General features: G+C 70.9%; 46 protein-coding genes and 1 riboswitch (1 of these 47 running past the window's edge). Of the genes, 22 read left to right on the top strand and 24 right to left on the bottom strand.

Annotated features, from left to right (window positions below):
- Nucleotides 1–180 precede the first annotated feature (180 nt).
- Complete coding sequence (locus LZ198_RS16435) at nt 181–1293, top strand: helix-turn-helix transcriptional regulator (protein WP_253972917.1); 1113 nt, start codon at nt 181–183, stop codon at nt 1291–1293.
- A gap of 93 nt (nt 1294–1386) precedes the next feature.
- Here LZ198_RS16435 and LZ198_RS16430 read toward each other — a convergent pair whose 3' ends face one another.
- The gene (locus tag LZ198_RS16430) at nt 1387–2541 is read right to left on the bottom strand and encodes a DUF3103 family protein (RefSeq protein WP_253972916.1); all 1155 of its coding nucleotides are present in this window, start codon (nt 2539–2541) and stop codon (nt 1387–1389) included.
- 213 nt (nt 2542–2754) lie between these two features.
- Here LZ198_RS16430 and LZ198_RS16425 point away from each other — a divergent pair, with 213 nt between their 5' ends.
- Entirely contained in the window at nt 2755–3684 is a 930-nt protein-coding gene (locus LZ198_RS16425; RefSeq protein ID WP_253972915.1) for a zinc metalloprotease, read from the top strand.
- A 46-nt stretch (nt 3685–3730) separates the two neighbouring features.
- Here the strand turns inward: LZ198_RS16425 and LZ198_RS16420 are convergent, their stop codons facing one another.
- Nucleotides 3731–4348, bottom strand: a complete 618-nt coding sequence (locus tag LZ198_RS16420) for a GNAT family N-acetyltransferase (RefSeq protein WP_253972914.1) — start codon at nt 4346–4348, stop codon at nt 3731–3733.
- Nucleotides 4349–4746: 398 nt separating this feature from the next.
- On the opposite strand from LZ198_RS16420, the gene LZ198_RS16415 reads away from it, so the two are divergent.
- The 3 genes from LZ198_RS16415 (at nt 4747) to LZ198_RS16405 (ending at nt 9160) form a co-directional block, all read left to right on the top strand.
- The gene (locus LZ198_RS16415; protein ID WP_253972913.1) at nt 4747–7167 is read left to right on the top strand and encodes an Ig-like domain-containing protein; all 2421 of its coding nucleotides are present in this window, start codon (nt 4747–4749) and stop codon (nt 7165–7167) included.
- Nucleotides 7168–7432: 265 nt separating this feature from the next.
- Nucleotides 7433–7579 carry a hypothetical protein gene (locus LZ198_RS16410; protein WP_253972912.1) on the top strand — a complete coding sequence of 49 codons (147 nt, stop codon included), beginning with the start codon at nt 7433–7435 and terminating at the stop codon, nt 7577–7579.
- An 18-nt stretch (nt 7580–7597) separates the two neighbouring features.
- Entirely contained in the window at nt 7598–9160 is a 1563-nt protein-coding gene (locus LZ198_RS16405; protein WP_253972911.1) for an asparagine synthetase B family protein, read from the top strand.
- Between the two features lie 19 nt (nt 9161–9179).
- On the opposite strand, the gene LZ198_RS16400 is transcribed toward LZ198_RS16405, so the two are convergent.
- Both LZ198_RS16400 and LZ198_RS43650 read right to left on the bottom strand, forming a co-directional pair.
- A complete protein-coding gene (locus LZ198_RS16400) occupies nt 9180–10250 on the bottom strand; it encodes a hypothetical protein (protein ID WP_253972910.1) in 1071 nt (356 codons plus the stop codon).
- A 265-nt stretch (nt 10251–10515) separates the two neighbouring features.
- Nucleotides 10516–11442: a tetratricopeptide repeat protein gene (locus LZ198_RS43650; protein ID WP_407667433.1), complete on the bottom strand. Its 927-nt coding sequence runs from the start codon at nt 11440–11442 to the stop codon at nt 10516–10518.
- Nucleotides 11443–11711: 269 nt separating this feature from the next.
- Between LZ198_RS43650 and LZ198_RS16395 the strand changes: the two genes are divergently transcribed.
- Entirely contained in the window at nt 11712–13190 is a 1479-nt protein-coding gene (locus tag LZ198_RS16395) for an FAD-dependent monooxygenase (RefSeq protein ID WP_253972909.1), read from the top strand.
- Nucleotides 13191–13257: 67 nt separating this feature from the next.
- On the opposite strand, the gene LZ198_RS16390 is transcribed toward LZ198_RS16395, so the two are convergent.
- Nucleotides 13258–14274 (bottom strand): alcohol dehydrogenase, encoded by a 1017-nt coding sequence (locus LZ198_RS16390; RefSeq protein ID WP_253972908.1) that lies wholly within the window; start codon nt 14272–14274, stop codon nt 13258–13260.
- A 204-nt stretch (nt 14275–14478) separates the two neighbouring features.
- Complete coding sequence (locus LZ198_RS16385; protein ID WP_253972907.1) at nt 14479–17511, bottom strand: error-prone DNA polymerase; 3033 nt, start codon at nt 17509–17511, stop codon at nt 14479–14481.
- A 466-nt stretch (nt 17512–17977) separates the two neighbouring features.
- Here LZ198_RS16385 and LZ198_RS16380 point away from each other — a divergent pair, with 466 nt between their 5' ends.
- The 4 genes from LZ198_RS16380 (at nt 17978) to LZ198_RS16365 (ending at nt 22135) form a co-directional block, all read left to right on the top strand.
- On the top strand, nt 17978–18622 hold the full coding sequence (locus LZ198_RS16380) for a hypothetical protein (protein ID WP_253972906.1): 645 nt from the start codon (nt 17978–17980) through the stop codon (nt 18620–18622).
- An 81-nt stretch (nt 18623–18703) separates the two neighbouring features.
- Nucleotides 18704–19198 carry an NfeD family protein gene (locus LZ198_RS16375; protein ID WP_256559638.1) on the top strand — a complete coding sequence of 165 codons (495 nt, stop codon included), beginning with the start codon at nt 18704–18706 and terminating at the stop codon, nt 19196–19198.
- Nucleotides 19195–20325: an SPFH domain-containing protein gene (locus LZ198_RS16370; protein ID WP_253972904.1), complete on the top strand. Its 1131-nt coding sequence runs from the start codon at nt 19195–19197 to the stop codon at nt 20323–20325. The genes LZ198_RS16375 and LZ198_RS16370 overlap by 4 nt, the downstream gene beginning before the upstream one ends.
- A 304-nt stretch (nt 20326–20629) precedes the next feature.
- The gene (locus LZ198_RS16365; RefSeq protein ID WP_253972903.1) at nt 20630–22135 is read left to right on the top strand and encodes an ATP-binding cassette domain-containing protein; all 1506 of its coding nucleotides are present in this window, start codon (nt 20630–20632) and stop codon (nt 22133–22135) included.
- A gap of 23 nt (nt 22136–22158) precedes the next feature.
- Here the strand turns inward: LZ198_RS16365 and LZ198_RS43225 are convergent, their stop codons facing one another.
- Both LZ198_RS43225 and LZ198_RS16355 read right to left on the bottom strand, forming a co-directional pair.
- Complete coding sequence (locus LZ198_RS43225; protein ID WP_267145472.1) at nt 22159–22782, bottom strand: hypothetical protein; 624 nt, start codon at nt 22780–22782, stop codon at nt 22159–22161.
- 417 nt (nt 22783–23199) lie between these two features.
- Nucleotides 23200–24189: an NAD-dependent epimerase/dehydratase family protein gene (locus LZ198_RS16355; RefSeq protein ID WP_253972902.1), complete on the bottom strand. Its 990-nt coding sequence runs from the start codon at nt 24187–24189 to the stop codon at nt 23200–23202.
- Nucleotides 24190–24315: 126 nt separating this feature from the next.
- Between LZ198_RS16355 and LZ198_RS16350 the strand changes: the two genes are divergently transcribed.
- Nucleotides 24316–24849: an FHA domain-containing protein gene (locus LZ198_RS16350; RefSeq protein ID WP_253972901.1), complete on the top strand. Its 534-nt coding sequence runs from the start codon at nt 24316–24318 to the stop codon at nt 24847–24849.
- 16 nt (nt 24850–24865) lie between these two features.
- Here the strand turns inward: LZ198_RS16350 and LZ198_RS16345 are convergent, their stop codons facing one another.
- The 4 genes from LZ198_RS16345 to LZ198_RS16330 all read right to left on the bottom strand — a co-directional run bounded on the left by LZ198_RS16345 (nt 24866) and on the right by LZ198_RS16330 (nt 29228).
- On the bottom strand, nt 24866–25390 hold the full coding sequence (locus LZ198_RS16345) for a hypothetical protein (protein ID WP_253972900.1): 525 nt from the start codon (nt 25388–25390) through the stop codon (nt 24866–24868).
- A 69-nt stretch (nt 25391–25459) separates the two neighbouring features.
- A complete protein-coding gene (locus LZ198_RS16340) occupies nt 25460–26971 on the bottom strand; it encodes a Y-family DNA polymerase (protein ID WP_253972899.1) in 1512 nt (503 codons plus the stop codon).
- Between the two features lie 7 nt (nt 26972–26978).
- Nucleotides 26979–27842: an ImuA family protein gene (locus LZ198_RS16335; protein WP_253972898.1), complete on the bottom strand. Its 864-nt coding sequence runs from the start codon at nt 27840–27842 to the stop codon at nt 26979–26981.
- A gap of 171 nt (nt 27843–28013) precedes the next feature.
- On the bottom strand, nt 28014–29228 hold the full coding sequence (locus LZ198_RS16330) for a vWA domain-containing protein (RefSeq protein ID WP_253972897.1): 1215 nt from the start codon (nt 29226–29228) through the stop codon (nt 28014–28016).
- A gap of 259 nt (nt 29229–29487) precedes the next feature.
- Here LZ198_RS16330 and lon point away from each other — a divergent pair, with 259 nt between their 5' ends.
- Nucleotides 29488–31974, top strand: coding sequence for an endopeptidase La (lon, locus tag LZ198_RS16325; RefSeq protein ID WP_253972896.1), 2487 nt, complete (start codon nt 29488–29490; stop codon nt 31972–31974).
- Between the two features lie 100 nt (nt 31975–32074).
- Here the strand turns inward: lon and LZ198_RS16320 are convergent, their stop codons facing one another.
- Nucleotides 32075–35641 carry a DEAD/DEAH box helicase gene (locus LZ198_RS16320; protein ID WP_253972895.1) on the bottom strand — a complete coding sequence of 1189 codons (3567 nt, stop codon included), beginning with the start codon at nt 35639–35641 and terminating at the stop codon, nt 32075–32077.
- Nucleotides 35642–35799: 158 nt separating this feature from the next.
- On the opposite strand from LZ198_RS16320, the gene LZ198_RS16315 reads away from it, so the two are divergent.
- Together LZ198_RS16315 and LZ198_RS16310 are read left to right on the top strand one after the other, a co-directional pair.
- Nucleotides 35800–36750, top strand: coding sequence for an N-acetylmuramoyl-L-alanine amidase family protein (locus tag LZ198_RS16315; RefSeq protein WP_253972894.1), 951 nt, complete (start codon nt 35800–35802; stop codon nt 36748–36750).
- Between the two features lie 63 nt (nt 36751–36813).
- Complete coding sequence (locus LZ198_RS16310) at nt 36814–37794, top strand: aldo/keto reductase (protein WP_253972893.1); 981 nt, start codon at nt 36814–36816, stop codon at nt 37792–37794.
- 46 nt (nt 37795–37840) lie between these two features.
- Here LZ198_RS16310 and LZ198_RS16305 read toward each other — a convergent pair whose 3' ends face one another.
- The 5 genes from LZ198_RS16305 to LZ198_RS16285 form a co-directional block, all read right to left on the bottom strand.
- Nucleotides 37841–38632, bottom strand: a complete 792-nt coding sequence (locus tag LZ198_RS16305; RefSeq protein WP_253972892.1) for a hypothetical protein — start codon at nt 38630–38632, stop codon at nt 37841–37843.
- A 160-nt stretch (nt 38633–38792) separates the two neighbouring features.
- The gene (locus LZ198_RS16300; protein ID WP_253972891.1) at nt 38793–39497 is read right to left on the bottom strand and encodes a hypothetical protein; all 705 of its coding nucleotides are present in this window, start codon (nt 39495–39497) and stop codon (nt 38793–38795) included.
- A gap of 301 nt (nt 39498–39798) precedes the next feature.
- Nucleotides 39799–40965, bottom strand: coding sequence for a DUF4130 domain-containing protein (locus LZ198_RS16295; protein ID WP_323382679.1), 1167 nt, complete (start codon nt 40963–40965; stop codon nt 39799–39801).
- Nucleotides 40966–41080: 115 nt separating this feature from the next.
- On the bottom strand, nt 41081–42049 hold the full coding sequence (locus tag LZ198_RS16290) for an FHA domain-containing protein (RefSeq protein WP_253972890.1): 969 nt from the start codon (nt 42047–42049) through the stop codon (nt 41081–41083).
- Nucleotides 42037–43365, bottom strand: coding sequence for a S1C family serine protease (locus tag LZ198_RS16285; protein ID WP_253972889.1), 1329 nt, complete (start codon nt 43363–43365; stop codon nt 42037–42039). The genes LZ198_RS16290 and LZ198_RS16285 overlap by 13 nt, the downstream gene beginning before the upstream one ends.
- A gap of 117 nt (nt 43366–43482) precedes the next feature.
- A riboswitch (cobalamin riboswitch) is annotated at nt 43483–43680 on the top strand.
- A 163-nt stretch (nt 43681–43843) separates the two neighbouring features.
- On the opposite strand from LZ198_RS16285, the gene LZ198_RS16280 reads away from it, so the two are divergent.
- Entirely contained in the window at nt 43844–44275 is a 432-nt protein-coding gene (locus LZ198_RS16280; RefSeq protein WP_253972888.1) for an acyl-CoA thioesterase, read from the top strand.
- Between the two features lie 110 nt (nt 44276–44385).
- Here the strand turns inward: LZ198_RS16280 and LZ198_RS16275 are convergent, their stop codons facing one another.
- Nucleotides 44386–45063 (bottom strand): hypothetical protein, encoded by a 678-nt coding sequence (locus tag LZ198_RS16275; RefSeq protein ID WP_253972887.1) that lies wholly within the window; start codon nt 45061–45063, stop codon nt 44386–44388.
- 139 nt (nt 45064–45202) lie between these two features.
- Here LZ198_RS16275 and LZ198_RS16270 point away from each other — a divergent pair, with 139 nt between their 5' ends.
- The 7 genes from LZ198_RS16270 (at nt 45203) to LZ198_RS16240 (ending at nt 54099) form a co-directional block, all read left to right on the top strand.
- Nucleotides 45203–45685: a hypothetical protein gene (locus LZ198_RS16270; RefSeq protein WP_253972886.1), complete on the top strand. Its 483-nt coding sequence runs from the start codon at nt 45203–45205 to the stop codon at nt 45683–45685.
- 140 nt (nt 45686–45825) lie between these two features.
- Nucleotides 45826–46923 (top strand): 6-phosphofructokinase, encoded by a 1098-nt coding sequence (locus LZ198_RS16265; protein WP_253972885.1) that lies wholly within the window; start codon nt 45826–45828, stop codon nt 46921–46923.
- A gap of 27 nt (nt 46924–46950) precedes the next feature.
- Nucleotides 46951–48909 carry a serine/threonine-protein kinase gene (locus LZ198_RS16260; RefSeq protein WP_253972884.1) on the top strand — a complete coding sequence of 653 codons (1959 nt, stop codon included), beginning with the start codon at nt 46951–46953 and terminating at the stop codon, nt 48907–48909.
- Entirely contained in the window at nt 48906–49934 is a 1029-nt protein-coding gene (locus LZ198_RS16255; RefSeq protein WP_253972883.1) for a tetratricopeptide repeat protein, read from the top strand. The genes LZ198_RS16260 and LZ198_RS16255 overlap by 4 nt, the downstream gene beginning before the upstream one ends.
- Before the next feature lie 26 nt (nt 49935–49960).
- Complete coding sequence (locus LZ198_RS16250) at nt 49961–51856, top strand: sigma 54-interacting transcriptional regulator (RefSeq protein WP_253972882.1); 1896 nt, start codon at nt 49961–49963, stop codon at nt 51854–51856.
- Between the two features lie 24 nt (nt 51857–51880).
- Nucleotides 51881–52468, top strand: a complete 588-nt coding sequence (locus LZ198_RS16245) for a hypothetical protein (RefSeq protein ID WP_253972881.1) — start codon at nt 51881–51883, stop codon at nt 52466–52468.
- Entirely contained in the window at nt 52465–54099 is a 1635-nt protein-coding gene (locus LZ198_RS16240) for a carboxypeptidase regulatory-like domain-containing protein (protein ID WP_253972880.1), read from the top strand. Before LZ198_RS16245 ends, LZ198_RS16240 begins: the two co-directional genes overlap by 4 nt.
- Nucleotide 54100: 1 nt before the next feature.
- Here the strand turns inward: LZ198_RS16240 and LZ198_RS16235 are convergent, their stop codons facing one another.
- The 5 genes from LZ198_RS16235 to mutL all read right to left on the bottom strand — a co-directional run.
- Nucleotides 54101–54616, bottom strand: a complete 516-nt coding sequence (locus LZ198_RS16235; RefSeq protein WP_253972879.1) for a hypothetical protein — start codon at nt 54614–54616, stop codon at nt 54101–54103.
- A 118-nt stretch (nt 54617–54734) separates the two neighbouring features.
- Nucleotides 54735–55751 carry a tetratricopeptide repeat protein gene (locus tag LZ198_RS16230; RefSeq protein WP_253972878.1) on the bottom strand — a complete coding sequence of 339 codons (1017 nt, stop codon included), beginning with the start codon at nt 55749–55751 and terminating at the stop codon, nt 54735–54737.
- A gap of 110 nt (nt 55752–55861) precedes the next feature.
- Nucleotides 55862–56590, bottom strand: coding sequence for an outer membrane beta-barrel protein (locus LZ198_RS16225; RefSeq protein WP_253972877.1), 729 nt, complete (start codon nt 56588–56590; stop codon nt 55862–55864).
- Between the two features lie 27 nt (nt 56591–56617).
- Nucleotides 56618–56773 (bottom strand): hypothetical protein, encoded by a 156-nt coding sequence (locus LZ198_RS16220; protein WP_253972876.1) that lies wholly within the window; start codon nt 56771–56773, stop codon nt 56618–56620.
- 159 nt (nt 56774–56932) lie between these two features.
- Nucleotides 56933–57063 carry the 3' end of a DNA mismatch repair endonuclease MutL gene (mutL, locus tag LZ198_RS16215; RefSeq protein ID WP_253972875.1) on the bottom strand. The gene runs 1729 nt beyond the window's last position, so only the last 131 of its 1860 coding nucleotides appear in the window; its start codon lies off the right edge, out of view; it ends in the stop codon at nt 56933–56935.

Below are 57063 nucleotides of genomic sequence, written 5' to 3'. Positions count from 1 at the left end.
CCGTGGCGCCCCGGAGCCCGAGAGGTGGCTCGCAAAACGTACGGGAACCCGTCGGGCTCCGGCATCACCCATAGGGGTGACACCGTCCGGGCAGGCCGGGCGGAAGACTGTCGTTGCCGCGTCTGATATGACCATCCCAGACGTCGTGCCGACGCTTGAATCCAGACGTGGAGGAGAGGCATGCGCGTGAAGAGGCAGGCGGATTCCGTCCCGGGAGAGCAGGTGCTGTTGGAGATGATGGCGGCGCTGACCTGCTCGCTCGACCTGAAGGAGGTCTTCTCGGAGTCCCACCGGGTCCTGTCACGCGTGCTGGCCGCGGACTTCGGTGGGCTTTGCGTCTCCAGGCCAGGGGAGCCGGGTCAATACGACTGGCCCATGATCCACGACATGCCCCAGATCTTCTTCGACCGCTACCCGGAGATCTCGGACGACTGCTTCGTGAGCTCCGCGGTGATACAACAGCCCAACACCGTGCTGAGGGACACCGAGATGCTGTCGCGCCAGCAGATGCGGAACAGCGCGATGTATGCACACTGCCGGGAGATGAACATGCCGGTGGAGCGCGTGCTCTCCGTGTTGCTGGACATGGGACTGGGTTGGCACAGCGGTTTCACCCTGTACCGGGAGAGCCGGAAGGCCTTCTCGTCCCAGCAGCGGGCCTTCCTCCAACGCCTGACGCCCATCCTGGCAAGGACGGTCCGCAACTGCCTCATGCTGGGAGACCTGGCCCGACAGGGAGACCTCCTGGAGCAGCTCTTCCGTCACACGGGCCTCGAGAGCATGGTGCTGAGCCCTCCCAACACCGAGCTGATGCGCACGCCCCGCTCCACGGCGCTGCTCCACCGCTGGTTCCCGGATGCCCCCTGTGGCCGCTTCGGGCTGCCCCAGGTGCTCCTGGAGGCGCTGGAGGGGCTCAGTCGCTCAGGCGAGCGGATGCGCTCCGGCCAGGACGTCCTGACGTTCCGGCGGCCAGGACGAAGCCTGAAGGTGACCTTCCTCCGGTTGCCGGGCCAGCTCGGGAGAACGCCCTGGGCGCTCTTGTTCCAGGAGGTGTCTCACGAGGCCCAGGTGCCCACCGAGTGGCGCAAGCGGCTCACGCCGCGCGAGCTGGACGTGGCGGAGCGTGTCTTGAATGGCTGGGACAATCAAACCATCGCGGACGACATGGGCAACTCCCTGAACACGATGAAGACGCACCTGAAGCGGGTCTTCGTGAAGCTGGCCGTGCCCAGTCGGGCCAAGCTCATCCTCCTCGCGCAAGAGCGGAACGCCGAACCGGAGGGGGCCTCGTGAGCACGGCGACACGGCTGAATGGGACGGGCGCGGACTGCGGGCTCACGCCCGTTCCTCTCGCCGAGCCGGGCCCGGCGAGAGGTGGGCATCCGATTACTGCTCCGCGATGACGTACGGCCTGAGGGACACGATGGCGTTACCGCCCGCCCCCGAGTAGTTGGTGTAGGTGTGGTTCTTCTCCAGCGTGTAGAACGAATCGACATAGTCGTCGTCGTTCGTGAACCAATTGCTGGGCATCTGCTGCACCAGGCCACTGCCCAGGGCCACCAGGGAGGAGATTCCCGGCTGGCCCACGGCCGTCAGGATCTGGCTCGCGACCGTGAACAGATACGCCACCAGGTCCTGATAGTTGGTGTTGTCGTCGTGCTCCATGAGGATCACGTTCGCCGCGGCCCAGCGGTAGCGGTCCCAGAAGATGAGGACCTGGTTCGGCGAGTAGGTCGTACCGCTGTAGTCCAGATAGGGCATGTCGACGATGTCCAGCGCCGGCGCGTCGCGGCTGGGGTCGACGCCGTTGACGACGGCGTAGATCTCCGCGGCACCGGAGATCCAGGGCTCCTGGTCGTCGTTCAGGTAGATGCGATCGAGGATCGTCACCGGCGTGCTGGTGGCGGCAGCGCTCGCGCCCTGCGTCGCGGCGGCGGCGGCGCGCGCGTCCAGCGTCGGAACGGGGCGCTGGCCGAGGGCCACGAGGCGCTCGCGCATCAGCTTGATGCCGGCGGCCAGGTCCTTCCTCGCGTCGATGTCCACCACGAGCACCGGCTGCTCGGGCATGCGGTGCACGTCCAGGTGGTGCACGCCGCCGAGGCGATCGAACGCCTCGATGAACTGCCAGGTGGCGTCATCCCCATCCGGCTCGTAGGCATAGAGCGGCTCGACGCCCTGCCGCAGCGCCTCCAGCATGGACGCACTGGCCAGCCGGACCTGGAGGAGGCTGTCGACCTCGCCCGCGAGGCCCTTGCTCCGGCGGATGTTCAGGTCCGCGCGCTCCGCCGCGGCCGTGACGGAGGCCTGGATCGGAACAGTGCTCAGCCACTGCTTCAGATCCACCGCGAGCCGCTCACCGCTCAAGCGCGAGGCGAGCTCCCTTTGCAGCGTTGCGTCCTGCTGCCTCGCCAGGGTCAGCGCCATCTCGCGCTTGTCGGCAGCCAGCGAAACGCTGATGCGATTGCGCAGCGCCGCCGAACTCACGTCAGCGGCTCGCGCCTGCGTCCCTACATTCAGACAAACGAACAGCGCGAGGACCATCCCTATCTGTTTCATTCGATTTCCGTTGGAGGCGTCGGGGGGATGGGCCAGCCGCCGAGCGGAATGGCGGTCGGTCCCAGACGCCATTGAACATGGTCCGCCCTTCCGGAGATAGGAAAAACTGGAATACGAGATTTTTCGAAGCAAGCCATCTCGAGTCGATATCATCAGGCGGTACACCCGCAGGTGCCCTTTAGGGTATCCTGGAGTCAAATGACACCTGGATACGTGATTGTCGGTCAGGCCCTGGCCCTCCTGTCCGGAGCGTCCCCCTCGTTCAATTCCAACCACTGTTCCGCTCCGGAGCCCGCGCCTTCCTGGGTGGCGAAGTTCGCCCCCTCCACCTCCGACTGCTCCATGGACTCGACCGTCCCCGGCCCCCAATGGCTGCCCACGACGGTGCTGCGCATCCCGGTGGTGGTCCATGTCGTCGCGGACAATGCCTGCACGACCGGCAACGTCTCGGACGCGCTGGTCCACAGCCAGATTGCCGTCCTCAATGAGGACTTCCGCGCGCTGTCCGGCACTCCGGGAGGAGGCGGGGTGGACAGCAAGATCGAGTTCTTCCTCGCCACCGAGGACCCCGCCGGAAACCCGACCACGGGCATCCAGCGCTACTGCAATACGACGTGGTACCAGGACACGGGCAGCTACTGGCTCAGCATCAACTGGGATCCGACGCGCTATGTGAATATCTACACCCACAGCGCTGGCGGCTCGCGAGGGTACGTGCCCTTCCTACCGGCGGCCCCCTCGGGCGCCGTGGGTCAGCCGCAGGACCGGGTGGTCATCAACTGGCTGGCCTTCGGGCGGGTGGGCCCCTTCCCGCCGTACCACAACGGGCGGACCGTCACGCACGAGGTGGGCCACTACCTGGGCCTGTTCCACACGTACTACGAAGGCTGCGGAACGGCCGCCGCGCCAGACTGCTACACCACCGGAGACCGCATCTGTGACACCCCGCCCAACGCCACCTCCCACAAGGGGTGTACCGCGGGAATCACGAGCTGCGGCGGCGTGCCGGTCCCCATCCAGAACTACATGGAGCTGACGGACGACGCCTGCATGACGGGCTTCAGCGCGGAGCAGGTGCAGCGCATGCGCTGCACCCTGGCCACCTACCGCCCGGACCTGGCGCAGTAGTCGCGAGCCGCAGGAGGCGCCATCGCCACGTGGCGCCCCCCTCGCTTCATCTGTCCGGGTCGCGGTGGAGATGTTCGGCGCGGATGGCGGCGTAGAGCAGGGCGTCGCCCAGGCGCCCATCCTTCACGACGTGTGAGCGAAGCGTCCCTTCGAATCGATACCCCGCCTTCGAGAGGACCCTCGTCGACGCCGGGTTCCACTCGAAGACCGCGGCCTGGATGCGCGCGAACTCGAGCGTCTCGAAGCCGTAGGTCGTCATCGCGACGACCGCTTCGGTCGCATATCCGCGTCCCCAGCAAGCAGCGCCGATCCAGTATCCCAGCTCGCCCGTGCGGCGATGGACGTCTTCGAACGCGTCGATGCCGATGCTCCCAATCGCCTCGTCCTCGACGCAGATCGCGAGGTGGCGATGGGGCGGAGGGAGTGAGGACGCGAACTCGACCCAGGACTCGGCATCCGTGCGGCCGTACGGGTGCGGGAAGCGATCACGGAGGTTCTGGGAGATCCGCCGGTCGTTGGCATGAACGACGAGCGCGGAGACATCGCTCGCACGCCAGGGCCTGAGCGTCAGCGAGCGCGTCGTCAAAACCGTCATGGCGTCCTCGCCGGAGAGGAGGAGGAAGGGGTATCCAGCTCGCCCCCGGAGAGGCCTGTCGCCAGCCATGGGTCGATCCGCAACGAGCCGCCTCGGGGGAATCGCGAGGCGGGTGCCGTGGTCTTGTCGTCGAGTTCCGCGAGTGCGCCAGACATCGGCACATCGTGGCGCCACTCCCCGCACCCGGTAAAGCACCAGCGAGTTCGGTATCGATGCCACTGGGGCGATTCCGCACACCGTCCAGTTCGTTCGTCGGGTCCGATAGGGGAACTCGAGAGACCGTGGGCGGAGGCATGGCATGGACGCCATGTCCATGGCACTCGAGGGAGCATCGGTTGGTGACCGGGGGACGTTGGGCATTCGGATGTTGCGCGCCAGGCCGCCGGAAGCCAGGAGAGGGGCCGTTGATTCCGCGAGGGGGGCGGTCCATTCCGGGCCTCATCCTGCTCCTCGGGGGGAGACAATCGATGCGAAGCCGTCCTGGTGCGCTGTGGACGTGGGGACTGGGCGTGACGTTGGCCTTGTCGCTGGGAGCGTGTGGTGTGGAGCCCCTGGAGGAGCAGGTCCGTCCTCCGCGAGATGAGGTGACGCGAGGGGACAACGGGGCGCTGACGCGTGAACGCCAGGAAGCCTCCTTGGCGTGGGACCCGTATGCGGACGCGGTGGCGTCGGGCACCACGGCGACGGTGCTCAACGCGAGCGCGGCGCTGGGTGCGCCGGACGGACAGGCGGCGACCCTGCTGGGTTTGCTCAACACGGCGCTGGTGCTGGACCTGGGTCAGGGCGAGGAAGGCACCGGCGACCTGCGCGTCTACTACCAGGGGTTGTCGTTGGCGCTGGTCACCACCGTGGACTTCCTGAAGGCGGACGGGACCCTCATCGGCTCCAGCCCGTTGCATCTGGTGGAGTTGGGCCTGGGGACGCATGTGGCGGTGGTGACGTACCCGGGGAACCAGCCGTACCGCTACGTGCGCCTGCGGGGCACGTTGCTCGCACTCTACCTGGTGGACGCGGTGGAGACGTCGCTGCGGCAGATCTGTGGTGATGGAGTGCTGGGCGGGTCGGAACTCTGTGACGACGGCAATCAGCTCTCGGGAGACGGCTGCAACAGCGTCTGCGAGGTGGAGCCGGGCTACACCTGCACGGGCCAGCCGAGCGTCTGCGACAACAACGCGGCCCCCACGGTCGAGGACGTCCAGGCGACCACCGCCGAGGACACCCCGGTGGGCATCACCATCCACGCAGCGGACCCGGATGGCGACGTGCTGACCTTCTCCTTCACCCTGCCCGGCCATGGCGTGCTCTCGGGCACGGGCGCGTCGGTCACGTATACCCCGAACGCGAACTACGTCGGGAATGACACCTTCCAGGTCACGGTCTCCGACGGCAAGAAGCAGGCAACGGCCACCGTCTCAATCACGGTGAGCCCGGTCAACGACGCGCCCGTGGCGACGTCCGCCACGGTGACGGTGAACTACAACACGTCGACGCCCATCACGCTGGTGGCCACGGACGTGGATGGGGATGCGCTCACGTTCACCGCGACGGCGCCCTCTCACGGAACCCTCTCCGGGACGGGCGCCCAGTTGCTCTACACGCCCGCCACGGACTTCCAGGGCGCGGACCAGTTCACCTTCACGGCCACCGACGGCACGCTGACCTCCAATACCGCCACGATCAGCATCACCGTCAGGGGGCCTCCGGTCTGCGGCGATGGCTACCTCGACCCGGGTGAGGTGTGTGACGACGGCAATCGCGTCGCGGGGGACGGCTGCCGCGCGGACTGCCTAGGCGTGGAGGTGTGCGGCGACGGCCTGCTCGACAGCGCGGCGGGAGAGCAGTGCGACGATGGCGGGACGACCCCCGGGGATGGCTGCGACGAAATGTGCCAACTGGATGCCTTCTCGAACGTCCCCCCCACGCTCGTCAGCGGGACGCTGAACTGCACCACGGCCAACACGAACACGGGGCGCAAGGCGGCGGTGGATGCGCTGGGGCGCTTCTACGTCGTCATGCGGTGCGGTGGCGCGGTCCATGTCAGCGTGAGCGTGGACCGGGGACACACCTGGGTGGGCCCCACGCCCCTGGGAATCCCCAACGCCGCGGAGGTCGCGATCGAAGGAGGCCCCACCGGGGTTGCGTACGTCGCGGCCACGAGCGCGGGCACGCTCATCTTCACCCGGACCGTCGACGCGGGAGCAACCTGGGAGACACCGCGCACCCTCGGCCCGGCGGCCAATCCCACCGTCAGTCTGGACTCCAGGGGTGACGCCCTCTACATCGCCGTCTCGCGCGGCTCCGCGGGGATGCGCGTCCTCCGGAACTTCGCGCGAGGCGCGAACGACTTCAGCGCGACGGACGTGGACCAGACCAATGTCTACTTCGATGTCCTCGTGGACAAGATCAGCGGAGATGTCTTCTCGGTGAGCGACGACCCCTCCTTCCGCATCCGCCGCAGCAGCGACCAGGGGACCATCTTCGGCCCGCAGAGCTCCCCACCGGGGCAGGCCTTCTACTCGGACTGGACGGGCTCCAACGGCTTCATCTACGTCACGGGCACCTTCGGGGATGACAACGTGGACGTCATCCCCATGTCCGCGCCGGGGACGAGCATCCAGGTGCCGGGCCTCCCCACGGACGTCGGTCCCGCGCCCCTGCGGACGATTGACGCGGACGCGCTCGGCAACGGCTACATCGCGACCCAGCGGGGAACGGGCGACATCCAGTTGGACCGGATGCTCGTGGGGGCCACCCTGATCCTGGCCGCGGACGCCAGGACGGTGGGGCCGGGCTCCACACCGGCGGTCGCCGCGCTCCCGTCGAACGGCGGCGCCCTGGTGGCCTACACGAACGGCACCAGCGTCTACGCCTCGGTGGTCGTGTACTGAATCCACGGGGTCCATGAAGGAAGCGCGCCTCCCGGGTCATGCGGGAGGCGCGCTTCCTGACCACCCCGTGAGAGGGAATGCGGAGCCTGTCTCGATCACCGACAGGCCGGCGAGGCAGTCCATCAGGGTCTCGGACCGCGACGACGACGGCCTGCCTCCGCCTGGGTTCGTTGTGTCTGCCCGTCCGCAATGGCAGGATAGACATCCTGGCGGCGTCCGAGTCGCCCGGCGTTGGGCGCCTCCCACCAGGCAGGAGGAGATGGTCATGACCAAGTCGTCCAAGTCGAAGCAATTCCAGGCGCAGCTCAAGGCACTCGACACCGTACTGCCTGCCTCCGCGGCGGCCGAGCCTGGAGCGCCGATGGCTCCGAAGATCAACGAGGGCAACGACCGGTACGGTGGCTATCCCTGAGCCCCTCGGTCGAGCGCGATGTTGCACGCCGACCTTGCATTCGACGACCTCCCAGCCCCCCTTGGCCTCATCGAGGGGGGCTTTTCCATCGGCCGTTCGCGGGTCCAGCTCGTGCAGCACCGGATGTTGCGGGCCGTGCTCCTGGAGGGCGCCGACCGAATCGTCGCGATCGTCCTGGAGCGCTTCGCCGACGATCCGGAAGGAATCGAGCATGTCGTCGACGCTCCGGACGGGCTGATCCAAGAACACCTCGACGAACTCGAGGAGTACCCGCTCGATTTCGCCGCGTTGACCATCGACCGTCGGCGGCGCGCCATCCGCTACACGGCGTCGCCGACGATATCGATCCCGGTCTATTGCCTCGCGACGGAGAGCCGCGCTCGCTTCGATTGGGACTATGCCCGCCTGCTCGGCCCCGGCCACCACGAGGTTGTGTGGGATTACGCGCTCGCCCACATTGCCGGCATCTCCACGTATGGCCCGGCGACGATGCTGTCGGGGCTCCATCGCGCCACCGCGGGGGCGACGCTGGTGGTCACCACGGCGGGGGTGAAGGCCATTCTCCCGGAGCCAGTGCGCCACGACGGTCCACGCGAGCTGCCACCGGGTGTCGATATCGAGACGTTGTTCCGCGAAACGGTGATCTCGATCCTCGACGCGCGCCCCCTGGACCCGAGGAGGACCGCCGTGGAACTGAGCGGCGGCATGGATTCGGCGCTGACCGCGCTCGCCACGGCCCACCTCACCGGCGACGGCGCGATGAGCATCGGCGCGCAGTTCGACGGTGCGATGGGGGAAGCCCAACGCGCGCGCCGCCTGCTGCTGTGCCGCGCTGGCGGCTTCGCCGACCTTTCTCTACCGGCCGACCGCTACGCCCCCTTCGCCCCACAGAGCTTGCGGCGACACCGTCATCAGGTGTGGCCCGAGGATGAGAACTACCCCGAGATCTTCGAAGCCGCATTCCACATGCTGCGCGCCGCGGGGATCGACACGCTCGTCTCGGGATTCGGCGGGGACGAACTCTATTTCTCCTATCGGGGCGAGGCCGAAGAAGAGGGGGGCACAGCCGAGCCGCCGCCATGCCCGTTCCTCACGGCCCGTGGCATGGCGACCGCGCTCGGAGCGCGCAGCACCTATCCGTCAGCCTGGCTGCAGCAGACCTGTTGGCAGAGTGCCGCGAGCCAATCACAGCGCGTGTTGCGGTATGGACTGTGGCCGGTCTACCCCTATCTGAACGTCGCCCTGGCACGATTCGTCTCACGCTTGCCCGCGTCATTCCGGCGCGACCGCCACCTCCTGCGCCGGACGCTGACCCGGTGGCTGGGCGATCCGGTGTTCGAGACGACGTACGTCAAGGAGAGCTTCGACCCGGTGGCGCGACGCGGCATCTCCGAGAACCGCGTCTACCTGCAACAGCTCATCGAGCAATCTCCCTTGTCGCACCATGGCGAGATCGACACCGCCGCGATCCTCTCGGCGCTGGCCGGCGACGTCCATCGGATGGATCGCGCCACCTACAACGCGCTGTTCCGGGTCCTCAAGCTCGCCTGTTTCCTCCAGGCCGAGCCCCCTCTCGAGTGAGGCGAAGCCGCGGGGCAGCTCACTCCTCGAAGAGCGAGAGCTGGCCCAGCGAGAGCAAGCGCCCGGTCGCCTCTCGCGGGACGGCTCGCACGCGCACCTGTGACACCGCCGTCGTCCCCGTGAGGTCCACTTCCATGAAGGGCCGCACCCCCGCCCCGGCGAGCAGGTTGACCAGGGACACCCACTGGGTTCCGTCGGCGCTTCCCTCCAGCACCAGCTCATTCATGGTGCCGTTGACGCCGAAGTTGCGGAGCACGGCCTTGCGCAACACCGTGGCCCTCGAAAGCTGCACGGAGACCCCCTGGACGCCCTCCTGGAAGAGCACGATTCCACCGAGGTCACCGTTGGTGACGCGGCAGGGCGTCTCGGCGCCCTGATAGGTGCACGGGGCGCCACGACTGACCGGCACGCGGGCGCGGCGAGGGAGGGCCACGGCATCGCTGGAATAGGTGATGCCGACCGTCTCGCCTCCCGCCTTTGCCTCGCGTTCGGTGACGACGGAGGCCGTGAGACCATTCGCGTCCTCGAGGACGTAGTCACTCAAGTGGACGGGCGAGGAGGCGTTGAGCACCTGCCAGGCCTCCCTGGCGCCTGACGGATAGAGGTACAGCACGTGTTCACCACTCCCTGCGCCATGCGTGGCGGACAGCGGCCGGAAGCCCACGCTCACGCCCTGCCCTTCCGCCGCCGCCGTCAGCGAGCCCGTCCACTCCTGGAGGGAAGGCAGCGCCACCTCCGCCTGCTGGATGAGGAAGAAGGCGGAGACTCGCCTTCCCTGGGGCCGGTCGGGAGAGCGGACGACGAAACACCGCGCGATGCTCCCACTGCGGGTGTCGGCCCCCAGCAGGTCGAGCCCGAACGTGCCATCAGCGCGGGTCTTCACCGACCTCCAACTCGACGAGAAGGCAGCCAGCGCACACGCGGAGTTCTCACTGCGGTAGAGCTTCAGCAGCTCATCGGCGAGCGGGGCGCCGGCCTCGTCGACGAGGCGCCCGCTCAGCACGATCTCCTGGTCCTCCTCCACCTTGCTCTCGGTACAGCCACCCGACACCGCCAGCATCCCCAACGTCAACGCGCGCATCCATCGCATCGGAACCTCCTCCACCGGTGAGCCTCGCGGCCAGTGCAAGACCGGTGCACAGCCCCGCTCCCTCTGGGAACGGGAGCCCTGCCCCATCCGGTGCTGACAGTGACGTCGTGGCGCATCCGTTACGCGGGTGCCACCGCCACTTCGCAGCGAGGCGCGGCACACGTGCAGCAACCACCCGCGTTCAATGGCCTCGCGGACCGCCCCCTCGGCCGCTGCGGCGAGGGGCCCGCAGCCAGGCTTCCGCGCTACCTGCCCCTTGGACGAGTCAAGGTAAGGACTCAGTCGCAGTGCCCCGCTGCACCGCCCTGCAAGCGCGTTGTGAACCGAGCTCGCAGGCGCGTGCGTAGAGCGCCTGCGCGCGCGTCGGGTTCCGCTCCACCCCTTCAGCAAATTCGAAGTGGGTCCCCAGGTTGTAGCACCCGAGGGCCCCTCCGCGCTCGCACGTATCAAACAGAAGCGCGTGGGCTCTCTTCAGGTCCCGCTCCACGCCTCGCCCTTCTTTATAGGCCAACGCGAGATTCACACAGCCGTTCGCGTCGAGTGCATCACACGACTCCCGGAAGAGGCGTACGGCCTCAGCGACGTCGACAGGGACACCCGTCCCACGGGTCAGCGCCAAACCAAGATTGGTGCAACTCGGGGCGAAGCCCTTGGCGCAAGCATTCTTGTAGAGACGAACGGCCCGCTCAGGGCTGCGTGGGAAACCAGTGCCGTGCATCACCAGCACGCCGAGGCCGTAGGTCGCCTCCGCGTCCCCCAGCTCAACCGCGCGCTCGAGCAAGACGAGCGAATGGGCCGGGTCACGTGGAAGCCCCACGCCGTCGCGGAGCGCACCAGAGGCATTCAAGCAACTCCGGGCATGCCCCGCCTTGCACGCCTGAAGGAGCAGCCCGGCTCCCCGCGCCGGATCGCGGCCCACGCCCCTCCCAGCAATGAGGAGGTTGCCTAGCCAGCCGCAAGCGGGCGCACTCCCAGCTTCACACTGCGCTCGGGCCCCTTCCGCATCCTCCGCGCTCCCCGGCGGAGTGAGGCGCCCATCCGCTCCTCCGAGAGCAACGGGCCGAGTCACCTCTGGACGGGAAAAGGCGGAGGCATCCGCAGTCGGCGGCCCGGAACGATCCCTCTCCTGGCAGCCCGGTAGACCAAGGGTGAGGGCGAAGACGCAGGGAAGGACTCGGAACAGGCGTGGCATGAGGACCGGGCGCGAACATAGACCTTGGGAGGTTTGCCCACCCAGAACTCGAATGCCGCCTCATCCGTGCGGCAGCAAGCGCCTGTCCCCACCACGCGCAGGAGCAGGGTGCACGGAATCCGAGTCCGCGAAAGGCCGCTGGAGGAGCCACGGCGACCGTCTGCGTTCTCTCCACTGCCAGCAAATGCCAGACCCCGGGGATTGCCGCAAGTCCCCCCGGTCGTGCTCCACCATCGTCCGTTTCGATCCAGGAGCGGGAGGACCGAGGAATGCACACGGACATGGTGACACAGCACCCAGTGGTGATTGCTGGAGGGGGGCCGACCGGGCTGATGCTGGCGGCGGAGCTGGCGTTGGCCCGAGTGGACGTGGTCATCGTCGAGCGGCGCGCCAGTCAAGAGGTCGCGGGTTCCCGCTCGCGCGGTCTGCACGCGCGAAGCCTGGAGGTGCTCGATCAACGCGGGGTCGTCGAGCGCTTCACCTCGCAAGGGAAAGCGGTCCAGAACGTCGCGTTCGGGCAGGCGCCGCTGGACCTCAGCGACTTCCCGACGCGTCACAACCATGGGCTCGCGCTCCTGCAGGAGCGCTTCGAGCAAATCCTGGCGGACTGGGTGGGCGAGCTGGCGGTGCCCATCTACCGCGGATGCGAGGTGACGGGCTTCACCCAGGACGACACCGGCGTCGACGTCGCGCTGTCCGACAAGCGCGTGCTGCGCGCGAAGTACCTCGTCGGGTGCGACGGGGGTCGCAGCCTCGTCCGCAAGACGGCAGGCATCGAGTTCTCGGGGTGGGACGCGTCGATCAGCTACCTCATCGCCGAGGTCGAGATGACCGGCGCACCGGCATTCGGCATCCGCCGGGACGAGAAGGGCACCTACGCCATGGGCCCGATGGAGGATGGACGCGTGGGCGTCGTGCTGCGAGAGGAGCAGGTCGGCACGGGCGACGCGCCGACCCTCGAGCGCCTGCGCGAGGGGCTCGTCGCGCTCTACGGGACGGACTTCGGCCTGCGCGGCGCCACCCACCTCTCGAGGTTCACCGACATGACTCGGCAGGCGGCGACCTACCGGGACCGACGGGTGCTCCTGGCCGGCGACGCGGCCCACGTGCACTCGCCCATGGGCGGTCAGGGGCTCAACCTCGGCGTACAGGACGCCGTGAACCTGGGGTGGAAGCTGGCCCAGGTCGTGCGCGGCGTCTCACCGGAGAGCCTGCTCGACACGTACCAGGCCGAACGGCACCCCGTCGCGGCGCGTGCGCTGCGGAAGACCCTGGCGCAGACCGCGCTGAGCCGCGGCGACGCGCGGATGGACGCCGTGCGCGAGACGCTGACGGAGCTGCTGCGGATGGACGGGCCACGCAAGCAGTACGCAGCGATGATGTCGGGGCTGGACGTCCACTACGACCTGGGCAACGGCCACGCGCTGCTCGGGCGCCGCATGCCGGACCTCGACCTGCTCACCGCCGACGGGCCACGCCGCGTGTTCCAGCTGTTGCACGAGGCGCGACCGGTGCTGCTCGACCTGGGCGAGCCCGGCACGCTCGACGTCACGCCCTGGGCGGACCGGGTCCGGCGGGTCGCGGCTCGCTCCACGGGGGCGTGGGAGCTCCCCGTGCTCGGCGCGGTCACCGCGCCCGCCGCGGTGCTGATTCGCCCGGACGGACACGTCGCGTGGGTCGGGGAAGGCACGGACCAGGGTCTGCGCGAGGCCGTGACCCGATGGTTCGGGCCGCCGCGTGTGGCGTGACGCGCGCCACCTGACCGCGACCTCCTCGCTCCCGCGCTGACGGCCAGCGCGAGAGCGAGTGCACGGCTCAGCGCATCTGGAGCACCACGCGGAAACGGGCGTGGTTGCCCATCATTCGCTCGTAGGCCTCGCCAGCGCGCGCCAGGGGGAACACCTCGTTCTGGGAGCGCACGCCCGTGAGCGCGCTGAAGTCCATGGTGTCCTGCGAGTCCTGGGGAATGCCGCTGGGCCAGCCCTGGATGCGCTGGCGCTTCGAGATGAGCTGCAGGCTGGTGACGGGGATGGGCTCCGCGCCCGCCCCCAGCAAGAGCAGGACGCCGTCACGGCCCAGACCGCCAATCAGGTCCGCCGCGAGGCGGCTGCTCGACGCGGTCATCATGATGACGCGCGCGCCGCCCAGGGCCTGGAGCGCCTTGCCCACCTCCCCCTTCTCCGTGTCGATGTACTCATGGGCGCCCAGCTCCATCGCCAGCTTCCGCTTGTCCGCCCCGCGCGAGATGGCCACGGTGTGGTAGCCCAGCTTGCGCGCGAACTGGATGGCCAGGTGCCCCAGGCCGCCGATGCCTTGCACCGCCACCAGGGAGCCGGGCTTCGCGCCCATGTTCCGCAAGGAGTTGAACGTCGTCACGCCCGCGCACAAGAGCGGCGCGGCGTCCTCTGACTTCATGCCGTCCGGGACGCGGGCCAGGGCATCCTGGGGCGCGAGCATGAACTCGGCGTAGCCGCCGTCGTAGCTGATGCCGCAGACCTGCTGGAAGTCACAGGTGATGAAGTCGCCCACGCGGCACGCGGGGCACTGGCCGCAGTGGCCCCCGTGCCAGCCCACGCCGACGTGCTGCCCCACCTTCCACGCCGTCACCCCGGGCCCCACCTTGTCGATGTGGCCCACGACTTCATGCCCTGGCACCCGCGGATACTTCACGGGCATCCACCCCTCCTTGGTGATGGCGTCACTGTGGCAGACGCCACACGCGTCCACGGCGATGAGCACCTGTCCGGGGCCGGGCTCGGGTACGTCCCGCTCCACGACCTCGAGAGGGCCCTTCGCCTGCTTCACCTGCACCGCTTTCATCTTCCTGGCCATCGCATCTTCCCCATGTGTGTGAAGAACGTGGGTGAATATGGGCAGGCCCCGAGGTGAAGACGACAGTCTGGCCGGGATTGAGGAGGCGGCCGTGGGGGCGGACGCCTTCATGCCGGTGTTGCGCAGTGGCGGGTGAGCGAGGACAGGCCACGCGTCGCGCCTCGGACGCCAACGAGCCGAGCGCTCCCGCGGCCTCCCGCCGCATCAAGGGACAGCTTCGCTCGAGAGCTTCTGAACGACCTTCGCCTTCACGTTCGTCACCGTCCCCGAGCGCTCCAGCACGCCCTGCCCCACGATGAACAGGGCCCCGTGAATCTCCTTCCGGCACCGCTCATACACGTCCGGCGGCACGACGAGGTTGGCGATGCCCGTCTCGTCCTCCAGCGAGATGAAGCACATGCCTCGCGCCGTCGGCGGCCGCTGCCGGCAGATCATCATCCCGCCCACCGACACCGTCCGCCCGGAGGGGACCTTCTTCAGCCCCTCCGCCGTCACCGCGCCCTGATTCCTCAGCGCCGGTCGCAACAACTCCAGCGGGTGCTTCTCCAACGACAGCCCCACCGTGTCGTAGTCCGCGCTCACCCGCTCCAACACGTCCATCGGCGGCAACGCCACCTCCGTGCCGTCCATCGACATCCCGAAGAACAAGTCATCCGCGTCCAGCGGTCCCAACGCCTGGAGCTCCCACAGCGCCTTGCGCCGTGAGCCACACAGCGAGCCCAGCGTCCCCGCCAATGCCAGTCGCGTCAGCTCGTGCCGCGGGATGCGCGCCCGCCGGGCCAGGTCCCCCACGCCCTGGTATCCCTCCCCCCGCGCCGCCTCCACCCTGCGTCCGGCGGACGCCCCCAGCCCCTTCACCAGCCGCAGCCCCAGGCGCACCGCCTTCCCTCCGTCCTCCAGCGTGCAGTCCCATCGCGAGCGCTGCACGTCCACCGGCCGCACCTCCACGCCATGCCGCTGCACGTCCGCCACCAGCGTGTGCGGCGCGTAGAACCCCATGGGCTGCGAGTTGAGCAGCGCGGTGGTGAAGGCCGCCGGGTAGTGACACTTCAGCCAGCTCGACGCATAGGCAATCAACGCGAAGCTCGCCGAATGGCTCTCCGGGAAGCCATAGTGGGCGAAGCCCCGGAAGTTGTCGAACCACTCCTCCGCCTGCGCCCGCGCATACCCGCGCGACAAGCAGCCCTCCACGAAGCGCCCCCGGTACTGCAGCAGCATCGACTCCGCCCGCTTGTGGCTCAACACCCGCCGCAGCCCGTCCGCCTCCTCCGCGGAGAACCCCGCCGCCACCATCGCCAGCTTCATCGCCTGCTCCTGGAACAGCGGCACCCCGAGCGTCTTGCCCAGGATCTCCTTCACCGCCTCGCTCGGGTACTCCACCCGCTCCAGCCCGTTCCTGCGCCGCAGGAACGGATGCACCATCTTCCCGACGATGGGCCCCGGACGGATGAGGGCGATCTCCACCACCAGGTCGTAGAAGGTCCGCGGGCGCAGCCTCGGCAGCATGTTCATCTGCGCGCGGCTCTCGATCTGGAACACCCCCACCGTGTCCGCCTCGCACAACATGTCGTAGACCTTCGGGTCCTCCGCCGGGATCGTCGCCAGCGACAGCGCCCGCCCGTGGTGCTCACGAATCAACGCGAAGCACTTCGACAGCGCCGTCAACATGCCCAGGGACAACAGGTCCACCTTGAGCAGGCCCACCGCGTTGATGTCGTCCTTCTCCCACTGGATGACCGTGCGGCCCGGCATCGCCGCGTTCTCCACCGGCACCAGCTCAGTCAATGGCTCGCGCGTCATCACGAAGCCGCCGACGTGAATCGATAGATGCCTGGGACAGCCCTCCAGCTCCGCCGCCACGGACAGCGTCCGCTGCACCCGCCGGTCGAAGGCGGACAGCCCCGCCTCCAACAGGACCTCCGGCGTCACCTCGAACCCGTGCGCCGCGGCGACCTTCGACAGCCGGTCCACCTGGTCCAACGACAGCCCGAGCGCCTTGCCCGCCTCCCGCAGCGCCAGCCGCCCCCGGAAGCAGATGACCTCGCACACCATGCCCGCACGGTGCCGGCCGTGCTTCTCGTAGACGTACTGGAGCACCTCCTCGCGCCGCTCGTGCTCGAAGTCCACGTCGATGTCGGGCGGCTCCTTGCGCGCCATGCTCAGGAAGCGCTCGAAGAGCAGCCCCATCCGCACCGGGTCGATGGCCGTGATTCCAAGCGCGTAGCAGACCGCCGAGTTCGCCGCGCTCCCCCGCCCCTGACACAGGATGCCCCGCCGCCGCGCGAAGCCCACGATGTCCCACAGCGCCAGGAAGTAACCCGCGAAGTCCAGCGCCGCGATGAGCCGCAGCTCGTGCTCGATCTGCTTCACCACCTCCGGAGGCACGCCCGCCGGGTAACGCCCCTGGAGCCCCTCGTACGTCAGCGCCCGCAGGTACGCGTCCGCCGTCACCCCCTCCGGCAGGTCCTCCTCCGGGAAGCGATAGCGCAGGTCGTCCAGCGACGCCTGGCAGCGGGAGGCCAGCTCCGCCGTCCTCGCCAGCACCTCCGGCCGGTCCTCGAACAGCCGCGCCATCTCCCCCGGGGACTTCAGCGTCCGCTCGCCGTTGGGCCACAGGAGCGTCCCCGCCCGCTCCACCGTCACCCCGTGCCGCACCGCCGTCAGGACGTCCTGGAGCGGCTGCCGGCGCCGGTGATGCGTGTGCACGTCGTTGTGCGCCACCAACGGCACGCCCAGCCCCCGCGCGAGCCCCTCCGCCTGCCCCTCCCGGGCCGCGTCCCCCGCCGACAGCGTCCGGCACACCCCTACGTGGAAGCGCCCCGGGAACGCCTCCGCCAGCGGCGCCACCCGCTCCAGGGGCGCCGGCTCCGGCAGCAACGCGAGCAACCCCTCCGAACGCTCCGCCAACGCCCGCCACGGCAGGCCCGACTCCCCCTTCGGGTGCGTCATCCGACTGCGCGACACCAGCGCGCACAGGCTCGAGTAGCCGCGCGTGTCCGCCGCGTACACCACCACCGGGGGCCCGTCCTCCAGCGTCAGCTCGGCCCCCAGCAGCAGCTTCACCCCGTGCTCCTTCGCCGCCAGGTGCGCCTTCACCACCCCGTACAGCCCGTCCGTGTCCGTCAACGCCAGGGCGCGGAGCCCCAGCCGCGCGGCCGTGGCCACCAGCTCCTCCGGATGCGAGGCCCCGCGCAGGAACGAGAAGTTGGAGCGACAGACGAGTTCGGCGTAGTCCACGCCCCGATCAAGACACTGAGCAGCCGTTCAGGCGCTAGGTCGGATCTTCGTCCACCCCTCGCCAGACGCGCCGGGTTGATACACCCGGAAACGGGCCCGACGTATCACGTCTCCCCACGGCCCCGCCCCGGGCGCCGGCCCCGTCGCCCAATCACAGACTTTCAATCATCAAGACAGACGAGGCACACCCCGCGCGGAGAATTCGCCCGTCACGGGACTGTCCAATCCGTGGCAAAGGCAGACTTCGCCGTCCATGGGTTCGAGCCACGCGTTCGGGCTCGGACAGGGCTCCGACGAAGCCCGCTCCGCTGTTCGCGCAGCAACGCTCCAGGCCGCCGCGCCCCTGTCCGGGCAACGCGTGGTGCGTACCGTCCCCAGCCGCTCCGCGTGTCGCGGTGCGCGCTGCGAGGCATGGTGTCCGCCATCCCCCGGATGTCGACGCCCTGCCTGTCCGCGAGGAGGTCCCATGTCCCGGCAAGGTCTCGAGCACTCCACGTCCATCCTCACCGCCGCCCTGGTGTCCGCGCTGCTCGCGCCCACCCAGGCGATGGGCGGTGGGCACGCGCCGGAGAAGAAGCCCGTGGTGTGTGGAGGAAGTCGCGACCTCTACCTGGGGACCTACAAGGGACGCGTCTTCAAGGAATGGCAGACCCCCCTCACCGACGAGCAGCTCCAGGACCCGATGACCCGCATGGCCAACGACGCCCTCGTGCGCAACAACTACACGCTGACGCTGCGCTTCCACCGGGATGCGCAGTGGAACTACTGGGTGGACACCACCGTGCAGTTCGACAACCTCGCCACCGGCACCCCCGGCCCTGGTCACCGCGACAACAGCGACTACGCGCTGGACCTCAGCGGCCAGGCCGCCAAGGTGCAGTTCGCCGTCACCCGCCGCCCCTCCGCGCCCTCCCTCACCAAGCCCCCCGCCACCCTCGAGAAGGCGTCCCGGACCCAGCCCACGGGCTTCGTCTCCACCTTCCGCGACAAGTTCCTGCTCGAGGCCCTGGACTGCGACGAGAAGGGCATCCCCCACCGGCTGCTCTTCACCCGCCTCGTCGGTGGCCAGCAGCCCATCTTCGAGACGCGAGAGCTCTTTCGCCTGAAGTGACTCCCGCTTAAGGGGGTTCCAGGCAAGCCGCCCGCCCCTCTCGTTTGACAGGATGGCGAGGTGGCTGCCAAACAGGAAGGCATGGACCTGACCCCCACCGCATGGCAGCTCTGGATCATCGCCGCCATCGTCTGCGGCATCCTGGAGATCAAGCTCTCCGGCTTCGTGACGCTCTGGTTCGCGGTGGGCTCACTCGCGGCCGCGGGCGCCGCGGCGCTGGGGCTGGGCCTCAACGCCCAGGTCCTCCTCTTCACCCTCGTCTCCCTCCTCCTGTTCGCCGTCTCCCGCACGTTGTTCAAGAAGGTCTTCATGCGGGACGCCACGCCCTTGAAGACGGGCATCGAGGCGATGATCGGCCAGGAGGCGGTGGTGATGGAGGCGGTGACCGAGCCGCATGGCGGCACGGTGCGCATCAACGGGGAGCTGTGGACGGCGCGCTCGCTGTCCGGCCTCATCCCCGAGGGTGAGCGCGTCACCGTCGAGCAGATCGAAGGTCTCAAGCTTTGGGTGCGCCGCCCCGCGGCCACCCAGTCCGTTCCCCAGGGGGAACTCGAGAAGAAGGAGAGGGCCGGATGAGCGTCGTCGCAACCATTGCTACCTTTTTGCTGGCAGGTCTCGTCATCTACTTCCTGGCCACGGGCATCCGCATCGTGCCCCAGGCGAAGGTGATGGTCGTGGAGCGGCTGGGCAAGTTCCACAAGCTGGCCACCAGCGGCCTCAACCTGCTCATCCCGTTCATGGACACCCCGCGCCCCATCGAGATGCGCACGGGCAACCGCTTCATGCGCAGCCCCATGGTGGACCTGCGTGAGCAGGTCATGGGCTTCGAGACCGTGCAGGTCATCACCCACGACAACGTCAACATGGAGGTCGGCTCGGTCATCTACTACCAGATCGTCGACCCGGCGAAGGCCCTGTACCAGGTGGAGAACCTGGCCCTGGCCATCGAGCAGCTCACCATGACGAACCTGCGCAACATCATGGGTGGCCTGACGCTCGACCAGACGCTGACCAGCCGCGAGACGGTCAACACCAAGCTGCGCATGGTGCTGGATGACGCCACGGAGAAGTGGGGCGTGAAGGTGACGCGCGTGGAGCTGCGGGAGATCGAGCCGCCCCAGGCCATCAAGTCCGCCATGGCCAAGCAGATGACCGCCGAGCGCGAGCGCCGCGCCGAGGTGACCAAGGCCGAGGGCGACAAGGCCGCGGCCATCCTCCAGGCGGAGGGCGAGAAGATCTCCCGCATCCTGCGCGCCGAGGCCGAGCGCGACGCGGAGATCGCCCGCGCCGAGGGCCGCAAGCGCGCCACCATGCTCGAGGCCGAGGGCAAGGCCGAGGCCACGCGCCTCACCTTCGACGCCATCAACGCCGGCGGCGCCACCCCCGAGGTGCTCGCGCTGCGCTACATGGACACGCTCCAGGAGCTGGGCAAGGGCGACAACAAGATGTTCATCCCCTACGAGGCCACCGCCACGCTGGGCGCCGTCGCGAGCGTCAAGGAGCTGTTCGCCCCCAAGGACGACGCCCCCAAGCGCGCCGCCCCGGCTCCCGCGCCCACCGGGCGTCAATCCTCCGCGGCGGCCCTGAGCGCCCAGGCGCTCACGCGCGGCAACACGCTCGCGGAGCCCGCGACCCTGGCTGGCGCGCCCGCCGTCCCGCCGCGCCGCGCCGCGGCTCGTCCGCCCTCCGACCAGGACGAGTAGCGCGCGGAACGCCCCGGTCGCCACGAAGCCTCGTGCTCGCGGCGACCGCCGGACCGCGGCGTCGACCCCACGTCGGGGTGGGCACGTGGGCAAAGCCGGCGAGCACGTCGGGGTTGCAATCCGCCGCGCCCCACGTCATAGATTGACGGTGAAGTACTCCCACCGGAGGGCCTGACAACCCCTCCCTACGCGAGGTCGGCAGTCCCTTGAGGAAGAGCAACTGAGTCCCAGGCCCGTTGGTCTGTAACCGCGCTGAGTCGCCCTGTCGGGCGGGCTCGCGCTCTGGATTCAGGAGTTTCCTCATATGTCGTCCTCCATCCGCGCCCATGGCGTGTCGTTCGCCTATTCCGACGCCCTCCCCGTCCTCTCCGAAGTCGACTTCCACCTGACGTCCGGCTGGACTGGCCTCGTCGGCGCCAACGGTGCTGGCAAGTCCACCCTCCTGCGCCTGCTCGCCGGGGAGCTGCACCCCACGGAGGGTCACCTCCAGTTCGAGCCCTCCTCCCCCTCGCTCCAGCTCTGTCCGCAGGTGGTGGAGGCGCTGACGCCCGAAATCACCGCCTTCGCGGACTCGTGGGACGCGCTCGCGCGGCGGCTGCACGGACAACTGGGGTTGGACGTCACCGCCCTGGAGCGTTGGACCACGCTGTCCCCCGGGGAGCGCAAGCGCTGGCAGGTGGGCGCGGCGCTCTCCGCCGAGCCGCACGTCCTGCTGCTCGACGAGCCCACCAACCACCTGGACGCGGAGGCCCGCACGTGGCTCGTCTCCGCGCTGCGCCGCTTCCGGGGCGTGGGGGTCGTCGTCTCTCACGACCGTCCCCTCCTGGAGTCCCTCACCACGGCCACGCTGCGCGTGCATGGCGGCGGCGCCCACCTGTATGCCGGCGCCTACTCCGCCGCGCGCGAGCAGTGGGAGGCCGAGCGCGAGGCGGAGCTGAGCGCCCACCAGCAGGCTCGCGCGGAGCAACGGCGCGTGGCCCATGCGCTCGGCGAGGCCCGGCGGCAGCAACAGTCCGCCGACGCCAACCGCAGCACGCGCAAGCGCATGAAGGACAAGAACGACAGCGACGCGCGCACGCTCGGCGCCGCGACGCTCGCGAGCTGGGCGGAGCAGCGCGCCGGTCGCCGCGTGGGTGTGCTGCGCCGGGAGCTGGAGCGCGCCAGCGAGGCGGTGGGCGAGGTGGCCCAGGACAAGACGCTCGGCCGCTCCGTCTTCGTCGGCTACGAGCGCGCGCCCAACCCGTGGCTCTTCACGCTGGACGTGCCGGAGCTGCGCGCCGGGGACATCCCGCTGCTCGGCCCCGTCCACCTGTCCGTCGCAAGGGATGCCCGCGTGCGCATCGAAGGGCCCAACGGCGCGGGCAAGAGCACCCTCGTGCGCGCGCTCATGGACCAGGCCCGCATCCCCCTGGAGCGGGTGCTGTACCTGCCTCAGGACGTCGGGGCCGAGGAGGCCCGCGCCACGCTCGACGCCGTGCGCGCGTTGCCCCCCGAGGAGAAGGGCCGGGTGCTGTCCCTGGTGGCCGCGCTCGGCGTGGACCCGGAGCGGTTGCTCGGCTCCGAGCAGCCCTCACCGGGCGAGACGCGCAAGCTGCTCATCGCCCGGGGACTGGGCCAGCACGCCTGGGCGCTGGTGCTCGACGAGCCCACCAACCACCTGGACCTGCCCTCCATCGAGCGACTGGAGACGGCCCTCCGCGAGTACCCGGGCGCCATCCTCCTCGTGTCCCATGACGCGGCGTTCGCCAAGGCCTGCACCACCGAGTCCTGGCGCGTGGAGCACGGACAGGTGACGGTGACGTCCGGGTAGCCGACCGCGGCGGAGCGCCAGCGTCAGGGGCCGCCGAAGACGCCCAGCCAGGACGCGTTGCGCTCGAGCAGGTTCGCCACGCGGGCCGCGTCCACGGGCTCGTCGGTGTCGAAGGCGAAGACGACGCTGCCTCCGGGGCCCTCCGCCGCCTGCGTCACCTCCGTGTCGCGGGGGCCCTGGAGGAGCAACAGATCCTGTCGCGCCCCCTGGCCATCCACCGCGAGCACGAAGCCCTGGCGCTCCGTCCACGCCGGTCCCGTGGGGCTCGGCTCGAAGGCCGTCTGGCCCGCGAAGCAATAGCGCCCCACCCCGCACCGGAGGAAGGCCGTGGGCACGTCGTCCCGGTCGAGGTCCACCGCGCGGACGACCACCGCGTCCGCGCTCCCCACCAACGGCCCCGACGCGAAGAACAGGTCCGGGTGCTCCTCGGAGAAGCCGCCGGAGGAGAGCCGCTCGCTCGCGCCCACCGCGAAGACGCCCGCCTCCACCGCGACCCCGGAGAGCTCCCGAGGCGTCCGGGCGGGAATCGTCCGGGCCGACAGCGGCGCCCCCGTGGAGGAGAAGCTGGAGAGCAGGATGGCCCGGCCCTCGGGCCCCACGGGCGCCTGGGGGAAGAGCTGGGCGTAGGCGACGCGCTGGGCGTCCATGTCGGCGGACGGAAGAAGGACTCCTCGCCGTGGTCCTCGTACTCGATGCGCCGGAGCCACGCGGCGCCATCCGGCGCGACCGAGAGCCCCACCACGCGGCTCGTGAAGCCACAGTCCACGCGGCGGACGCGAGCGCGCGCATCGAAAGGCGCGCGTGACGCATAGCCCGCCTGGGCATCCCGGACACATGGCGCCTCGTCGGAGCAAGCGATGCCCCCCATCCCCCAGCCTCCGGTGAGGACGAACCAGAGGAAGTGGTCTGCGCGAATCCGCATGTGGTGCTCTCGTCCCGGCCCCGGGTGAATCCTCGCACGGAGTCGCAGGGACCACGAAGAGGACTCCCGGACGAGACGAACGTCCCACACCCGACCCTGGTGCCACGCGCCCCACCCGTCCATCCAGGAGTCGCCCCGTTCCCTAGACGGAGGCCGTCAGCGACGCCCCATGCTGTCGCTCCCACGCCACCAGGTCCGCGAGCCCCTCCTCCACGCAGATGCGCGGCGTGAACCCGGTCTCGCGCTCCAGCGCGGAGACATCCGCCCAGGTCGCCTCCATCTCCCCGGGCTGCGCGGACAACAGGTTGAGCACCGCCCGGGCGCCCAGGTGGCGCTCCAACACGCCGACGAAGTCGCGCAGCGACACCGGCGCTCCCCGTCCCACGTTGAGCAACCGGTAGGGCGTCGCCCCGACCGGGGGACGGTCCAGGACTCGGAGCACCGCCTCCACCACGTCGTCCACGTGCGTGAAGTCGCGCTGCATCCGCCCCTCGCCGTACAGGTCGATGGTGCGTCCGGCGCGAATGGCGCGAAGGAAGCGCAACGGCGCCATGTCGGGCCGGCCCCACGGTCCGTACACCGTGAAGAAGCGCAGCCCGCTCGTGGGAATCCCATACAAGTGGCTGTAGGTGTGCGCGAGCAACTCCGACGCGCGCTTGGTGGCGGAGTAGACGTTGAGGGGATGGTCGGCGGAGGCGGACTCCGCGAAGGGCGGCGGCGTCCCCGCGCCGTACACCGAACTGGAGGACGCGTAGACGACATGGGACAGGCCCGCCGCGCACGCCTGCTCCAGCACCTGCAGGCTCCCCGTCACGTTCGCGTCCAGGTAGGCCCGCGCCGCCGCGCCCGCGCTCCTCACGCCCACGCGCGCCGCCAGGTGGACCAGCCGCTCGGGACGCTCGCGACGGAACACCTCCGCGAGCGCCGGCCCGTCCGTGATGTCGACGCGATGGAAGGAGAAGCCCGCCGCGCCAGGCAGGGCCTGCAGCCGCTCCAGACGCGCGCGCATGAGCCTCCCGTCTCCGGAAGGGTCCAGGTGGTCCACACCGATGACGGCGTCTCCGCGAGCCAGCAGCCGCGCGCTGACGTGGTGGCCGATGAAGCCCGCCGCTCCCGTGACGAGTACATGCATGTCCCCGCCACGCTCCCATGCCCGTCTCCCGAGCGCCACGATCGCGACACACGCCTCCCGCCACCGGGCAGGCGGCCCGCCCGACGCGACACTTCCCGTCCACGCCGCTTGGTGTAGGGTGCCCCCATGGTGTCCGTGAATCAGCTCCGCCCCTTCGCCTCGGCGTCCCTGGAAGCGTTCCGGACCGCATCCGGTCCCGTGGCCCTCATCCAGCAACCGGTGGACCCGGTGTTCCGCAACGTCGCGCAGCAGATGACGGGCGCGCGCACCGTGGGCATGGCCCACCGCTCACGGATGACGGAGCGGCTGCTCGCCATGCTGCGCGACTTCGACAACCTCGAGGTCCACTTCCTCAACCCCAAGGCGGATGGCGAGGAGTTCACCGTGGGCCGCGCTGACTGCGACCTCGTGGTGCCGGACCCCTCCGTGTCCCAGCACCACGCCACCCTGCGCTGGAGCCAGGACAAGGGCGCGGTCTCCGTGCGCGACGCGCAGTCGATGAACGGCACGTGGATCAACGGCGCGCCGCTGGGCTTCCGCGCCCAGGTGACGCTCAACGATGGCGACACCCTCGCCTTCGGCGACGCCCAGTTCCTCTACCTGCGCGCCGAGACGGTCCACGAGCACCTGCGCCTGGCCAGCCCCCAGAACGAGCCCTGAGCCGGCCACGCGGGGCTCAGGGCACCGCGTTCACCGCCTCGATGATGGCCTTGCGCAGGTACGAGCGGAAATCCATCTGCGATTGGTAGAGCCCCAGCGTGGACACGGTGCGCGTCTCGTTGCGCCACTGGAGGCCGCCGTTCGGCGCGATGACCGCCGTGTCCATCACCACCTCGGCCCGCCCCAACGCCTGCAGCGCGGACACGTCCACCCAGGACAACATGATGACCACCGCCGCCTCGGCCTGGTTCTCCTGGAGGAAGGAGACGACCTCCTGGATGGAGGGCGACGGCGACTGGGAGATGCGCGTGCCCACCACGTCGAAGCCCCGCTCGCGCAGCACCGCCGCCGTCTGGCCCACGATCACGGTGCGTGGGTTGCCCTCTCCCATCATGTCCTCGCGGTACGTGGACGTGGGCAGGGAATCCACGCGCGAGCTGGCCACCACCACCACCTTGCGGATGGCGCCCTCGGGCCGGACCTGCGGAGCGGCGCAGGCGGTGAGCAGGAGAGGCAGCAGGACGACGACCGAGGCGCGCATGGAGGGGCCCGAGGGTGAAGAGGGGTGTCTCCCTCCATAACCACCACGGCGGGGGGCAGGCAAACCCTCTCAGTCGAACAGCCCCTGGAGATAGAACCGTCCGTCCCTCGCGTCCCGGAACACCCATGCGGGGCCCAGTCCCTCGAAGTGCACGCGGTAGTAGTCCCGCTGGTACGGCGCGTCGGACCACCACTCGCCCCCCAGCCGCTCCGGCCCCGTCACCGCCGTCACCCGGTGCCGCCGCCCCGCGACGCGCGCCGCCAACAGCCGCCCCGTCTCCGCCACCTCCGCGTCCAGACACGCCGGCTCCGCCAGCAACCTCGAGGGCCGCTCCCGGGTGACGCCTCCTGCCGGGGGTGGGGCCGCCCGCTCCCGCCCCAGCTCTCCGAGCAGCATCTCGCGCGACGCCGGAGGCTGGAAGGCGCCCACGCCCTGCGCCCCCTCCGGCCGGTGCACCGGCGAAAGCCCCGCGGCGAACAGCGCCTCCTCGCCCAGCGTCGTCACCAACCGCGACAACACCACCTCCAGCGCCGCGTCCCCCTCCGGAGAGTCCCCGAGCGACAACTGGAGCCCCCGGTCCTCCGAATCCGCGTCCACCCGCGCGGCCACCTCCGCCACCGGGTTCTCCAGTCGCAACGACTCCAGCCGGTGTCGCGCCAGGTCCAGCAACAGCTTCGCCGCCGCGGTGGGGCGCGCCAGCGCCAGCGACACCTCCTGCCGTCCCGTCGGATCCAACCGGAGCGTGAAGGTGATGCGCACCGCCGCCCGCCTCCGCCCCGCCAGCCGCGCGCCCAGCCGATCCACCAGCGTCTTCAACGCGAAGCCCAGCGGCTCGAAGGACTCCGCGGGCCACTCCAGAGTCAGCCGCTCCTCCATCACCTCCTCCAACACCGCCGCGACGAAGGGCGTGTCGTCCTCGCCCCGGCACAGCGCGTGCGCCCGCGCGCCCTCGGCACCGCCGCGCGCCACCACCGCACCCGCGGGGAGCGCCGCCACCTCCCCCAGCGTGGTGAGCCCCAGCGCGGAGAACCCCGCCCCCAGGCCTCCCTCCAGCGCGGCCAGCGGGAGCGGCGCCAGCGCCCGGGCCGACGCTCCCGGCGCCACCACCTCCACCCGCCGCGCCCCGTACCGCGCCAGGGCCCTCGCGGTGAACGCCTCCGACGCCACCACCGCGTGCGCCCGGTAGCCCAGCCCCGCGCACAGCTCCAGCGCCCGCGCGCACAGCCCCGGCTCTCCACCGGACAGGTGCGCCGCCCCCGCGTCGAGCCACAGCCCGTCCGGCGCGGCGAGCTGGAAGCCCGGCCCCAGGCTCAGCAGCGCCTCGCCCAGCGCCAGCAGGGCCCGGGCCTCCTCCTCCGGCCGGTAGGGGAAGTGCCGCAGCTCCGGCAGCAGCGCCGTCGCCGCAGTCACCGTCATGCCCGGGCGGAGGCCCGCCTTCAGCGCCGACGTGGACGCCGCCACCACCCGCCGCTGGCCCCGCGACTCCTCCACCAGCGCGAAGGGCCGCCCCGCCAGCTCCGGCGACTCGATGACCCGGCGCTGCACCGGGAAGCGCGTGAAGTGCAGATAGGCCCTGCGCATGGCGTCCTCAGTGCGCCACCGCGGCCAGGCCCGCCTTCAGGGAGGGCATCGCGCCATCGCGCCCCGGTCGCTGCCCCTGGATGCCGCGGCCGTTGCGCGCCACCCACGCTCCCTCCCGCAGGAAGTCCGGCGTGGCGTCCCCCTCCACCGGCCCCACATCCAGCACCCGCCCCCCATCCTCCAACCCCAGCTCCGGATACAGGGTGCGCCACGGCACCACCGCCCGCGCCCCCGCGCCCCCGCGCCGGCTGCGCACCACCTCCACGGACCAGCCGTCCCCATCCCCCGACTCCGTGCGCAGGCGCGTCACCCCATCCGCCGGCGCCTCCGTCGACGTCAGCAGCAGCAACAGCCCGCCGCCCCGCTCCGCCGCGTCCGCCAGCTTGCGCGCCTCCGCGATGCCCACCCGCGCCGTCCGCCCCGCCGAGCCCATGCCCCGCGTCAGGTCCAGCACCACGCAGGCGAAGGCCCCGCTCCGGGCCAGTTGCACCGCCGCCCACACCGCCTGCTCCGGCGCCCGGGGACGGACGATGAGCAGCCGCGACAGGTCCACGCCCTGCCCCGCCGCCGAGGGCGCGTAGAGCTCCCGGGGACCATCCACCCAGGCACACAGCCGCTCCTCGCGATGCGCGGCGGCCACCGCGCTCAGCGCCAGGCTGGTGCGCCCCGAGGCGGCCTCACCGCACAGCTCCACCACCTGCCCCAGCGGGAAGCCCCCCGCGGGCAGGAGCGCGTCCACCGGAGCCAGCCCCGTGCGCAACACGGACAGGTAGCGCCGGGGCTCCGCCTGGAGCTGCCGGATGCGCTCCCGAAGCTGCTCCACCACCGAGCCCGAGCCCGCCGCCCCCACTCGCTGCTCCGCCGCGCTCATCACGCCTCCTCGCCGGGCCCGGCCGGCACGCCGGACGCCCGTCTGGACAGCGGTTCAGTATGCTGGCGGGTCTGACATCCACCTTCACAGGACCCGAGGCGGTGGGCGCGCGAGGACGACGCGGTGGCTCGGATCCACGAGGGGCACGCGGCCCCCCGTGCGGCGCGGCGCTCAGCCGGCGCAGAGCACCTTCACCTCCACCTTCTCGTCATCCGCGCGGCGCTGGCAGCTTCCCAGGAAGTACAGGCGCGCCGGGCGGTTCTCACCGGAAGCCTCGTAGCTCAGGTCTCCCGCCGCCACGGAGCACGTCTCCACCTGGCCTCCGGCGCGCGTCAGCTCCACGCGGGCCAGCCGCGGATCCGGCAGGTTCACCACGTCGAGGCTCTGAGACACCGCGGCGAGCGCGGCGATGCCCAGCAGCGTGTCGTGGTAGCTGTCCCGGCAGATGGAATCCAGGTTGACGAAGGACGTGTCGAACCGCTCCGCCATGGCCCGGTGCCGGTAGCCGGGGCCGTAGGACGTCGGGCAATCCACATTGCGCACGAACGTGCCCTGGGGCGTGACGTCCTGGATCAGCTCCGCCCGCTTGTCACCCAGCGCCACCGGCCCCACCGTGGCCCACAGCACCTCCCGCCGGGCGCCGCGCGAGTCCCGCAGCGACTGGAAGGTGTCGTAGTAGAAGTCCACCGTCGACAGCTTGGCGGACTCCTCGCTGCACCGGTCCACGGAGGTGTCCTCCGGGATGGTGACGGGCGGCGGACGCTCCGTGGAGCTGCAGTCCTCCTCGTCCGTCACCACCACGACCAGCAGCCGGGCGCCGTCCCGGAAGAAGCCCCCGTTGCCGCCTTGCGCGACCGGGGTGCCGATCAGCGGCTCCGTCACCGCCAGGCGCGCGGCCTCGAAGGGGGACTCCTGGCCGCTCCCCGTCGTGCCCTGCTGCACCAGCCGACCGAAGCGCTCCAGCAGGCGCGGATCCGAGCTCTCGATGAAGCGGTCCCCAGTGGGGTTGCCCTCCGCGTCCGGCACGGGCCGCAGGTGCCCGGCCTCCTCGGGGTACTCGCGGTAGTACTCCTGCCCGCCCACCAGGACGCGCCGGTAGACGGACGTGGTGATCACCCCCACGCGGAAGTCCTGCTCCACGCCGCCGCCTTCCCGGAGGGCCTGGATGAAGGCGGGCAGCTCGCGGGCGATCCCCGCCTGCTCCTCCGCCATGGAGCCCGAGTTGTCGATGACGAAGAGGATGTCCGTCTTCTGCGGAGCCACCACCGGGGACTCGCTCTGGCATTGCCCGGGCACGGTGGATCCCGCCTCGTCGACAGGCGACTTGCAGGCCACCGCCCAGAGGGCCGGCAGCAGGAGCAGGGGGGCACATTTTCGTGACGGCATGGCGGCCTCCTGGAAGGCGAAGCACCCCGGCGGCTCGCCGCATCAGGGCTGGGGGGGCAAGCATGCCCCACCCCCGCTCCGGATGCGAGACAAGTGGTGCCGTCCGACATCCGACTTCGGAGTGGAAAATCGCACACGCCGTTTGCCACGGGCGTTTTGGTTGTTACGTTGGTTCATCTGCCGCAGAAAAACGACAGATGTTCACCGGCACGGTGAAAACCGGGCTGGATTTGAAGGAAGAAGGAAGAGGCCGAACCTCATGTCCGATGAGAAGAAGAAGGGCACCGCCGCGAGCGCCATGCCCACCGCGATGGCCCCTCCGGGGCTCATCAACAAGGAAGACATCCCCCAGGTGCTGCCGATCCTGCCCCTGCGGAACAGCGTCTTCTTCCCCGGCGGCGTTCTCCCGCTGGCCGTCGGCCGACAGAAGACCATCGCCCTGATCAAGGACGCGGTGCGGGACGACCAGGTCATTGGTGTCGTCACGCAGCGCCGCGCCGAAGAAGAGGATCCGGGCGCCTCCGACCTCTACACCATGGGCACCGTCGCCCGTATCGTGAAGCTCCTGAAGATGGGCGAGGACAACTACTCGCTCGTGGTGCAGGGGCTCGCCCGCTTCCGCGTCATGGAGCTGGTGCAGGAGGCCCCCTACCTCAAGGCCCGCGTCGACGCCGTGGAGGACAAGACCTCCGCCGAGAACGTCGAGGTCGAGGCCCTGGGCATCAACCTCAAGAAGCTGGCGCGCGAGGTCATCGAGCTGATGCCGGAGCTGCCGGCCGCCGCCACCGAGCTGGTGGAGAGCATCACCCACCCGGGCCACCTGGCGGACCTGATCGCCGCCAACGTGGACGTGCCCATCGAGGAGAAGCAGGCCGTCCTGGAGACGGTCGACCTCAAGGCGCGCATGAAGCTCGTGCTCGAGCTGCTCAACCGCAAGCGGGAGATCCTCAAGCTCTCCAACAAGATCGACTCCGCCGTGAAGGGCGAGATGTCGAAGACCCAGCGCGAGTACTACCTGCGCCAGCAGCTCAAGGCGATCAAGGAAGAGCTCGGCGAGATGGGCGAGGAGGAGGAGGAGCTCGACGAGCTGCAGGAGCGCCTGAAGAAGGCCGCCCTGCCGCCGGAGGTGGAGAAGGTCGCCAACAAGGAGCTCAACCGCCTGAAGACCATTCCGGCGGCGTCCAGCGAGTACACCGTCGCGCGGACGTACCTGGATTGGATCGCCGACCTGCCGTGGTCGAAGATGTCCGAGGACAACCTCGACATCGAGAACGCGCGCCAGCAGCTCGACAAGGACCACTTCGGCATCAAGAAGGTGAAGAAGCGCATCCTGGAGTACCTGGCGGTGCGCAAGCTGAAGAACGACATGCGCGGGCCCATCCTGTGCCTCGTCGGTCCCCCGGGCGTGGGCAAGACGTCGCTGGGTCAGAGCGTGGCCAAGGCCACCGGCCGCAAGTTCGTGCGCCTGTCGCTGGGCGGCGTGCGTGACGAGGCGGAGATCCGCGGCCACCGGCGCACCTACGTCGGCGCGCTGCCGGGCCGCTTCATCCAGAGCATGAAGAAGGCCGGGACCAAGAACCCGGTGATGATGCTCGACGAGATCGACAAGCTCGGCGCCGACTTCCGTGGCGACCCGAGCGCGGCGCTCCTCGAGGTGCTGGATCCGGAGCAGAACAACACGTTCAGCGACCACTACCTCGACGTGCCGTTCGACCTGTCGAAGGTGATGTTCGTGGCCACCGCGAACCAGCTCGACCCCATCCCCGGTCCGCTCCGCGACCGCATGGAGATCATCGAGCTGTCCGGCTACACGTTCGAGGAGAAGCAGAGCATCGCGCGCATCCACCTGGTGCCCAAGCAGCTCAAGGAGCACGGGCTCAACGGGGACCACATCGACATCACGGACGAGGCGCTGCTCACGCTGACCACGTCGTACACGCGTGAGGCGGGCGTGCGTAACCTCGAGCGGCGCATCGCGGACATCTGCCGCGCGGTGGCCGTGGAGGTGGCCGGAGGGAAGACGGAGAAGCAGTCCATCAACGCCGACCGCGTGAAGGAGATCCTCGGGCCCGAGATGTTCTACTCGGAGGTCGCGGAGCGCACGGAGGTTCCGGGTGTGGCCACGGGTCTGGCCTGGACGGCGGCGGGTGGCGACCTGCTCTTCATCGAGGCGACGAAGATGGCGGGCAAGGGCGGCATGACGCTCACCGGCCAGCTCGGCGACGTGATGAAGGAGAGCGCCACGGCGGCGCTGAGCTACCTGCGCAGCAAGGCGGAGCAGCTCGGCATCAGCCCGAACTTCCTCGAGAAGACGGACCTGCACCTGCACTTCCCGGCGGGCTCCATCCCCAAGGACGGGCCTTCCGCGGGTGTCACCATCCTCACCGCGCTCACCAGCCTGCTGACGGGCATCCGGGTGCGGCACGACACGGCGATGACGGGCGAGGCCACGCTGCGTGGCCTGGTCCTGCCGGTGGGTGGCATCAAGGAGAAGGTGCTGGCGGCACACCGGGCGGGCATCAAGCGGGTCATCCTGCCCGAGCGGTGCCGCAAGGACCTGGTGGACGTGCCGGATCAGGCGAAGAACGAGCTGGAGTTCATCTTCGTCAGCCAGATGGACGAGGTGTTGAAGGCCGCGCTGGAGACGCCTCCGTTCTCGACGGCGGGCACCCCGGGCGGCGAGCCGGGCAAGGAGGCGCCGCTGCCTCCCTCGGGCTCGGACACCTCCCCGGAGGTCCGCGCCTGAAGCCGGCGCGGGCCTGACGGCCTGGAGCAGTGACACGGGCAGGTTCTCCTCGCGGGGGACCTGCCCGTCGTCTTTGCGGGCCCCCGCCCTGCCCCGCGCTTCAGTGCCGCGTCCGCGACGGCGCGTCGTCCAGCTCGTCTGGCCGGGCGAGCCGCTGGGACAGGAGGCCGAGGAGCTCCTGGTTGGAGAGGCGGCCGGCCTGGTCCTTGCCCTCGAGCACGTCCGCGACGAGGGCGCGTTTGTCCTCGTGCAGGGCGAGCATCTGCTCCTCGATGGTGCCCCGGGCCACCAGCCGGTAGACGGTGACGGGCCGCTGCTGGCCGATGCGGTGCGCGCGGTCCGCGGCCTGGTCCTCCACGGCCGGGTTCCACCACGGGTCGAGCAGGATGACGCTGGTGGCGGCCGTGAGGTTGAGGCCGAAGCCGCCGGCCTTGAGGGAGATGAGGAACAGCGGCGCGGTGCCCTCCTGGAAGGCGCGCACGTGCTCGGCGCGGGCGGCGGGCGGCGTCTGGCCATCCAGGTACTGATAGGTGATGCCCCGCGCGTCGAGCAGCTCGCGCACCAGGGCCAGGTGCGAGGTGAACTGGCTGAAGACGAGCGCGCGCTGGCCTTCCGCGCGCAGCTCGTCGACCAGCTCCATGAAGCGCTCCAGCTTGGAGGACTCCAGCCGGGAGTTCGCGTCGAACAGGCGCGGGTGCGAGGCGAGCAGCCGCAGCCGGGTGAGGGCCGAGAGGATCTCGATGCGCCGCTCCTGATCGCGCTCCTGGCGCGCCATGGACTTCGACTCCAGCGAGGCGAGCGCCGCGAGCCGGGCGTCCTCGTAGAGCGCCCACTCCGCCGAGGACAAGACGACGGGCACGCGCACGTCCGTGCGCGGCGGGAGCTGGGCCTCCACCTGCGCCTTGGTGCGGCGCAGGAGGAAGGGTTGCAGCACGCGGGCCAGCGCGGGCGCGGCGGTGGGGTCCACCCGGCGCTCGATGGGGAGCGCGAAGCGCGTGCGGAAGGCCTCGTAGCTGCCGAGCAGCCCCGGGAAGACGAGCGTGAAGAGGCTCCACAGCTCGCCCAGGTGGTTCTCCAGCGGCGTGCCGGAGAGGGCGAAGCGGAAGTCCCCCTGGAGCGACCTGGCGGCGCGGAAGCGGTGCGTGAGGGCGTTCTTCAGCGCCTGGGCCTCGTCGAAGACGATGGTGGCGAAGCGAAGCTGGGACAGCCGGGCGCTGTCGCGCGTGAGCAGGCCGTAGCTGAGCACCAGCACGTCCCGGGGGCCGAGCCCCTCCAGCGTCGCGCCCCGGTCCTCGGACTCGGAGAACAGCTTCATCCGCAGCGAGGGCGCGAAGCGCTTCGCCTCGTCCACCCAGTTGAAGGCCACGGACGTGGGCGCCAGCACCAGCGCGGGGCCCAGCCTGGCGCGCTCCAGCAGCACCGCCAGCGACTGCACCGTCTTGCCCAGGCCCATGTCGTCCGCGAGCACCCCACCCGCGCCCCAGGACGCCAGCCGCGTCAGCCAGCGGAAGCCCTCCGCCTGGTAGTCGCGCAGCGGCGTCTTCAGCGTCGCGGGCACCTTCGGGTTCAGCTCCTTGGCGACGAAGATGCGCTCGACCAGCGTCCGCCACGTCTTGTCCGCCTCGATGTCCGCGCCCGCGTCACCCAGCGCGGCCAGCGCGTCCGCCGCCGCGGGGCCGATCTCCAGGCCATGGCGGGACACGTGCGCGTAGTCCGAGAGCCGCTCCAGGTGGTGGCGCAGCGCCTCTTCGATCTCGACGTAGGTGTGTCCCTTCACCTGGACGAAGCGCTCCTTGCGGCGGGCGGCGTCGAGCAGCTGCGCCAGCGCCACGCGCTCCCCCTGCACGGCCAGGCCGCCCAGCACCCCGAACCAGTCCCGCTTGCGCTCGACGACGACGCGCAGCGCCCCGGGCCCACGCGAACCGGACAGTTGCAGGGCCTCGCCCAGCCACTCCACCTCCGGTCGCGGCTCCAACACGCGACACGCCGCGAGCAGCGCCAGCGCGCCCTGCACACCCCGGAAGACGTAGGACAGCGGGCGGTTCTCCAGCGGCTCCGCCGTCTCGAGCGGCAGGTGCTCCAGGAGCGCCTGTGTCACCGCCTGCTCCCGGACGAAGTCTCGCACGGCGTGCGCGGCGTCGGTCCCCCGGCGCACGTAGACGTCCCGCGCGCCCTCGCCGGGAATGAAGGCCTCGCTGTCCGGCAGGGCCCTCACGCGCACGTCCACGCGGACGGCGCCGCCCGGCTCGATTTCAATCCGCAGCACCGGCAACTGCTGCGCCGGCACCTGCTCGCCCATGATGCCGCGGGGCATGGCCACCGGCAGCCGGTGCGCCAGCTTGGAGAGCTTCTCCAGCAGCGCGCCGTGGCTCTCCGGCGGGAAGGTGTTGCCGTGACGCTGGAGCACCGCGACGAGCGCGCGGACCTCCGGGCCCACGTCGAGCACGGTGAGCTGCCGCGCGCCCTCGTCCCAGAGGAAGTGCGCCTCCTCGGGCTTCGCCTTGCGCACGCGCTCCAGCATCGACGGGGGCAGCGTCGCCCCATCCACGCCCGCGGAGACGACGACCGCCCCACCCCGCTCCACCGCGACGATGCCCACCCGCGCGCGCTCGACGTGCACCCGCAGGTCCGGCGTCCCCTCCTGGGACAGCCGCGGATGGTCGACGAGCTCGAGCAGCAGCGCGCGCGAGGCGGGCGCCTCGCCCTCCGGCAACAACGACGCGAGCCGCGCGTCCTGCGCGGACAGCGTCGGCCCGTGCTCCTGGAGCAGCTTGCGCCGGCTCACCCGCGCGCCCGTCGACAATTGCCCCTTCTTGTTGCGGCGGTGGACGTACGGGAAGACCTCCACGCCGTAGCCCTCGATGACGTCGACGCGCCAGGAGATCTCCACGCCGGCCCCGCCCCCGGGGCCCTCGTCCAGCGCGCGCTCCAGCGCCCGGAGCGTCCGCTCCCACGCCGGCCGCACCAGTTCCTCCAGCGTGTCACCGAAGGCGTCCGTCCACGGCTGTCGCAGCCACTGCAGCGCCGCGTCGATGGCCGCCAGGAGGTGGACACACGGGGCCGCGCCGCACGTGCAGTCGCCCTGCACGGCGTGGGGCGCGAAGGTCAGGCTCGCCTCGGGGAGGATGAAGCCCATCTGCGCGCCATGGGGCAGCTCCGAGCAGCGCATCTCCCGGAAGCGGAAGCCAGGCAGCTCCGGCTCGAGTTGGAGCGCCTCGCGGACGAGCATGGCCGGAGGCCGTGGCGACACGGACGCGGGAATCCGGGCGCGCAGCTCGGTCAACAGCGTGTGGACGCGGTGGGTCCGCGCGTCCTCGGGAGACGCGAGCCGCTCGGGGAGCGACGCGCGCGCCTGCTCCGCGCCTCGGAGCTCCTCGTCCACGAAGCGCCAGGCGAACCGGGGCAACAGGTCCTTCATCCGCGGCGAAGGCAGCGTCTCCTGCGTCCACCGCTCCACCCCCTCCGCGCTCAACAGCTCCACCAGGCGGCGCCGCGCCGTCACCGGCCGGGCCTGGGGCAACAGGGCCGGGTCCACGCGCGGCGTCAGCACGGTGAGGCTCAACCTCGACAGGTGCTCGAGGCCACGCTCCCGAAGCCAGGCTCTCAGCGCGCCTTCCGTGGCGAAGGAGGGGACGGGAGGAACTGGCAGCGAGGGCTCCGCGGACATGGCCCCCCGCTTCTTCGCGATGCCCGAGGGAAACGCAAGCCCGACGGAGCCCCTGGGAGGTCGAGCAGGCGGCCTCCCTGCCCCCTCGCTTCCACCCTCCGGCCTTTCCCGTCACACTCAGGGAACTCCCGCGTCGCACCGAACATCCCATTCCGACCATGACGAAGACCGCCGGACTCCGGGGACTGGGGCTCCTCCTCCTCACCAGCGCCGCCTGTGTGGGCACGGCGCCGCCCCATGCGCCCCCGGAAGCCGCCACGTCCCGTGACGCGGCGACACCACCCCCGCCGGCCGTGGCCCCCTCGCCGGACGGGGCGCGGGCCCTCGATGTCACTCGGGAGGGCGGCGTCCCGCTCGTCGAGGTGCCTCCGCGCTGGCCCGCCCCAGGGTCCCGGTTGATGGTGCCGGAGGTGCGCTTCCCGGCCGGGTTCGGCAAGCGGCGCATCTACCTGGACGCGGGGCACGGAGCGGAGGGGAACACGGGGACCCGCTCCGTCACCTGCGAGGACGAGGAGGTCTTCACGCTGCGGGCGGCGGAGGACCTGGCCCAGCGGTTGGAGGCCACCGGACACTTCACGGTCCGCCTCAGTCGAAAGGCCGGCGCGCGCGTGCCCTACGCCCAGCGGCTCGCGGAGGCCGAGCGCTGGGGCGCGGACGTGTTGGTGAGCCTGCACTCGGACTCCCGGGGACTGGCGCACACCTGGTCCCCCGCGCCGGGCCAGGAGTGCTTCCGCCAGGACGAGACGCCGGGCTTCAGCGTCCTGTGGTCCGAGGACGCGACGCCTCCCCTCCAGACACGCCGCGCCCTGCTCGCGCGAGCGCTGGCGCGCAGCATGACGCGCGCGGGGTTCCTGGGCTACGACGGCATGGACTACACCGGCCTGTACGCGGTGGATACGGCGCAGGCGGGGGTGTTCGTGTCCCGCGAGCCCACGCACCGGCAGATCTTCGTGCTGCGCAAGCCCCGCATCCCCTCCGTCATCATCGAGACACACCACGCGCTCGACTTCGAGGAGTCCGCGCGCTGGCGCGAAGCGCGCACCCTGGAGACCTTCGCCGCCGCCGTGGCCCAGGGCCTGGTGGAGTCCTTCACAGTCCCGAAGGAATGACTGGACGAACGCCCCGGGCATTGCGTGGATACCCCTCCCCCGCATGAGGAGAGGAGCCCGCAGATGAAGTACACCCAACTGGGCCGCACGGGCCTGCGCGTGTCCCGGCTCGCCCTGGGCTGCATGAGCTATGGAACTCCGTCCTGGCGCCCCTGGGTGCTGGATGAAGAGGCCTCACAGCCCTTCTTCCGCCGCGCCGTGGAGCTGGGCATCAACTTCTTCGACACCGCGGACATGTACTCGCTGGGCGTCAGCGAGGAGGTCACCGGCCGCGCCCTGCGACGCTATGCGCGCATGGAGGAGGTGGTGCTCGCCACCAAGGTGTACTTCCCCATGACGGACGGGCCCAACATGCGGGGCTTGTCCCGCAAGCACATCGTCCAGGCCTGCGAGGCGAGCCTGAAGCGGCTGGGGGTGGAGGCCATCGACCTCTATCAAATCCACCGCATGGACCCCCAGACGCCCCTGGAGGAGACGCTGTCCGCGCTCGACCAGCTCGTGCGCCAGGGCAAGGTGCGCTACCTGGGCGCCTCGTCCACGTACGCGTGGGAGTTCATGCGGGCCCTGGGCGTGGCGGACAAGCACGGCTGGTCCCGCTTCGTGTCCATGCAGGACCACTACAACCTCGTCTACCGCGAGGAGGAGCGGGAGATGCTGCCGCTGTGCGAGGCGGAGGGCATCGGCGTCCTCCCCTGGTCCCCGCTGGCGCGCGGACTGCTCGCGGGCACGCGCAAGTCGCTGGGGGACCGGACCTCCACCACGCGGGCGAAGACGGACGCGTACGCGCCGGTGCTCTACGACCAGCCCGGCGACTGGGACGTGGTGGAGGCCACGCGCCGCGTGGCGGCGAGCCGCAACGTGCCGCCCGCGCAGGTGGCCATGGCCTGGCTGCTGTCGCGTCCGGTGGTGACGGCGCCCATCATCGGCGCCACGAAGATGGAGCACCTGGAGGACGCCGTCCGCGCGGTGGACCTCAAGCTCCAGCCGGAGGAGCTCCAGCAGTTGGAGGCGCCCTACCAGCCCCACGCCCTGCGCGGCATGTGAGGGCGTCGGGGGCCGCCCCCTCCCTGGCGGCCCCCGACACGGCCCCTCAGAGTTCGACCGCCGCCCCGGCGACCTCCTCCGGAACGGTCAACAAGGCGGCCTCGGGGCCCGCGCCGCCAAAGGCGATGGCCTCGAGGCGATTGTTCCGAGGGGCGTCCGGCGCGCGCGGGACACACTCCGCCTCCGACTGCGCCAGCGACAGGTCCGGGCGGACGGCCAGCAGGCGCCGTGCATTCAGCGGCGTGTAGCCCGCCGCCGCCTCGAATCCATAGCGATAGCGGTAGCGCATCACCGGGGTCGACAGGCACTGAATCGCCGTGCGTTGGCGAACCTCGGAGACGTAGGCCGACGCGATGGACGGATCGGACTTGCTGTAGGCCCGAGGAGAGGAGGCGACGGCCGCCCCCGGCACCACGACCTCCCGACAGGACACCACCGACTCCGAGTAGGACTGGACGACGCGCTGGAGCGCGACGAGCGGCTTGCCCGTCACGGACGCCATGCGCACCCGGGCCTGCCGCGCCTCGGGAGGGATGCCGTCGGGGCTCAGCCGGCTGCGGCACTCCAGCGACTGCCCCTCCTCCTGGGTGACGAAGACGACCTGGAGCTGGGTGACGAAGCGGGCCCCGGAGGCCTCCGCGCGGTCGAGGAACTTCAGCAACAGGTCCGAGCCATCCTCGTTCGCGCCGAAGGGCATGGAGATGGCCCAGGGCTTCAGCCCCGCCTGCCGCGCCAGCTCCGTCGAGGAGACGACGACGCGGGGTCCCGAGCCCTGGCCCGGCCCGTGGGCACAGGCCGACACGAAGAGGAGCAACACCGCCACCAAGGAACGCCACATGGGTTCACTCCCAAGCGAGATGAGACGCGAGGTCCAGGGTAACAGCCCCGTCACGCGCCGGCCCGCCACGTCGCCCCCGGGCAACCATCTCCCGCGCTTCCGATATGGAACCGGGTGACGCTCGTTTCCACGGGGCCTGGGCGGCCCCGAGCGCGACGCCTCACAGGTCGACGGACGGCATGGCCACGTCGTCGAGCCCCTTCAGCAGGGCGGCATCAGGTCCCTGTCCTCCGTAGGCGATGGCCTCGATGCGGTTGCCACGGGGCGCGTCCGGAGCCAGGAGGACGCACTCCGCCCCCGACCGCACCAGCCTCAGTCCGGGGCGGGCCTGTCGGATGAGCTCGGCGCGCGGTGGCGTGAAGCCCACGGCGTCCTCGAACCGATACAGGGAGCGGTATCGCGTCACCGGCGCCGAGGCGCACCACCGGGTCGGCTGACGCACATGGAAGCTGTCGACCCGCAGCGGTGGATACTCGTCATGCTCGTACCGCCGCTGGCCCAGGGAGACCATCACCAGGGGCGCATCCTCCTTGCAGGTCAGTTGCACGTCGGAAAAGGGCCGGTGGACACGCTGGAGCGCGACGAACGACGTGCCTGTCGCGGAAGCCATGTGTCCCCACGACGCGCGTGCACCGGCCCCGGGCCCCTCGGGCGTCAGCGGCGTGCGGCACTCCAGCGGCTGCCCCTCCTCCTCCGTGGAGAAGACGACCTGCAGGTCGGTGACGAACCGAGCCCCCGAGACCTCCGCGTGCTCGAGGAACTTCAACACCAACTCGGAGCCATCCTGGTTCGCGCCGAACGGCAGCGAGAGGGCCCAGGGCTTCAACCCCGTCTGTCGCGCCACGTCGGAGGAGGCGACGAGCACCGCCGGTCCCGCTCGCCCCGCGGGAGAATGGGCGCACGCCGAAGCGAAGAGGAGGAGCCACGGAACCAACGAGGAACGTCGCATGCGTCAACCCCCACCAGAGATGAGAAGCGACACCCAGGGTAGCAGCGAAGCACGCACGCCGCGTCCCCGCCCTCCTGGACACAACCACGCCTCCACGCCGCCGATATGAAAACAGGGCCGGGTCGTTTCCATGGGGCCTGACTCCCGCGCGACGCGCTCCATGAGGCCCGGGCCCACGTGAGCGCCGGCCCCCAGGTCCCCTCCGAGCGACCGCCCCTCAGCGCCCCAGGTCCCGTCGAACGCCCTGCCCCTGCCGCAGCCACGCGACAGCCGCGCGCAGGTCCGCCTCCAGGTGGATGCGGGACTCCGCGCGCTCCCGAGGAGCCGTCCGCGCGAGGACCTCCATGGGATGCAACGTGGCCAGCGTCCCTTCCGCCCACGGCGAGGGCAACACCTGTCCCCGATTCAGGCGGGAGTGGAACCCACCGCCCTGCAAGGCTCGCGTCGCCGCGTCTCCCAGCGTGACGATCATCCGCGGGCGCACCGCCGCCACCTCCTCCTCCCACCAGGGATGGCACGCCTGCACCTCCGCCTCCCCGGGCTCCGTTCCCACGAAGTGCTTCACCACGTGCGTCAGGTACACCGCCGAGCGCCGCAGCCCCGCGCGGGACAGCACCGCCTCCAACAACCAGCCCACCTCTCCGGAGAAGGGGCGTCCCTGACGGTCGTCGTCACCGCCGGGCGCGTCCCCCACCAGCATCAACGCCGCCCCCGCCGGGCCCTCTCCCCACACCACCTGCGTGGCCCCCGCGTGCAAGGGACACCTGCGGCACTCCCGCGGGGACGGCCCCGGCGCGACCTCCGGCCACCCGCCGGGAACGGCCTCCCGCGCCACCCCGGGTCCGAACGTGAGCCGATCCAGATCCCAATGCGCGCTCGCCTCCGGCGTCAGCAGGCTCCAGCGCAGCGTGGCGAAGCGCCGCACCAGGAACCGCGCGACGGGCCGCACGACCTGGTGCTCCGGCGCGTGCCACGCGACGAACGCCTCCAACCCCTGCTGGGACACCTGACGGAAGCGGACGCGGGCCACCACGTCCTGCATCTCCCGACGAACGTCGCGCTCCAGCTTCCGCAGCCGCCGGACCTCCGGGTCCGCGTCCCGCGTCAGCAGGCTCCGCTCTCCATGCGTCAGGCGCCAGAGCACCCGGTACAACCACCCCCAGCGCTCCGGCTCCCGGTGGCAGATGACCTTCTCCGCCAACCCCAGGAAGTCCCGGGGGACCACCGGCGCGGCGAGCCAGTCCGCGCCGCCCTCCCTCCGAGCCCCCCTGCGCCGCTCACGGGACTCCTCGAAGGACACCCACTCCGGAGGCGCCTGGCGCGCGAGCAACCCCCGCGCCACCTCCCGAAACGACACCAACTCCGGCTCCACGCAGACCCGCACGCCGACCTCCTGGGTGAAAGGAAGCACCGGGCCCGGCGGACACACCGGGCCCCCGCCCGGAGGTTCCTACCCTACCGGTCCGACATCCTCCGTCCACCCCGTGGCGTCGGGCGCGCTACTCCTCCCGCACGAGCGCGTCGACCTCCTCCTGGAGCCCCTCCGTGCCCGCGAAGAACGCCTCCACGGACCGCTCCCCGGAGAGCCGGAACGACGGCGGCAGCAGCGTGCGAGGGAACTCCAGGGACGTGCTGAACGGCTCGTTGCCCAGCAGGTCGTCCGCGCGCGACAGCGCCCCGAACACCAGCGTCACCACGGCGAGCACCCGCACCAGCCGCCCGGACTGCCACCGCGTCACGTAGCGCAGGTGCCAGAACAACCCCCAGCCCATCAGCCCCAGGAAGGCCAGGTGCTGCAACCACCCCAGCCCCCGCCCCAGCGACAGGCCGAAGCCCAGCGCGGTGATGGCCGGCGGCAGCACCACGGCGCCCAGCAGCACCAGGCACGCGATGGTCGTGTGCGTGCGGTAGTGGAACTGCCGCCGGGAGATGCGGCTCGCCACGGCCCAGCCCCCCGCCCACAGCAGCGTGAGGGCCAGGGGCATCACCACCGCCACCGTCAGGCTGCCCCAGTCGGTGCGGGCGTAGTTACCCAGGTAGGCCTCCAGGAGACTCGTGCCGAGCAGCGCCAGCATCGCCACCGGCAGGGCCAGGCCGCGCTCGAAGAGCCGCTCCCGGGGCGCCGCCGGGGCCTCCGCGACGACCGTGTCCGCGACGACGTGGTCGCGCGAACGGAAGCGCAGCACCGTGTCCCCCACCGCCACCCGCGCGTCCGACACCAGCTCCATCTCCGCCAGCCTCGCCCACGGGTCCACGCGCCACGTGCCGTTCTGGCTGCCCGCGTCGCGCACCACGAGCACGCCGTCCTCGCGACGCTCGATGCGCAGGTGCTCGGCGGACACCTTGGGGTCGTCCAGGATGACGTCGTTGGTGTACGCGCGCCCCACCGTGGCGGGGAAGCGCTCCAGCCGGTGACGCGCGTCGACGCCGTCCCCCTCCAGCACCTCCAGGAAGATCACTTCGTCCACGACAGGACCTCCAGGTACCGCCGCGCCAGCCGCCGCGCGTTCGCCGCCGAGAAGCCCCCCAGCGTCAGGCTCGTGTCCACGCCGCTGGTGCTCGCGTTGAGCGTGGCCGCGCGCAGCACCAGGTCATAGAGGCCCGGGAAGCGCCGGTACGCCCGGAGGCAGAGCGCGGCGCGCACCGGCAGCCCGCCCACGTCCACGAACTGCGTCTCGCAGCGGAAGTTCGTCACGTCCTCGCGCGAGGCCTCCACCAGATCCGGATCCTGGGAGAACAGCGCGCTGTAGAGCGACGAGAAGCGCAGCGCCCCCAGCTTCTGGCTGGTGGCGTGCTGATGCAGGTACGCCACCACGCCGCTGCGGTGATGCGAGGACAGGTAGATGTCCTCCTCCGACGAGCACTGGTAGTTCGTCACCGTGTACGGCACCTCCGGGTCGTGCGGCGTGTCCCCCCAGCACTTGAGGAACGGCGTCCAGCGCCCCGGCACCTGGTAGCTCCCCAGCGGCTGCTTCGGCAGCGCCGCCGTCATGAGCCGCTCGGTGAGCAGTTGCTGGTTGTCGAGGAGCTGCTGGCGCACCCGCTCCAGCAGCGTCGCCTCCTCCACCTCCGGCTCCGCGACCGCCCGCGCCAGCAGCGCCCGGGCGTGCTTCATCGGCACGAGGAAGCCCAACTGGTTGCCCATGGTGGCGACGTTGACGCCCACCACGCGCCCCTCGCCGGTGAGCGTGGGACCGCCGCTCATGCCGGGGTTGATGGCGCCGCTGAAGTGGATGCGCTCGTAGAGCGAGTCCTGGATGAGGCCGTTGAACGTGCCCTCGACGATGGTCGTCCCCAGGTCGTGCGGATTGCCCATGGCGAACAGCCGCGTGCCCTGCGGCGGCTCGCGGTCCTCCAGGGCGAAGAAGTCCGCCACCGGCTCCTGGATGCGGATGACGGCCAGGTCGTGCACCACGTCCACGTCCAACAGCCGCGCGGGCACCGGCTCCCCTCCGCGCCGCAGCACCAGCTCCGCGGTGTAGTCCTCCGGATGCAACACCACGTCGGAGACGACGTGGTAGTTGGTGATGGCGTGCCCCGTCCCGGAGACGAAGAACGCCGACCCGATGGAGGAGCGCGTACCGGAGCGGCGCTCGATGATCCGCACCTGGGCGACGCGGTTCTGGATGCGCTGGAACAACTCGTGGGTGGCCGGCGGCAGCACGGCCGGTGGCGGAGCAGGCGGAGCGGGGAGTGCGCGCACGCTGTCGGGGAGCGGCGGGCCCGGCTCGACCGGGGCGACCGGCGCCTGCGCGAGCACGGCGGCGAGGAGGATGGCGGACATGGAGGCCGCCCACGCTATCCCAGCGCTCCCCGCCCGTGGGTTTCCTCACGCATGCGACCAGGCCACCTCTTGATTCGTTGGCGGAGGCCGGAACACCCGTTAGGTTCCGCCTCGCCGAAGGTGCCTCGCGGTTCCCCCCGCGAGGTTTAGCAAGGGAATCCGGTGGGAATCCGGAGCTGCCCCGCAGCGGTCAGTGGGAACGAACGCCGTCGAACGCACTGGCCCCTCCGGGCTGGGAAGCGACGGCGCCTAGGAAGCGGAGGGACTCCGGACGCCGGCGCCCTCCCAGTGCCCATGAGCCCGAAAACCTGCCTTGGGCCCACGCGGGACGCCGGATGCGTCCCGAGTGGCGCAGCGCCCCCGGCCCTCGCGGGAGGGCCAGGGCCACCCATCGCGGCCCGCCGCCGCCGTCCTCGCGCGCCTTCACGCCGTGAAGCCCGTGGAGACGGAAGACGGCGCGGGCCAGGAGTCCAGACCCATGCGCGGTACCCCGACGTCCCTCCCCTCCTCCGCCACCGAGACCCGGATGGTGGACATGGTGTTCCCCGACCAGACCAACCACTACGGCACCCTCTTCGGAGGCGAGGCCCTGAGCCTGATGGACATGTCCGCGTTCATCACCGCCAGCCGCTACACCCGCCGCACCGTCGTCACCGCCTCCAGCGAGCGCGTGGACTTCCACACGCCCGTGAGGCAGGGCCAGCTCGTGGAGCTGATCAGCCGCGTGGTCGCCACCGGGAGGACCTCCGTCACGGTGGACGTGGAGCTGTTCGCGGAGGAGCTGCTCACCGGGACGCGCCAGCTGTGCACCCGGGGGCGCTTCGTCCTCGTCGCGCTCGACGAGTCCCACAAGCCCACGCCCGTCCCACCGCTCGCCCCGGAGCCGGACACGGTGGCCCCGGCGCCGTGAGCCGCCGCTGCCGCCCTGGATGACGTCGTGGAGCCCGCCCTGGCGCCGAGTCCCGGGGCGGGCCGCCACGCCATCGCGCGAGTCCCAGGCGGCGGACGGCCAAGGCCCGCTCAACCCTCCGACGCCGCGCCCAACCCCAGCCTGCGTCGACGCCACGCCGCGTACGAGGCCACGAGCGCCCCGGCCAACGCGCCCGCGAGCGCGCCCAGCACCCGCCTGGGGACGGCCCCCGGCGTGTTCGTCGGCTCCAGGTGGAACGTCTCCAACGAGGCGCGCACCCCGGGCGCCAGCAGCTCCCAGCGGACGGCCGGCGCGCTCACCATCACCACCACGTGCCGCCCCTCGGACGCCAGGCCCGCCACCAACACCGTGCGCACCTGCCCCGCCTCGCGCAGCGTGCCCAGCACCTCCACCCGGGGCACCACGCCCCCCAGGCGCTCCACCCGCTCGGGCGACAACGTCACCCCCAGCTCGCGCTGGAAGTGCTGCATCACCGCCGACGCGAAGTCCTCCCGCTCCGAGGGACTCGCGGAGAAGCCCTCGTCCACCACCGACACGACCAGCATCGCCGCTTCGGGCCCGTCACCATCCGCGAGCGCCGCGGACAACATCCGCGAAGCCCCCGGGTCCAACGCCACCGCCCCCGCGAGCGAGCCGGCGTAGGGCTCCCAACGCACCATGTGGAAGCCCTCGGGCGGCCGCAGGACATAGCCGTCACGACGCAGCTCGGTGCCGAGCGCGCCCGAGGCCAGCCACAGCCATCCCGCCGCCAGTGTCGAAGGGAGCACGCCCCGAGCATAGGGCCGTCACGACACACCCGCAGGCCTCGTGCGCCCGAATGAATCCTGGGTTTGAGGAGAATCCTGACAGCGAGGGCACGCCTTCGTTGTGACATCCCTTTCCCGCGCGGGTAACCTCCACTTCGAGATGACCCCTGCTGCCCGGGAGGAGATGGAAGCACGCGCCGACCGAGCCTTGCGCCGCGGTGAGCTCGCCGAGGCGCTCGACCTCTACGAGCTGCTCAGCCGCGAGTTCCCGGCCGACGCCTCCCTCGCCAGCAAGCTCACCGACCTGCGGGAGTCGCTCCAACCCATGGAGCTGCAGGTGCTCGAGGCCGCGCGCCCGCCTGAAGAGCCGGCCATGCCCCTGGGACCGTCGTCCCCCGCCCAGGAGGGCGAGCGGCTGTTCACCCTGGGCGATTACGCCGGAGCCGCCGCGGCCTACCGCCGGGCGATCCAGGAGCGGCCCGACAACGAGCTGTACAAGGAGCGGCTGCTCGAGCTGTTCCAGCTCGCTCGGGAGATGCCCCTACAGTCCCCCACAGACAAGGCACTCCCCAAGGCACCCCAGCCACGACTCCAGGCCCTGCTGGATCGCGTCGCGGCCCGGCGTCGCCTCAAGCGGGACTGATGGAAGGGCTCGATTCCATTCGGCAAACCGACCTGCCACGTGATTCGCGCGTTGCACGTCGGCGCGAGGGGCTCCTACAATCCGCCCCGACTCGGCTGTCATGGTGAAGCACCCTGCCTCTGACACCCGCGTCCGACCTTATGGCCCGTGCACTGCGACTCGGAGTTCTCACCGGTGGCGGAGACTGCCCCGGACTCAACGCGCTCATCCGCGGCCTCGTCAAGCGAGGCACGCACGAGTTCGGCCATGAGTTCGTGGGCATCGAGAACGGCTTCATGGGCCTGGTGGAGCCGGGGCTCGCCCGCCCGCTGAGCGAAGAGGACACGCGAGGCATCCTCCCCAAGGGCGGCACCATCCTGGGCACGTCGAACCGGGCCAACCCCTTCGCCTACGCGTTCCGCGAGGGCGAGCACTGGGTGGAGCGCGACGTCTCCGACGCGGTGTTGCGGCGCTGCGAGGAGCTGAAGCTGGACGGGCTCGTCGCCGTGGGCGGAGACGGGACGCTGTCCATCGCCCACCGGCTGAGCGAGAAGGGCCTCAAGGTGGTGGGCTGCCCGAAGACCATCGACAACGACCTGTGCGGCACGGACCAGACGTTCGGCTTCGACACCGCGCGGCTCATCGTCACCGAGGCGTTGGATCGGCTGCACTCCACCGCGGAGGCGCACGACCGGGTGATGCTGGTGGAGATCATGGGCCGGCACGCGGGCTTCCTGACGCTGGAGAGCGGCATCGCGGGCGGCGCGGACGTCATCCTCATCCCGGAGATTCCCTACCGGGTGGAGTCCATCGTCGAGAAGATCCGCCGCCGCGCCACGCGCCGCCGCAGCTTCTCCATCATCGCCATCTCCGAGGGCGCGTTCCCCGAGGGCGGCACGCTGTCGGTCCTCGACCGGGCGGAGGACGTGCCCGGGCGCGGCGTGGTGCGGCTGGGCGGCTCCGGCAAGGTGTGCGCGGACCTGCTCGCCCGCCACGTCGACGCGGAGATCCGCGTGACGGTGCTGGGACACCTGCAGCGCGGCGGCAGCCCGAGCGCCGCGGACCGGGTGCTCGCCACGCGCTACGGCTGCAAGGTGCTGGACCTGGTGCGCGACGGGCAGTGGGACCACATGGTGGCCCTGCGGGCCGGGGAGATCGTCGCGGCGCCGTTGAGCGAGTCGCGCAAGGAGCGCCGGGTGGACCCGGCCGGGGACCTGGTGCGCTTCACCAAGAGCATGGGAATCAGCTTCGGAGACTGAGGGAGGGGGAGGCACCCGCCGCACGTCATGACGCTCGTCGGCCGCCATATCGGTCGCTATCGCATCCTCGAGCAACTGGGCTCGGGGGGCATGAGCGTCGTGTACAAGGGGCTCGACACGGCCCTGGACCGCGAGGTCGCGGTGAAGGTGCTGCACCCGCACCTGGCCGGCAAGGACGAGTCGCGCCGCCGGCTCGCGCGCGAGGCGCGCGCCGTGGCCAAGCTGCACCACCCCAACATCCTGGAGGTCTTCGACTTCTCCGCGGCGGACGCGCAGGACGCGTTCATCGTCACCGAGTACATCCGCGGCCAGACGCTCAAGGTCTTCCTGGACGAAGGGCCCATGGAGCCGCCGGAGCTGGCGGCGATGATCATCCACGAGCTGGCCGCCGCGCTCGCCCACGCCCACGAGGCCGGCGTCATCCACCGCGACCTGAAGCCGGAGAACGTCATGGTGCGCGAGGACGGCGTCCTCAAGCTCATGGACTTCGGCATCGCCCGGCTGCTCGACATCGAGGAGCGGATGACGGTGACGGGCACGCTCGTGGGGTCGCCCGCGCACATGTCGCCGGAGATCATCGAGGGGCTGGAGGCCGGCCCGGAGGCGGACGTCTTCAGCGTGGGCATCATGTTCTACGCGGCGATGACGGGCCGGCTCCCCTTCTCCGCGCCCAACACCACCGCCACGCTCAAGCGCATCCTCGACGGCGACTACGAGGATCCGCGCCGCCGCGTGCACTCGCTGTCGGACGAGCTCGCGGACATCTGCGCCCGCTGCCTGCAGCGCGATCCGCGCCAGCGCTACCCGGACGCGGGCAAGCTGCGCGACGCGCTCGCGGACTACCTCGCGGGCCTGGGCTTCGCGCGCGTGGGCGAGGAGCTGGTGTCCTTCTTCGCGGACCCGCCCTCGTACAAGAAGCTGGCCCGCCAGCGCATCGTCGCGGCGCTGCTGGAGCGGGGCGAGCGGCTGCTCGCGGAGAAGCGCACGCCCCGCGCGCTCGCGTGCCTCAACCAGGTGCTCGCGCTGGACGCGGAGAACGCGCGCGCGCTCGGCCTGCTCAAGGGCATCCAGCGGGCGCAGCGCGTGAAGACGTGGCGCCGGCGCGGCATCCGGCTGGGCATCGGCCTGGCCACCAGCGTCGCGCTCGGCGTCGCGGGCTGGAAGCTGTACCAGTCCCCCGCGAACGCGGATCCCCGGACGGACCTCCCCGCCCCCACCGCGCACCCGGCGCCGGCGGGCGTGGCGACGCCGCCCGTGCCCGCCCCCGAGCCCTCGGAGGGAGGCCCCGACTCGCGGGTCCTCGGGCCCACGAGCCCGCTGGGGACGACGCCTCCCGAGCCCAAGGGCCCGGGCGCCTCGCGGGGGCTCTCCGGCGCGACGCGTCCCGCCGCAGCCCTGCCCACCGGCCAGGCGCAGACCCAGCCCGCCACGGCGGGAGGAGCGGCGAAGGGCGTGAAGGCCACGGGCGGAGGGCTGGCGGACGATGCCCGGACCCTGGCTGGCGAGTCCGCCCGCAAGGCCGGCCCGAAGAAGCTCCCCGTCTCCATCCTCGTGCGCCCCTTCGGACTGATCCGCGTCGACGACGGCACCCCCAGCGCCCAGGCGCTCCAGAAGCACGACGTGGAGATCACCCCGGGTTCCCACACCGTCACCATCTCCTGCGACTACTGCGAGGACGTGGTGGACACCATCGACGTGCGGACGGACACGGAGAACGTCTTCCACCTGCGCGCCCAACCCAAGTCCTCGCCGCTGAGGGTCGACTACGAGCCGGCGGAGGCCACGGTGCGCGTGGGCGACCAGGTCCGCACCGCGCGGGAGAGCCTCCAGGAGCCGTTCGAGATCCGCTCGCCGCGCGGGCCCGCGGGCTTCCAGAACTCCGCCACGGTGGAGATCTCCCATCCCGGCTACAAGACGGAGCGCAGGCAGGTCCACCTGAGGCCCGGTGAGCCCATGTCGATCCAGGGGAGCCTGCGTCCCGAATGAACCGTGGCATCGCGCTCATCGTCCTGTGGCTCGCGCTGTGGGCTCCGGCGACCTCCTTCGCCCAGGAGGACGTCGGGGATCCCGAGGTCGCCTCGCTGCGCGCCAGCTTCGAGTACGGCAAGTACGCGGAGGTGCTGGAGCGCGCGGGCGCCCGCATCGACCGCGGCGGCCTGGGCGAGGACGACCTGGTGGAGCTGCACAAGCTGGCCGGCCTGGCCGCGTTCAACCTGGGGCGCACCGAGGAGGCCCAGCGCCACCTGCGTGCCCTCCTGAGGTTGGATCCGGACTTCAGCCTGGACCCCTTCGTCGTCCCGCCGCCGGCGGTGGCCTTCATGGAGGGCATCAAGGAGGACATGGCCACGGAGCTGGAGTTCCTCCGTCAGGAGCGCCGGCTGCGCCAGGAGCGGGAGAAGGCGGAGTACGAGCGCCGCGAGCGCGAGCGCGTGGAGGCCGAGGTCCAGCGCCGCCGCGCCGAGGAGCTGGCCAGCCAGGTCACCGTGCGCACCGTGGAGAAGCGCAACTTCCTGGTCAACTTCGTCCCCTTCGGCGCGGGCCAGTTCCAACAAGGCCGCAACAGCCTGGGCATCGTGTTCGCCGCGACGGAGGGCGTGCTCGCGGTGACGAGCGTCATCTCCTACTTCGCCTACGAGTCGCTGTTCGAGGAGCGCCCCATCGAGCTGGACAACGTGCTCGACGAGGACGGGCGGGCCTCCATCACCATCCGCTACATCCCCACCAGCCGCGAGCGGCAGCGCGACACCTGGCAGTTGCTCAAGCTGGCGTCGGCGGCGGGCTTCTACACCATCTACGCACTGGGCGTGGTGGACGCGCTCTACCACCACGAGGACCAGGTGGTGCGCACCACCGTGGAGACGCGCGAGACGCAGCAGCAGCCGTCCGGCAACCGCCTGAAGTCCAGCACCTCCGTCTCCGCTCCGCCGCGCGCCCGGGCCCGTCCCAGCGCGAGCGTGGGGCTCTATCCCACCGCCGGCGGCCTCGGTGCCGGTCTCACCCTCTCCTTCTGAGCCTCCCTCCAGGTACGTGAAGAGCTATGGCCAGCCTCACCGTCCGCAGTGCTGATGGCAAGGTCCGCACCGTCTCCCTGCACAAGCGCATCACCAGCATCGGCCGGAGCGCGGACAACGACATCCCGCTCGAGGACCCGGGCGTCCCCGACAGCGCCCTGCACGTCACCTACGACGGCAGCCGCTACGAGGTCGGGAGCCTGGGCGCGACGTTCCAGGTCAACGGCAAGAAGCGCGACTCCCACGCGCTCGCCACCGGCGACGTCGTCCGCGTGGGCGGCACCGAGCTGATGTTCGCGCGCGAGGACGCCCCCCGCGCGCCCCCGCCCGCCCCCGCGCTGCGCCGCGACATCCTGGCGCCCGCGAACATCGAGGAGCCGGACTCGCACACCACGGAACTGCCCGGCGTGCCCGGCCGCGAGCTGGCCATGCTGCGCCGGCTCACCGCGTTCAGCGAGCGGCTGCTCGGCCTGTACGACGTGGAGCGCATCCTGGAGGGCCTGATGGACGAGGCCGTCGAGGTGACGCGCGCGGACAAGGGCTTCCTCATCCTCATGGAGAGCGGCGACCCGCGCGTGAAGGTGGCGCGCAACGTCGCGCGGGAGAACATCGAGGACGCGGTGGAGAAGCTGTCCGACTCCATCATCTCCAAGGTGGTGAAGGACCAGAAGCCGCTCATCGTCGCGGACGCGGTGGACGCGCCGGAGTTCAAGGCGAGCGAGTCCGTGGTCAACCTGCGCGTGCACTCCGTCATGTGCGTGCCGCTGATGCACAAGGGCGACCTGTTCGGCGTCATCTACGTGGGCAACGACCGGCTGGTGAACCGGTTCGAGCCCAAGAGCGCGGACATGCTCACCATCTTCGCGGCGCAGGCGTCGCTCGTGCTGCAGAACGCGATGCTGGTCAACGACCTCAAGCTCGACAACACGGAGCTGCGCCGCAAGCTGGAGGACCAGCGCTACGGCGACATCGTGGGCGCCTGCCAGGGCATGCGGGACGTCTACAAGCGCATCGACAAGATCGCCCCCACGGACATCTCCGTGCTCATCACCGGCGAGACGGGCACCGGCAAGGAGCTCATCGCCCGGGAGATCCACCGCCGCTCGCCGCGCCAGCGCGGGCCGTTCATCACCATCAACTGCGGCGCCATCCCGGAGAACCTGCTGGAGAGCGAGCTGTTCGGCCACGTGAAGGGCTCGTTCACCGGCGCGGTCGCCACCAAGGGTGGCAAGTTCCAGGCGGCCATCGGCGGGACGCTGTTCCTGGACGAGATCGGCGAGATGCCGCTCCAGCTCCAGGTGAAGCTCCTGCGCGCGCTCCAGGAGAAGATCGTCTACAAGGTGGGCGACAACCGGGGCGAGCCGGTGGACATCCGCGTGGTGGCGGCCACCAACAAGGTGCTGGAGGAGGAGGTGAAGCGGAACACGTTCCGCGAGGACCTCTACTACCGCCTCAACGTGGTGACGCTGAAGCTGCCGCCCCTGCGGGAGCGCGGCGAGGACGTGGTGGTGCTGGGCAAGTTCTTCCTCCAGAAGTACTCGCGCGAGTTCAACTCCAAGGCCAAGGGCTTCACGCCCTCCGCCGCCGTCTCCATGAAGAAGTACGGCTGGCCGGGCAACATCCGGGAGCTGGAGAACCGCATCAAGAAGGCCGTGGTGCTGGCGGACAAGCCGCTGCTGGGCCCCGACGACCTGGACCTCAAGCCGGAGAACCTGGAGCCCATCATGCCCCTGCTCCAGGCCAAGGAAGAATTCCAGAAGCGTTACATCAACGAAGTGCTCGCACGGAACAACGGCAACCGCACCAAGACGGCCAAGGACCTGGGCGTGGACCCCCGCACCATCTTCCGCCATCTGGAGAAGCTCGAGGCGGAGAAGACCGGGCGCCCGCTGCCTCCCGAGGAGGGCGACGAGCTGCTCTGAGGCAGCCCGTGGACGCCACCGGCGATGAGCGCGACGAAGCGGCCAGACGTGGAGCACGGACGCACCGGAGGTGCGTGGCCGCTGTGCGTGCTCGCCGCGGGCGTGGGGCTGCTCGCCGCCTGCCTGCTGCCGCAGGACGACACCCTGCTGGACGACGTGCCGCGCTTCATGAACCGGCCGCCGCGCATCATCGAGTCGCTGGTGGTGCCGCAGGAGCGCGTCATCCAGGAGTTCGGCCTCGAGCGGTGTGAGCTCACCTTCGAGGTGGCGGTGGAGGACCCGGACGTCGACGACCGCATCAAGGTGCACTGGTTCATCGACTACAACCCGCAGGACCCGCGCGGGCCGTACCGGGAGATCGCCCTCACCAACAACGGCGAGGCGCGGCGGCCGGACCGCGGCACCCTGCGCATCAACCTCGCCTCCGCCAACTCGGAGCTGAGCACCCCGGGCCAGCACCTGGTGGAGGCCCTGGTGAGCGACGCGGAGCTGACCGACCGGCAGCCGGAGTCGCAGGTGGTGAACCTGCCGGATGGCGGCACCATCCTCAACCCGGGCTTCGTCGTCAGCTACTCGTGGGTGGTGAACACGGTGCAGGGGAATTGTCGATGAAGCCCCGCTCCGCCACGCGCGTGCTCGCGGTGGTGGCGTCGCTGGTCCTGGGGCCGGGCTGCGCGCTGCTGGACGAGGCGCCCGCCGACAGCCAGCTCGTGTGCCGCAGCGACAGCGACTGCGCCGCCAGCGAGGTGTGCTTCATCGACGGCTGCGGGGACCCGGGCACGGACATCGTGGTGGAGGTGACGCCCAACCCCGGGCTCGGCCAGCACGCGCAGGACTTCCCGGTGGACCGGCTGCGCGCGGAGCAGAACCTGGAGCTGTTCGGCGAGGCCACGGTGCGAGGCGTGACGGAGCGCGCCACCGGCGGCACGGCCCCGGACGGCAGCCCGGCCACCCGCCCCTACTCGGAGACGATGTTCGTGCGCGCCGTGGGCTCCAGCGCGCTCGTCCCCGGCGTCGCGCGCTACCACGAGGCGCTGGTGACGCCGGACAATGGCGTGTGGCGGCTGCCGGTGGCCGCGGGCACGTACGAGGTGATGCTCATCCCCTCCGACCCGAGCCTCCCGCCGTTGCCCCGTCAGGGCTCGGTGGGGCCGGGACAGACGATGCACCTCACGTGGCGGCTGCCCGCGCAGGCCGACCTCGTCACGGTGTCGGGGAGGATCGTCCGCCAGGGCACCACCCGCGTGGACGCGAACCTCTCCGTGCAGGCGCTCGACGCCGAGCTGCGCCCGTTGTCCCAGCGCGTACTCGTGACGCGCGCGACGGGCGACTTCTCGCTCCAACTGGCGCCGGAGGCCGCGACCGAGGCCACGGTGCTGCTGCGGGTGACGGCCGCCGACGAGGGCACGCTCGTGCCGCAGAAGACGTTCACGGTGGACCCGCATGCGCCGCTGCCGGCCTCCCTGGAGCTGGGGGACTTCGGCGCGCCGGTGCGCGTGTCCGGGCGCGCCGTCGACTCGGAGGGCAACCCCGTGGCCGGGGCCACGGTGTCGCTGGAGGGGCGCGTGGGCGGCGGAGGGAGCTTCCGGAGCGAGGTGGTGACGACCGGGGTGGACGGCCGGTTCGAGATTGCCTCGCTCCCCAGCGCGACCGACGCCCCGCTCTCCCTGGTGGTGATGCCGCCCGCGGGCGCCGCCGCGGGGCTGACGGTGGGGGCCGCCGCCGTACACGTGAACGACACGACGCTGCCGGACGTGGTGTGCGCGACGCGGCGCCTGGTGCGGGGCCAGCTTCGCCAGCCGGACGACAAGTCCCCCGCCGCGGGCGTGCGCCTCATCGCGGAGCCGGTGGCCACGGTGCCGGGACGTCCGCTGCCGGGGACCCAGTTGGCCGAGACCCTCACCGACGCCAACGGCGAGTACGTGCTGCGCCTGGACCCGGCGCTCTACCGCGTGGACTTCCTGCCCACGGAGAACCTGCCGCGCGTCAGCCGCTTCGTCACCGTGCCTCCCTCCGACACCGTGGAGCAGCAGGTGGCGGCGTTCGCGCTCCAGCGCGGCCGAACGCTGCGAGGCCACGTGCTGGCGGGCACGCGCGAGCCCCACATGCCGCCGGGGCTGCCCTACGCCTCCGTGCGCTTCTACCGCGTGGTGAACGTGGAGGGGCGCCCCGCCTCCGTGCTGCTGTCCGAATCCGTGACGGACACCTTCGGCCGCTACACCGCGCGGCTGCCGGTGCGCTGACTCAGGGCGCCGGGGGCTGGGCCGCCGGGCTCCTGCTCGCGGCCTGGAAGGCGGCGTGGAAGGAGTCCACCGTGCCGCCCACCTCGTCCGCGTACTGCACCGCGTGCGTGGTGTAGAGGTCGAGCACGTTCTCCAGCCGACGGAACACCACGCGCAGCGGGGCGCGCTCGCGGGCGCGCAGGTCGCACTGGGACTCCTTCACGCGCAGCCGCTCCAGCCACGCCGTGCGCATGCGCATCCATTCCTGGTCCGTGTCTCGCGCCGGGGACACGCGCACCAGCTTCTCGCGCTCCGACTCGAGGTTGGCCCAGAGCGCCTGCACACCGTCCAGGCACTCGCGGAAGGTGAGCTGCTGCGCGGCCGGGGGCAGCCGCTCGGGCGTCATCGCCGCCACCGAGCGACTCACACACCAGATGACCCACAGCGAGAAGAGCGCGGTGAGCGTGATGTAGATCCCATACGCGGCGGCGCGATAGCGGCGGAAGCGGGGATCTTTCCGAGGGTCGGGAGCGGACACGGGGCCCTGGTCTTACGACCGAGGACCCCGCGAGGCAACGCTTCCGTATCTTCCCCCACCTCCGCCGACAGCCGGAGGTGGCCGGGCGGCATGGAGGACCGCCCGGCGCGGGGGGGGCCTACTGGCCGGCGGGGCTGGCCGCCTGTGCAGGGGCGGGAGCCGCCGGGGCCGGGCCCGCCGGAGCGGGACCCGCCTCCGTGTTGCCGCTCATCATCCGCTTCACGATGGAGATGCGGGTGCGGAACTGCTGCTGGTACTGGCTGTTGAGGTAGGCGCCGGCCGCGTCACGGGCCGTCTCCAGCGCCTTCTCCAGCTGACCGACCTCCTGGTACGACTGGGCCAGCAGCAGCATGGCGTAGTCGCGCGTCTTGGAGGTGCGATCTCCCTCGACGAAGCGCGCCAGGAGCGGCACGGCCTTGTCGTGCTTGCGGAGCTGGTTGTAGGCCGTGCCCAGGAAGAAGGACGCGTCCAGCGCCTGCTCCGCCGGCGGGTTCATGGCCAGGAAGCGCTCCATCTCGGAGACGACCTGGTTCATCTCGTTCTTGCGGAAGGCGATCTTCCCGCGCTCGTAGGCGGCGTCGCCCGTCTCGCGGCGCAGGACGGAGGCGCGATCATTCAGCGCCTGGCGCTCGAGCATGCTCAGCCGGGACGTGTCCAGCTTCATCAGCGCGTCGATGCCCTTGAGGCGCTCGTCGCCGGGCAGCGAGGTCATCATCTTGTAGACCTCGGCCGCGCCGCGCTGGGCCGTCTGGTGGGCGGACGCGTCCGAGCGCTGCTTCTCCAACTGGGCCGTCAGGTCGGTCACCATCTTCTCCAGCCGCTCCCGCTCGCTGGTGGCGCTCGAGCTGCGCGCGCTGGTGATCATGACGGCCGCGCCCACCGCGATGACCGCGAAGAGCACGTACGCGGCCGCGGAGGAGATCCACTGCCGCTTCTGGAAATCCTCGTGGCGCTTGCCAACCGCCTTCACCTCCGCGTGGAGGTTCTTCAGCAGGTTGTCACTCTTGATGACGAGGTTTCGTGCCTCGACCACCTCACGGCGGAGATCCGCCAGTTCCTTCTCAACCTCGGTCTTCGCCTGCTCTGGCATGGACATCTTCCTAGGTCCGGAAACGATCTCGGCGGACTCACGCATCGTAAGGAGTTCTCCCGGTCTTACGGCGACAAATTTCCGCTGCGGAACAGCGCAGGGAATCGCTCGCATTTCCGGAAGAGAACAGCCCCTCTCCCGCTCGCCTGGACGGCCTAGAAGCCCAGGCCCCCGCTCGACAGCGGGCGCGAGAGGTCCGGCGGGAACGTGTACGTCACGCCGAGGGCCATCCAGTTACCACCCAGGTTGAATGATCCAACGCGCGCCTCGGGAGGGCCCACGGGACCACGCAGGTAGACGAAGCGGTACTCGGCGGTGAGGCCCCAGTTGGCGGACAAGCGCCAGGTCGCTCCGAGCGAGGCCGCGTAGGCGCGCGAGGTGTCCTCCTGCGCGCCCTCGCCTGCCCGCTCGGAGGTGACGAGCGCGGGACCGAGGAAGATGCCGGCGAAGGGCACGAGGCCGTAGGGGCCGACCTCCGGCAGCACGGTCTGGAAGCGCAGCCCCAGGAGCGCGCCGTAGCCCAGCGTCTTGATGCGCCGCTCGAAGGGCGCTTCGGCGGGGGTGGCGCCGGGCTGGGTGACGTAGAGGCTGGAGCCGGTGGCGAACAGGTCGATGCCCACTTCCAACATGTCCGTGAACGCGTACGCGAACGACGCCACCGCGAGCGGACCGCCCTCCGTCTTCCGCGCGAGCGACAGCCCTTCGTTCCCGGAGCGGCCGTACCAGCGCTTGTAGAAGGTCTCGTTGGAGGTGACGCGCCAGCCCCCCTGGATGGTGATGCGTCCCACGCCGTTGAGCGATTCGGGGACGGCGTCCTCCTCGTCCTGGGCGAAGGCGGGAGCGGCGACGAGGAGGGCGAGCGGAGGCAGGAGGCGACGGAGCATCGAACCGAGGGGGCGAGGGGGCGAACGTCAGGGGCGCCTGGGACGGACGGCGATCTCGAGGAACGTGGTCCGCCGGCGGCGCAGGGAGGCGACCAGACAGCGAACCACGCAGAGCGCTCCGAATTCGCGGAGCACCAGGCCGAGGTTGGACACCACGTCCCGCAGGGTGATCACACCGTGCATGTGCCACTCCCTCGCGTGTGTCGCGTTCGTCCGGGACGGGTCCGCCCGGTGCTACAGGCGTGTGGCACCGTACCAGCGACCTCCCACGCGTCAACTTTCCGGTCGCGTAAGGTCGCGAAGCGACTGCGGGATTCTCCGCGAGGCCCAGGCACGGGGCCCTCAGCGCGCCCGCCGCTCCAGTTCGAGCAGGGGCATCTCCAGCACCACCACCGTGCCGTGGATGCAGGGCGGGTGGAAGTCGGCCCGGTCCAGTTCGCCCAGCAGCGCGCGGAGCTGGGCGTCGGTGAGCG

The sequence above is a fragment of the Myxococcus dinghuensis genome, assembly GCF_024198235.1.
Lineage (GTDB): Bacteria > Myxococcota > Myxococcia > Myxococcales > Myxococcaceae > Myxococcus > Myxococcus dinghuensis.
Note: the sequence above shows the minus strand (reverse complement) of the source record. Positions and strands in the feature narration are given on the sequence as shown.

Excerpts from the sequence above, each read along its gene's own strand:
- LZ198_RS16435 (WP_253972917.1), top strand. The coding sequence starts at position 181 with ATGCGCGTGAAGAGGCAGGCGGATTCCGTCCCGGGAGAGCAGGTGCTG.
- LZ198_RS16430 (WP_253972916.1), bottom strand. The coding sequence starts at position 2,541 with ATGGTCCTCGCGCTGTTCGTTTGTCTGAATGTAGGGACGCAGGCGCGA.
- LZ198_RS16425 (WP_253972915.1), top strand. The coding sequence starts at position 2,755 with ATGACACCTGGATACGTGATTGTCGGTCAGGCCCTGGCCCTCCTGTCC.
- LZ198_RS16420 (WP_253972914.1), bottom strand. The coding sequence starts at position 4,348 with ATGGCTGGCGACAGGCCTCTCCGGGGGCGAGCTGGATACCCCTTCCTC.
- LZ198_RS16415 (WP_253972913.1), top strand. The coding sequence starts at position 4,747 with ATGCGAAGCCGTCCTGGTGCGCTGTGGACGTGGGGACTGGGCGTGACG.
- LZ198_RS16410 (WP_253972912.1), top strand. The coding sequence starts at position 7,433 with ATGACCAAGTCGTCCAAGTCGAAGCAATTCCAGGCGCAGCTCAAGGCA.
- LZ198_RS16405 (WP_253972911.1), top strand. The coding sequence starts at position 7,598 with ATGTTGCACGCCGACCTTGCATTCGACGACCTCCCAGCCCCCCTTGGC.
- LZ198_RS16400 (WP_253972910.1), bottom strand. The coding sequence starts at position 10,250 with ATGCGATGGATGCGCGCGTTGACGTTGGGGATGCTGGCGGTGTCGGGT.
- LZ198_RS43650 (WP_407667433.1), bottom strand. The coding sequence starts at position 11,442 with ATGCCACGCCTGTTCCGAGTCCTTCCCTGCGTCTTCGCCCTCACCCTT.
- LZ198_RS16395 (WP_253972909.1), top strand. The coding sequence starts at position 11,712 with ATGCACACGGACATGGTGACACAGCACCCAGTGGTGATTGCTGGAGGG.
- LZ198_RS16390 (WP_253972908.1), bottom strand. The coding sequence starts at position 14,274 with ATGGCCAGGAAGATGAAAGCGGTGCAGGTGAAGCAGGCGAAGGGCCCT.
- LZ198_RS16380 (WP_253972906.1), top strand. The coding sequence starts at position 17,978 with ATGTCCCGGCAAGGTCTCGAGCACTCCACGTCCATCCTCACCGCCGCC.
- LZ198_RS16375 (WP_256559638.1), top strand. The coding sequence starts at position 18,704 with ATGGACCTGACCCCCACCGCATGGCAGCTCTGGATCATCGCCGCCATC.
- LZ198_RS16370 (WP_253972904.1), top strand. The coding sequence starts at position 19,195 with ATGAGCGTCGTCGCAACCATTGCTACCTTTTTGCTGGCAGGTCTCGTC.
- LZ198_RS16365 (WP_253972903.1), top strand. The coding sequence starts at position 20,630 with ATGTCGTCCTCCATCCGCGCCCATGGCGTGTCGTTCGCCTATTCCGAC.
- LZ198_RS43225 (WP_267145472.1), bottom strand. The coding sequence starts at position 22,782 with ATGGACGCCCAGCGCGTCGCCTACGCCCAGCTCTTCCCCCAGGCGCCC.
- LZ198_RS16355 (WP_253972902.1), bottom strand. The coding sequence starts at position 24,189 with ATGCATGTACTCGTCACGGGAGCGGCGGGCTTCATCGGCCACCACGTC.
- LZ198_RS16350 (WP_253972901.1), top strand. The coding sequence starts at position 24,316 with ATGGTGTCCGTGAATCAGCTCCGCCCCTTCGCCTCGGCGTCCCTGGAA.
- LZ198_RS16345 (WP_253972900.1), bottom strand. The coding sequence starts at position 25,390 with ATGCGCGCCTCGGTCGTCGTCCTGCTGCCTCTCCTGCTCACCGCCTGC.
- LZ198_RS16340 (WP_253972899.1), bottom strand. The coding sequence starts at position 26,971 with ATGCGCAGGGCCTATCTGCACTTCACGCGCTTCCCGGTGCAGCGCCGG.
- LZ198_RS16335 (WP_253972898.1), bottom strand. The coding sequence starts at position 27,842 with ATGAGCGCGGCGGAGCAGCGAGTGGGGGCGGCGGGCTCGGGCTCGGTG.
- LZ198_RS16330 (WP_253972897.1), bottom strand. The coding sequence starts at position 29,228 with ATGCCGTCACGAAAATGTGCCCCCCTGCTCCTGCTGCCGGCCCTCTGG.
- lon (WP_253972896.1), top strand. The coding sequence starts at position 29,488 with ATGTCCGATGAGAAGAAGAAGGGCACCGCCGCGAGCGCCATGCCCACC.
- LZ198_RS16320 (WP_253972895.1), bottom strand. The coding sequence starts at position 35,641 with ATGTCCGCGGAGCCCTCGCTGCCAGTTCCTCCCGTCCCCTCCTTCGCC.
- LZ198_RS16315 (WP_253972894.1), top strand. The coding sequence starts at position 35,800 with ATGACGAAGACCGCCGGACTCCGGGGACTGGGGCTCCTCCTCCTCACC.
- LZ198_RS16310 (WP_253972893.1), top strand. The coding sequence starts at position 36,814 with ATGAAGTACACCCAACTGGGCCGCACGGGCCTGCGCGTGTCCCGGCTC.
- LZ198_RS16305 (WP_253972892.1), bottom strand. The coding sequence starts at position 38,632 with ATGTGGCGTTCCTTGGTGGCGGTGTTGCTCCTCTTCGTGTCGGCCTGT.
- LZ198_RS16285 (WP_253972889.1), bottom strand. The coding sequence starts at position 43,365 with ATGTCCGCCATCCTCCTCGCCGCCGTGCTCGCGCAGGCGCCGGTCGCC.
- LZ198_RS16280 (WP_253972888.1), top strand. The coding sequence starts at position 43,844 with ATGCGCGGTACCCCGACGTCCCTCCCCTCCTCCGCCACCGAGACCCGG.
- LZ198_RS16270 (WP_253972886.1), top strand. The coding sequence starts at position 45,203 with ATGACCCCTGCTGCCCGGGAGGAGATGGAAGCACGCGCCGACCGAGCC.
- LZ198_RS16265 (WP_253972885.1), top strand. The coding sequence starts at position 45,826 with ATGGCCCGTGCACTGCGACTCGGAGTTCTCACCGGTGGCGGAGACTGC.
- LZ198_RS16260 (WP_253972884.1), top strand. The coding sequence starts at position 46,951 with ATGACGCTCGTCGGCCGCCATATCGGTCGCTATCGCATCCTCGAGCAA.
- LZ198_RS16255 (WP_253972883.1), top strand. The coding sequence starts at position 48,906 with ATGAACCGTGGCATCGCGCTCATCGTCCTGTGGCTCGCGCTGTGGGCT.
- LZ198_RS16250 (WP_253972882.1), top strand. The coding sequence starts at position 49,961 with ATGGCCAGCCTCACCGTCCGCAGTGCTGATGGCAAGGTCCGCACCGTC.
- LZ198_RS16245 (WP_253972881.1), top strand. The coding sequence starts at position 51,881 with ATGAGCGCGACGAAGCGGCCAGACGTGGAGCACGGACGCACCGGAGGT.
- LZ198_RS16240 (WP_253972880.1), top strand. The coding sequence starts at position 52,465 with ATGAAGCCCCGCTCCGCCACGCGCGTGCTCGCGGTGGTGGCGTCGCTG.
- LZ198_RS16230 (WP_253972878.1), bottom strand. The coding sequence starts at position 55,751 with ATGCGTGAGTCCGCCGAGATCGTTTCCGGACCTAGGAAGATGTCCATG.
- LZ198_RS16225 (WP_253972877.1), bottom strand. The coding sequence starts at position 56,590 with ATGCTCCGTCGCCTCCTGCCTCCGCTCGCCCTCCTCGTCGCCGCTCCC.
- LZ198_RS16220 (WP_253972876.1), bottom strand. The coding sequence starts at position 56,773 with ATGCACGGTGTGATCACCCTGCGGGACGTGGTGTCCAACCTCGGCCTG.